This is a genomic window from Dokdonia sp. LLG6352-1 (assembly GCF_045055815.1).
GTDB lineage: Bacteria > Bacteroidota > Bacteroidia > Flavobacteriales > Flavobacteriaceae > Dokdonia > Dokdonia donghaensis.
In genome coordinates this window covers 1675001-1732671 of sequence record NZ_CP159329.1, presented here as the reverse complement: position 1 = coordinate 1732671, position 57671 = coordinate 1675001, and the positions used below count along the sequence as shown (strand labels likewise).

Here is a 57671-nt window from a genome sequence, read left to right as displayed (position 1 = left end):
GAATATATTAATGAAGATGGCTCGCTCTCACAAGATGCACCTGCTCTTACACTTAACGAAGTAGAGACGGGAGTAGACTATGTACTTATCATAAGTACTGTCTCTGGTGCGTGGAGATATCTCATAGGCGACACCATAGCATTTACAGATGTGGAGAGAGCCGAAATTAAAATCACCGGACGAACGAAATTCTTTCTTAACGTTGTAGGCTCACAACTTTCTGTAAATAAAATGGAAGATGCTCTAAGAGATTTAGAAGAAAAGTTTGACATTAAAATACCGGAGTTTACACTGAGTGCAAAAAAAATAGATGGTGAGTTTTACCACTGCTGGTATTTAGGAACAACAGCCACCACTAGCGAGACAGATCTTGCTCAGGCTCTTGATGAATCTCTTAAAAATGCCAATAAAAACTATGGTGTAGCCAGAGGCAAATCCCTAAAAGGTGTAAAGGTGACTACTATAGACCCAAATGTCTTTCACGAGTGGAGTGGCGCAAATAAGAAAAAAGGTGGCCAGGTAAAGATGGAGAAAGTAATGGGAGAAGAAAAGTTTGCCCAGTTTGAAGCTTTTATAAATGAGCAATAAATCCCAATTATAACTTAATTGTTTTCAAGCAGGTGCATCACCTCCTCTGGCGACATATATAAACTACGCAAACGTTGCTTATACTTCTCAGAGATATGAGCGTGATCTAGTATAAAATTCTTTGTTTTTAAAATATATGACCCCATACCGTGGGTAATTGCATACACATCTGCGGTGCGCTCTACTTCTTTTATATGTGCACCAGAGTATAAATATTTAGCACCAAAAACCAGCATCCCAAAGGCAGAGCGCTCCCTATAATCCATCACGTGACCCAGCTCGTGACCTAGCCACCCTATTACGACATCGCTGGGCACTTCAGAAAAGTTAAGCTCTTCTTGATCTATTTGTATCTTTCTTGAGATTAAAATAATGTAAGATCTATTTTTTCTAGATTTAAAAAAGCTTGCCCACCTAGGCTGTGCCTGCATAGTAGACTTTCTTATATTGTTCTTAAATTGAAAAGTAATATCTGCATCCCACAATTCTGGATAGTGCTCTAAGGCAATAATTGCCTCATCATAAATTTCTTTTGGGATCTGCTTGTTTTCTAGATTGAGCATTCCATCTTCTAGCGCTACTTCTACTTTTTCTTCCATATATTTAAGATACAATTTATCACTTTGTACTGCTGTTAAGACCATACTAAAGTTAGTTATGGTTATCAAAAAGCAATGTGTATCTTCATAGCTCAATCTTTCACAATGAAAAACTATACGCTTATTGCTATTTTATTTTGTTGCGCTTTCGCGAAAGCGTACTCACAACAATTATCTGGACCAGAGCTCGTGGCAAAATCTATAGCCTACCACGACCCAAATAGCAACTGGGCGACCTTTTCTGGAGAGTTTACACTCGTACTTGATATGCCAGATAAACCAGATCGCAAAAGTGTAATTACACTAGATTTACCCAGAGAGTACTTTAATGTAACTACAACACAAGATGGCAAAACAAGTTTTAGAGAACTTCTAGGCACTGCTTGCAAATACACAAACGAAGCTGGAGAGGTCATAACAAGTACCACTGCAGATGAGGATTGTGAACGCACAGTAATGTTCAGAAATTATTACTCATACCTCTACGGTTTACCTATGAAGCTCACAGATAAGGGAACTATTATCGAGAAGGATGTTAAAAAGCACACCTTCAAAGGAAAAGAATATCTAGTAGCACGTGTGCGCTATGACAAAAATGTAGGCACAGATGTGTGGCAGTTTTATTTTGACCCAGAGACGTATGCAATGGAGGTATATCAATTTTTTAAAGGTGATGATGAGACTACTGGTGAGTACATACTCCTTACTGGTCTTGCCACTATAGGATGCATAAAAATGCCTAAAGACCGAGCTTGGTATTACAATAAAAATGATGGCTATCTAGGTACAGATAAAATCAAGGTAAACTAAGCTAGTTATGCTCCACTGTAAATGTAGCTTGCTTATAGTTACTCATACTATAGTACTCTTTATGTAGAGAAGCTGCAAATTGTTTTATGTCCTTATAATTTTTATAATCTGGATGCAAGGCGTCGTTAAAATCTTCATCTGTTATAAGTAATGCGATATACCAGGTATCACCATAATCCCTAAAAGGATCATCATTAAAGACGGGCGGTGCACCATTTTCTTCAAGCAACTTATTTGCTAGTGGTCTCAATAAATTGACCGTTTGCGTTTTCTTTCCCACTTCATAAAATGAGACATAGTAGGCTTTGTTACTTATAAGTACGCGCACATTATCTTCTACATAGTTATGATTGAGATCATATTTAGTATTTACATATGCATAAAACTCATTTACATCCTTAGGGTCTGTAAATAGATATGAATATCTATTGGGTAGTTTTCTATTAAACTTTTTTGCTTTTTTAACCTTACCCTCACTCAGGTTAGGCGCCACTGCTACAGGAAAGCAAGATTGCAATAAAAAGGCACAACAAAACGCTAGTAATATTCTCATAAGGAGTGTTTTGTGTCTTGCATCAAACAACATACCAAACACTTAAAAATAAATCAAGTATGTATAACCACAAAAACCCTTACCGCATTGCGGTAAGGGTTTTATATAATGAAATAGCAATTATCTTAGTTGCTTATGCCTCAAAAGGCACTACAGAAACGTAAGATTTATTGTCTCTTTTCTTTTGGAATTTTACAACACCATCCACTTTTGCGTGAAGTGTGTGATCTTTTCCTCCGTACACGTTTTCACCTGGGTGATGCGTGTTACCTCTTTGACGTACGATGATGTTCCCTGCGATTGCAGCCTGTCCTCCAAAAATCTTAACACCTAAGCGTTTCGATTCTGATTCACGACCGTTTTTAGAACTACCAACTCCTTTTTTGTGAGCCATCTTGTTTCGGTTTTATAAGTTATACTTGATGGTATTGCAATTATGCTTTACCACCGTCTAATTCGTCTTGCCATTTTTTAAGCTCATCCCACTTACCATCTGCAGCCATTTGTGCTTGTGCTGGCCAAGTGTCTGTTACGTGGTTTCCACGTACACCTGCGATGATTTCAGAAATCTTAGCAGCGTCAGTTTTTGCAAGTTTTGCAAATGTATCAATACCAGCTTCAACAAGAGTTGATGCGATTTTTGGTCCGATACCTTCCACTTTTTTAAGATCGTCAGCTTTGGCAGCTTTTTTAGGAGCAGCCTTTTTTGCTTCTGCCTTTGGTGCAGCTTCCATTGCAGGAGCAGCAGCTTTAGGTTCACCTTTTGCTTCTTTTTTTGGAGCAGCTTTCTTAGCTCCAGAAGTAGCGATACTTTCAATTACGATTTCAGTAAGTGACTGGCGGTGTCCGTTCTTAACACGGTATCCTTTACGTCTCTTCTTTTTGAAAACGATTACTTTGTCACCTTTAAGGTGTCTTAAGACTTTAGCTCCTACTAGAGCTCCGTCTATAGCTGGGGCGCCTAAAGTGATGTTAGATCCGTCTCCTACTAAAAGTACTTTGTCGAAATCGACTTTTTTTCCTTCTTCAGTAGATAGGCGGTTAACAAAGACTTTTTGGTCTTTTGCAACTTTAAATTGCTGCCCTGCTATCTCTACAATTGCGTACATAGCGATTAATTAAATATTGTTATTACACTAATAAAAGCCTAAACCTCTCAGTTTAAGCGGGTGCAAATATACTATTTATCTTGTGATTTACAATCGCTAATTGTGTTTTTTTTGCCTTTAATTAAAACTAAGAAAACCGCCAGATGGCGGTTTTCTTAGTTTCCTTTTTCTAAATGAAGACTATCTAATAACCGGTCCTCTCTCTCGTAATACCTTCTTTGTTCCCTCCGTATTCCAGCTAGGTTTAAAAAGCTGCATAAAACAAAGTGATAAACATATAGCGGTAGAAAACCCTCCTATTGCAACTGTAAATATTACAGAGCCTATACTTGTATTATACGTCTTCTCCCAAGGTCCTATAAGACCGTCTAGAAAATCTGGGTTTATATTACCTGCATATAGTGCAAAGAATGCCGTAAATAATATTGTAGCAATAAATCCAGATACCACTCCATTAGTAAGTCCGTCTGTGTAGCTAAAAGCAGATCCGTTTTTAATCTTTGTGTACTTAATCACCTCATAAATTCCAAAACCTACAATCACGCCATTAAAGAGCGAGAACATAACGTTAGTATGAAGGTCAAATAATGCGAGTACTAAAAAATATGCGATGAGCCCGCCTGCCATTGCGATGGCAAAACGTATGGGCATTGTGAATTTTGACATAATGTTTATCTTTTTTCTTTTAAAGATAAACAAAATATTGAGTAAAAATCATAAGTGACTGTTAAATAACGTTTTAACAACCCATTAAGAAACTCTTAACTTACTGAAGATGTCCCATATAACCACTCCCGCACTTACAGAAATATTAAGAGAATGCTTAGTACCCACCTGAGGAATCTCAAGTACCGTATCACTTAAAGATACAATCTCTTGCTGTACCCCTTTTACTTCATTACCAAAAACAACAGCATACTTCTCGCCTTTTACAGGAGTAAACTTATCTAGCATTACTGCATCTTCTGCTTGCTCTATAGCACAAAGCTTCACACCTTGTTCTTTTAATTTTTGAGAAAGCGCGATTGAGTCTTCTACATACTCCCAGGCTACAGCATCTGTTGCTCCAAGCGCTGTTTTTTGAATATCACGATGCGGCGGTGTAGCAGTGATACCACACAGATACACTTTTTCAACCAGGAAAGCATCTGCCGTACGAAAAACCGAGCCTACATTATTAAGACTACGTATGTTATCTAGCACGATAATAAGTGGCGTTTTTTCTGCCTCCTTAAAATCTGCAACCGTTTTTCTGTTGAGTTCGCTATTCTTAAGCTTTCTATTATTCACGATGATAAAATATCTAGTATGAAGATTGTGTAAAAGATGGTGATTTACGCTTTCGCGAAAGCGTACTTATATTACTTCTGGTTATACCCAAAACGCTTGAGCTGGCGCTCGCTGCTTCTCCAGTTCTTATTTACTTTTACATAAAGCTCAAGGTGCACCTGCTTACCAAAGAATTTTTCTAAATCCTTACGAGCCTCTACTCCCACTCGCTTAAGTGCAGTTCCTTTATGACCTATAATGATACCCTTCTGGCTATCACGCTCTACCATAATCACAGAGCGCATACGTATGATCTCATCTTCTTCAAAAAAGTCTTCTGTATCTATCTCTACAGCATAAGGAATTTCTTTCTTGTAGTGCATCAAGATTTTCTCACGTATGATCTCATTCACAAAAAAGCGCTCTGGCTTATCTGTAAGTTGGTCCTTTGGGTAAAATGCTGGAGACTCTGGTAGTAGCTCTATAATTCTATTAAACACTTGTGGCACACCAAAGTTTTCAAGTGCAGAGATGGCAAAGACCTCAGCATTTGGCACTTTTTCTGACCACAGTTTTAACGCCTCGCCTAGGACCTCTTCATTACCCTTGTCTATTTTATTAATGAGTAATAAAACGGGAATTTTTGCACCACGTATTTTATTAAAAAACGCTTCGTCTTTGAGCTCCTTTTCTCCTAGCTCAACTATGTAAAGTAGCACATCTGCATCTTCAAAGGCGCTTTTTACAAAGTCCATCATAGAGGCCTGTAGCTCGTATGCCGGCTTTATAATGCCTGGCGTGTCGCTCAAAATCATCTGGAAGTCTTCTCCGTTTACAATACCTAGTATACGGTGACGTGTAGTTTGTGCTTTTGAGGTAATAATACTTAGGCGCTCACCCACAAAGGCATTCATAAGCGTACTTTTACCCACATTTGGGTTTCCTATAATATTTACAAATCCGGCTTTGTGCGACATAGTGTTTATTTTAGGCAAAGATACTTTAAATAGTACGTTTGCCTTTATGGATATAAAGAGTTATTAATTGAGTAAATGATATGTGGTTATGGGAGGAATTACGCTTTCGCGAAAGCGTACTAATTATGACCTAGGTTTTGCCAGCGCCCTGTCATATAACACGATGCTCCCAGCCACAGCGACGTTAAGGCTTAGGGTGGAAGAGAATTTTACAAGAAAGTGAGATCTATCTATCGCCTCACGTGTAAGGCCGTGATCTTCTGCACCTAGTAAATAAACGCAGCGTCTGGGATGCTCAAAAGTCTCTAGCGGTTGTGCACGCTCATCTAGCTCTACACCTACAATGCGAGCTCCTTTAGGTAAGTGGTTAAAAAAGTCATCAAAATTATCATAGTGATAATAAGGCATCGCACTTACAGCATTATGTGTATCACTAGCCTGCTTTGCATATCTATTACCTATAGTAAAAATGAAACTAGCACCTAGGTTTTGAGCAGATCGCCACAAGACACCAAGATTTTCTGGTGTTTTACCATTCTGGATACCTATCCCAAAAAACTCATTTGTAAAATTATCTGGCTGCATATATATGACTATGATATAAATAAAAAAGAGACCATCATAGCTGAGGCCTCTTTTATTTTACATACTATCTGGTCTACCCTTCAAGCGTTTTTCGATCTTCTTTTTCTTTTCTGTGAGACGCTTCATTGCATCCATTATTTCAGAGTCCTTAGTCTCTTTAAAAATCTCATTCAGTGCAAGAATGAGGCGTTTTGCTTCTCTTGAAGCTGCAACGCGATCACTGGTGGACATATTGCTCATTGAAGCATTCTCAAAAGCCACCGCTTCTTCCATTAATTTCATACAGTATTTCAAATTTTGGCGAATGTAATGTAACTCACCATATTATACAAGATTTACCTATAAATACTTACACTATCCGTATTTAAATAATTGATAATGAAGCACAAAAGGCACGAAAAGTCCTACTTTCGCGGTTAATTAATAGGCTTTTTTATAAAAAGATAGTACCCATTTATTAGCAATATCGCAACATTAGTTACGATTACCGGTATACTTAACAACAATACTCCATACACCACAAAAAATGCACAACCCACTGAGTTTACAATACGTAGTGTACGTATATCTTTAAACAAAAATGACAACAGCACAAATAAACTGGCTAGATAACCGATAATTTCGGTAGGATTAATTTCCATAATACTTTTTATTTTATTGACATTCTTTGAGCTCTCATAATTTATTACATATCACAAATTATCTAGCGCCTTAAGAACAACAATGTTATTGCATAAAAAAAGTCTCAACTTGTGATTGAGACTTTTTACTTAGTAGCGGGAACTGGACTCGAACCAGTGACCTTCGGGTTATGAGCCCGACGAGCTGCCTACTGCTCTATCCCGCGATATATGTTCCAGTAACACGTTTCTTGATTAGGCCATCAGTACTGCGTTAATTGGAGTGCAAATATACAACCGTTTTTGTCATATATAAAAGGAAAATGTAGGATATTTTTTTAATTATTTGCAACCATCACATAGACAGGCATATCTGCAAGAATATATTTAATTGAGAGTAGGTAATACTGTATTAAAACCTCAAATACTACCTCAAGATGTTCAAAATAGAGGCTAGAAACGACTTATTGTTCAATATCACGAGCCTCAAAACCTACAAGTTCTTGCTCTTCAAAAGTAGTGCGCACCTCTATAGGATTACAACACACTTCACAATCTTCTACATAAGTAGTACTTACAGATGGATCTAATAACATAGACACCTCTTCCCAGCAATACGGACATTGAAAAAAATGCTCATACATAATGTAATCTTTTGTTCCGCTTTCGCGAAAGCGTAATTAACCTAGAACTTCACATTAAGCAGTTGCCCCGTGAGCTGCAGCAGTGTTATCTCTGCCAGCTTTGCGGTGTACTTTGCGGCGTTCTTAGTGGTTTGTGCGTTGAGCAAGTTAAGTTGAGCTTGTCTAAACTCTACACTACTCACCTGCCCAAGTTTAAATCGCTCTTGCGATCTATCAAAGTTAGCCTGACTTGTAATTACATTTTGCTCTTGTAGTTCATAAATTTTAAGAGCATTAAGATAATCACCTTTTGCATTTGCTATATCTCTTAGTACTTGCTGCTGCAGCTGTTCTTGAGTATATTTTTGATTTTCTAAAAATATCTTTGCATTTTTTACTCCTATAATAGAGCGGCCTCCGTCAAAGAGATTCCACTGTAGGGTTGCGCCGGTTTGAAAACCTGTAGAGGTACTTGAGGCAAGAAAATTTGTAGCAGGAAAGTTACCCTCTGTCCAGCCGTAACTGCCTGTAAGACCTATGGTAGGTAAAAGCAAAGATTTAGCTTGTTTAATTTGATAATCACTTATCGTAATATTTTGCTCTGCCTGCAATATAGACACGTTATTTCTTATACCTTCACTTATATAACCTTCCACCTCAAGTGGGTTTACAAAGGTAACTGTAGTATCTGCACTCTTTAAATCTTCTAGCTCTCTCGCGAGCACTACATTAAGATCTCGCTGAGCGTTGCGTAACTGTTGTCTTGTATTAAGAATATTTGTACTATCTGTTACAATATCTACCTGCGCATTGAGCACTTCTAATTTGTTTACTTGGCCATAATCAAATTGATATTGCGCACGCACCTCCCTAGCTTTTGAAATATCTAAAGCGGTTTCTAAAACAGCTAAATTTTCTTCAATACGAGCCACTTCATAATACACAGAGAATAATTGAAGCATTACATTCTCTATAGTCTCCCTTGCCTGTAGCTTTGAGAGGCCATATTGCTCTTTTAATGTTTTATAATTATAATATCTACCTAGACCATCAAAAAGCGTATAATTAAGATTTATAGATGCGTTATAACGTGTGGTCTCTGCTCCATCTACAGTGCTTACATTACCATCTTGAAAGGTAGCCTCTTGATCATCTATACTATAATTTACACCTGCATTACCTGTGAGGGATGGCAAGTAGCCACTATTTAATATACTTTTATTGTTTTCGGCTATGGTAACTTGATTATTTGCGAGTAGTATCCCAAAGTTATTCTCAAGCATTATCTGCACGGCTTCTTCTTTTGTGAGCAATTGTGCTGGAAGGTCTTGTGCATACGCTTTCGCGAAAGCGAAAAACAACACCATAGCAACTATACTTTTTATAAAAGATTGTATCATCTGTTTGCAGTCATTTTAAGTAGTAATGTCTCTAATGTACGTCTCTGCACTAGGTTGTCTTGATTTGCCTTAATAAGTTCAATATCACCTAAGCTAAAGATGAGTTCTTCCTCATCTTCTTCAATACCTAACTGATGAATGTCATAACTATGCGTCTCTGGAAGACCGCCCATATTAATAACCACCTGGTTACCTGAGCGCTTAAGTACAAAACCTTTAAAGTCTAAAAAGCGATGTACGCCTGAAAGCATTTTAAAACCTACAAGCCCCACAGTGATGACTAAGACGTATATGAACAATTTATCAAGTCCAAACTCATTATCACCCGTAAATATGGCAACAAGTAACCAAAAAGCGATAAGCCCCATAAGTAAAAGCGAGACACCTAGCACTATGGAAATAATATCCATAATTTTTGCCTTTGCCGTACGTGTAAGTGTTATCTCTCCCGTTGCTTGATTTTCTTCATAATGAAAGCCTAGTTCTTCTAGGTTTTCAAGATTTGCGATGGCCGCTTCTTTATGGGCAATTTGCTCTTCTAGCTTTTCTGTAGAAACATCAATAGATTGCTTTCTAATAGTATCTAGCAAGTTGAGCTTTGCCTCGTAAGTAAGTTTATCGCTATGCTCTAGCACGGCAACAATTTCTCGCGGTGTATGATTTTTATACAAATTCATTTTACGCTACATCTGTTTTAGGCTTAAAGGCAACTTGAAGCTTTTGGTTATCATTCTCGTGCTCTTCTTCCATTTCCTTGACAGCTCTCTCTTGATTTTCTCTAGCTGTCTTTCTTCCCTTCTGTAACATATCTGTAGTGGTCTTTACCCAGTTGCTGAATGATAAAAAGATAGGAAGCATTACAAGCGTAAGTACCGTTGCAAAACCTATCCCGTATGCAATAGATATTGCCATTGGGATTAAGAACTGTGCTTGTCTACTCTCTTCAAAAATAAGTGGTGCAAGACCTGCTATAGTCGTAATTGAGGTAAGAAAGATAGCTCTAAATCTAGAACGACCAGCGTCAAAAATAGCATCCTCAAAGGTCATACCTTCTCTTAGGTTAGTATTAAACTTACCTATAAGCACCAGGCCATCATTTACCATAATCCCTATCAAGGCTATAATACCAAGCATAGACAGTATGTTAAGCGGGAAATCGTGTATCCAGTGCCCCCAGGCTACGGATGGTAAGCTCAATGGTATAAGAAGCAATAACATCAACGGCTGACTATAACTTCTAAAGGTAAATGCAATCACTATATAAATAAGTAATAGCACTGTAAGGCCTACAGGTATAAGTGAGTCTGTAAGTTTACCTGCCTCTCTATTTTGACCTTCATATGAAGGTGTTACCGTAGGATATTTAGATAATATGTCTGGCATCACGTTAGCACGTAAATCTGTCATTACATCTGTTGCACTTGTCTCTTTAGGGTTTTTGAGATCTGCAAGTATTTGTATCTCTCTTCTACCCTCGAGGTGGTTTACTGCCACATCACCACGCTCAATAGTGTAAGATGCTATCTCATTGAGAGGCACCTTTGCTCCAGATGGCGTAGTGATACGCATATCGTCTAGATTAGATATAGATGATCTATTATCCCGATCATAACGAACCCACACCCTTATCTCATCTTGACCTCTCTGAAAGCGCTGTGCTTGTGCCCCAAAGAATCCTGCTCGTACCTGTGCCATTACAGTTTGTAAATTAAGCCCTAGTGAGTATGCAGACTCGTTGAGCTCTAATCTAATTTCTTTGATACCCGCAGGGTCGTTATCTGTTATATCTTTCAAAACCGGGTTTGTCTCTAGTGACTTCTTCAGTTCTTCCTTTGCTGCTTTGAGCTCTGCAATATTATTACCTAATAAAGAAACAGCAACTGGGCTTCCTCCAAAGTTACCTCCGCCTCCATACACAAGGCTTTCTTTACCTATAACAGGTCCCACCTTTTCTTGTATCATATTACCTACAACATTTGAGGTCACTTCATTAGGTCGCTCTTCTCCTGGCAATAAATTTATACTTAAAGAGGCTGTAGAGGTACCTGGGCCGATGTTTTTGATAATATTCTCAAACATTGGGCCGTCTATTTCTTCTTTATACTTTTCAGTTAGCTCTTTGTTAGTCTCTATAACCTTTTCTTCTATCATAGAGATAATACTATCTGTAATAGCCGCATTTGTACCATTAGGCATCTCAAGACTTATCCTCACATTATCACTTGCAACACGCGGGAAAAACGCTCCACGTATAATACCCGCCTCAAAACTCCCAGAAGTGAGTAAAATAAATGCAATAAAAAACGAAAACATCAAGAACTTATAATCAAGTGCAAACCTTAAAACTGGGCTATACACGCGATCACGTAACCAGACCATAATACGGTCTCCAAACTCATTAATATAACGCAGTTTTGAGAATAGCTTTGCCATTCCCTTTTTAGGCTTATTGCTTTGTGCTCGCAATGCCTTAGAATGTGCAAGGTGAGCTGGTAGTATAATAAGGGCTTCTACAAGAGAAACAAGCAGCGTGAGCATTACTATAACCGAAACCTCTCCGAAAAATTCACCTATTCTTCCATCTAAAAATAAGAAAATACCAAAAGCCAGAATCGTGGTGGTTATTGCCGAAAGAATAGGAGGCAACACTTCCATTGTACCGTCTACGGCAGCTTGTATAGGGGTTTTACCACGTTCATAATGTTGATAGATATTCTCTGCTATGACAATACCGTCATCTACCAGAATACCTATCACGATAATCATCCCAAATAATGATAATACATTAATTGTCACATTAAAATAACCTGCAAGCATAAACATCCCTAAGAATGCCACAGGAAGTCCAAAAGCTACCCAGAATGCTAGTCGTGTATTTAAAAACACTGATAGAAACAATAGCACCAAGAGCATCCCTACAACGGCATTTTCTGTAAGGAGTGCAGTACGCTGTACAAGCGTTATAGATAAGTCACTTACAACAGCTAGCTGTACATTGTTATACTTTGCATTAAAGTCTTCTATATATTCTTTTGCCTTTTCTGCGGCGCCTATAAGGTCTTCTGTATTTGTAGATGTTATGGTCACATTTACAGCAAGATTTCCATTAAAGTAATTTGCATTAGGTGTTTCAGAAAAACGGTCTCTTACCTCTGCCACGTCTTTAAGGCGTATCGTTTGTCCGCTTGCGTCTGATCGTACTATTACATTAGACAACTCATCCCCGTAGTAAGCTCTATTATTTGCACGTATAAGATACTCTTCGGCTTCTGTTTTTATAGACCCGCCTGTAGTGAGAATATTAGATGTGCTTACCGCCTGAGATACATCTGCAAAAGATAAATCGTAAGCAAGTAAACTGTTTTCATTTACAGCTATCTCAATCTCTTCTTCAGGATATCCAGATACTGCTATTTGAGAAATACCATCTATACCCCTCAGGTCATTTTCTACCTGTCGCCCTATTTGTTTTAAAGTCTCAAGCGATACGTTTTCTCCGCTTATAGAAAAAGATATAGTTTGCCTTATAGCCTCAACTTTTGCTACCACTAGAGGCTCCATACCAGAAGGAAATGATGGTACGCGATCTACAGCGTTCTTTACTTCAAGAAGCATAAAATCAATATCCTTCCCTTTTTCTATCTCTACATTTATAGTTCCGCTATTTTCTCGTGAAGTAGATGTCACACGCTCAACACCATCTAATCCTTTAAGATTATCTTCTATTTTAAGTACAATACCTTCTTCTACCTCTTGTGGAGATGCACCTGGGTAAGCAACACTTATATTAATATTTTTTGAATCTACTAGTGGAAAGAATGAAGAGTTAAGTGACAAGGCACCATAAATACCAAACACCACAAACATTAACACGATAACGTTTACAGCTACGTGATACTTAATAAAATATTCAATGACTTTACGCATCTTACTCTGCTTCTTCTTGTGATGATTCCTTTTCTGAATAGATCTTTACAAGCATACCTGCATATGCCCCAGGTACTGGCTTGCTTACTATCTTTGTACCTTCAGGTATACCCTTTACAACTACTTCCTTATCAGAAAAATAAACTGGATTTACCTCTATCACATCTAGAATAGAATCACGCACCATAAAAAGTTCATTATTTGGCTGTAATAATCCTCTTGGTAGGGATATTGCATCCTGCTCTTCTTTTGCTTGTAGCAATGCCTCTAAGTAAACACCTTCTCTAAGACCTTCCCCTTTTACCTCTATGTAGGCATTTATAGTTTGTGAGGCTTGATTTATATTACCATTAACTCGAGTTACCTTACCAGTATACGTTTGCTTACCGTCTATAGTAGATAGTGTTACCTCATTATTTACTTGTAATAAATCTGCATAGTTTTTACTTATAGCAACTTCTAGTTCATATAAGCTTGTATCTATAAACTCGCCTAGCTTTTGTCCTGATCGTACCAGCGTTCCTTCTGTAACTAGTGCTTCTGTAAGAACTCCTGTAAATGGAGCGGTTATTCTGTATTTACCTAGACGTTGCTCTAAATTTTTTACATTATAATAAGCCGTTTGTATATTTCTTCCCGAAATGAAATAGCCTTCTTTTTCTGATGTTATTTCTGGTAAAGGTGGAGTTGCCTTGCTTACGTCAAAGTTATTGAGATAAGCCTGCCATTTTGGGTAGGCTTCTGGATAGTCAAGACGTAAATCTGGCATTATAGAAGTAATCTGGTCATACAGTGCACTTTTTTGTGACTGTACACTTGCGTAATACTCAGAGCTATTAAGACTAAGTAATGTTTGTCCTTTTCTATACTCTTGCCCTGGCTTAAAGAGTTTAGTTCCTTTTTGAAGTACGCCTTGTACTTCAGAAAATATTTCTAACCTTCTTTGAGCAACGAGATTACCGTTTGCCGAAATCTCAATAGGTACGACCCCATTTACAGCATCTTCTACAAAAACGGTTTTAATTACTTTTTTAGGCTTAGGCCTTGTACGTTGATTACTTGCTACAATTGCTTTTGAAGCAAAAAAAGCTCCAATTATGAGCAGGACTCCTAACAGAGAGAGGATGATTTTACGCATCTGGTTTATTTTGGTTGTTTTGGTGGCTTGAGTACCAGCAGTGCAAATCTAACCACAGAGCCCGACCACCGCTGTTAAGGATGTCTTAAATTAAAAGTCTGAACGTCCGGTATTACCTACAAAACGACACATTGTTTGTGTTAAAAAGAAAAAACCAACTTGTACAGTTGGTTTCTTAATTATTGTTGAGTGGTATTACGCTTTCGCGAAAGCGTAAAAATACTAGTTTAACGCATCGAGTTCTTCTGTAATTTTCTCCCAGTCTTCCATAAAGCCGTCTAGCTTCTTTTTCTTGCCATTGTAGTTATCAAAAAACGCTGGATCTGCAACCGTCTCATCATAATTAGTCGCAAGAGCAACGTCTAGCTCTTTGATCTCGCGTTCTATTTTATTAATATTAGACTCTACTTTACTAAGTCTATTATTGAGAGATTTGAGCTTTTTTTGATCTTCGTAAGATTTTTTTGTGCTCTTTACAGGCGCTTCTTTTTTTACAACATCACGCTTTTCTACCTCTCTCAAGTTTGCCACTTCTCGCTGCTCTAGGTAATAATCTATGTCCCCCAGATACTCTCTTATGCGATGATCCTTAAACTCATAAACTCTATCTGTAAGACCCTGTAAAAAATCACGGTCGTGAGATACGACTATAAGAGTCCCTTCAAACTGCTTGAGACTATCTTTAAGTACATTTTTTGACTTAATGTCTAAGTGGTTTGTAGGCTCATCCATCACAAGCACGTTAAAGGGTTGCAGCATAAGCTTAGCAAGTGCTAGCCTGTTGCGCTCACCTCCAGAGAGTACTCGCACATACTTATCTACCTCCTCTCCCCTAAAGAGAAAAGATCCTAATATATCTCGCACTCGTGGTCTTGTTTTCTCATCTGCAGCATCTATCATCGTGTCTTCTACAGTTTTTGATCCGTCAAGATATTCGGCTTGATTTTGAGCAAAGTACCCTATCTGTACATTATGACCTAGCTTAACCTTCCCTTGGTGCTCGAGCTCACCCACTATAATTTTTGCCAGCGTAGATTTACCTTGGCCATTTTGCCCTACAAAGGCAGTCTTAGTATCACGCTCTACCAGCAAGTCTATACCTTGTAAAACGTTTTTATCTCCATAGCTTTTTGCAACCTCCTCTGCCTCTACCACAACCTTACCAGGCGTTACAGATACAGGAAATTTAAGCGTCATCACACTATTATCATCTTCATCTACCTCAATGCGATCTATCTTATCTAACTTTTTTATGAGCGACTGCGCCATTGTGGCCTTTGAGGCTTTTGCTCTAAACTTCTCAATAAGCTTTTCTGTCTGCTCAATTTGCTTCTGCTGGTTTTTTTGTGAAGCCAGTTGCTGCTCTCTTATTTCCGAACGAAGCACAAGGTACTGTGTATAAGGCTTTGGGTAATCATAAATACGCCCTAGCGAAATCTCTATAGTACGGTTAGTCACGTTATCTAAAAACATCTTATCGTGAGATACAATCACTACAGCCCCAGTATACCCTCGCAAGAAACTCTCAAGCCATATAATAGACTCTATATCTAAGTGATTTGTAGGCTCATCCAGCAGTAATATATCGTGATTTTGCAGTAAAAGTTTAGCTAGCTCAATACGCATACGCCACCCTCCAGAAAAGGTGTCTGTAAGCTTATCAAAATCCTCGCGCCTAAAACCTAGACCCTGCAATATACGCTCTGTCTCACCTTTATAGCTATAACCACCGTGTACCTCATACTGGTGTTGCACGTCGTTTATATCTATCATAAGCTGGTTATAGCTCTCACTCTCGTAGTCTGTGCGTGTCGCTAGTTGCTCATTGATATGAGCCAGTTGACTCTCAAGTTTTTTAATTTCCTTAAAAGCCTCATAAGACTCCTCAAGCACCGTGCGACCTTCTACAAAATCTATATCTTGCTTTAAGAAACCTATACTTATCTCCTTCTCAATAGCTATAGATCCCGTGTCATATTGCTGCTCGCCAGAAATGATACGTAGCATTGTAGACTTACCAGCACCGTTTTTACCCACAAGCCCTACTCGATCACCATTATTAAGTCTAAAGGTGATTTCTTCAAACAAATATTCGCCTTGAAAAGAGACAGAAAGGTTGTGAATATTAAGCATACGATATTAAGTAAAAGTTATAATTTGAAATCGGTGTGGTGGTGCAAAGATGCTTAAATTTGTACTTATAAACTAAGGAGATTATGGGAATTCTAAAAGGCACAAAACTCAACAGCATTCTTACTGGTAAATGCCCCGTTTGCCAGAACGAATCTATGTACAAAAACTCAAATCCTTATATTTTATCTGAGACGCTCAAAATGCACGAGCGTTGCTCTCACTGCGGTACAAAATATAAGATAGAACCTTCTTTCTTTTATGGTGCTATGTATGTGAGTTATCCCGTAGGCATAGCATTTGCCACAGCGGCTTTTGTAATCACCTATTTCTTTTTTGAAGCTACGCTAGTAAATACATTTATCGCCATAGTAGGTACAATGGTCGTTTTTATGCCGGTTATTATGCGACTAGCGCGCAACATATGGATTAACTTTTTTATGAAATATGACCCGAGTAAAGATCAACTGGTGAGTAAGTAAGATTACGCTTTCGCGAAAGCGTACTAAACCACATTCCTTGCTACTTAAATCTCCAGCTTTTTTGGAAATCTCATTATATCGACCTCCTCTGGAAGTGGAATATTTTTTTCTATAAACTCAAATAGATGTTGTGCCAGCAGAGGGCCCGCCATTATCCCGCGCGTACCTAAGCCATTGAGCACAGCGAGCTGTTTATATGCTGGATGCACTCCTAAAAGTGGCCTTCTATCTCCCGTAGTAGGGCGTATACCTGCCTCTTGATCTATCACCTCATAAGGCGTATTTACTAAAGCAGCAAACTTAGACTCTAACTCCTCGCAGGCTATCTGTGTGCTCTCCCAGTCCTTATCTGTCCAGTTATAAGTTGCTCCTACCTTGTACAAATCCTCACCAAGGGGAACAATAAAAAAAGAGGTTTTGATGGCGGCAGTAAGCTTTAATTTTTGCGCTTTTATAATGATGTATTCTCCCTTGTTACCCACAAGTGGTAATCTGTTAAAATAAGGATTTTGCTTGATGCCATATCCTTCGGCAAAGACTATGTGAGTCGCTTCATAACCTTGATACTGTACTCCGGGATTTGTAAGTGTGAGCTGTGTGTAGTTGAATTCCGCTTTCGCGAAAGCGGACATCCCCTCAAGATAATTTTCATAAGCGCGCTGTAAAGTCTTTATGTCTACCCGACCTGTCTCTAGTACTTCGCCATAATCATAAGGTGCTTGTATATCCTTATTTTCGTTTTTTACGAGTGGTGTTTTTACAAAACGCTCGAGCCCCTGCTTATCACTAGCAGCAAACCAATTATTTTGATCTTCTACAGAGTGAAACACCTTCCTCACAGGCATAGAGTACATAAACTGAGTATCTAGCTTTTCCTCAAGTTTTTTAAAATACGGAATCGCTAGATCAAACTGCAATACAGCTTTCCAAGGGAGGGAGTATCGTTTTAAAATTACAGGATTATAAAGACCGGCAGCTACCCTACTGGCACCTTCTACGCCCTTATCAAACACCATAAAAGTCTTGCCTGCGGCTAGACATTGCTCACAAAAAGCAATACCAGCAAGACCTAGACCTACTATTATATAATCTACTTTACTCACAAAACAAAAATAAGGCAATAGCCGGTTTAAATAGTGATGTTATCTTCATTACATAAAAAAAGCCATCAAAACATTGTTCTGATGGCTTTATATATTCTAATAGAACTCCCTTAATAATTCCAAAGGTCTTGCTCTATGTTGCGTATATTTTCTTTTATACGATTAGACTCAAGTAACTGCATCATAGCATTGTCACTTATGTACTCCTTAACCTTGCGGTCTCCTTGCACATTATCTTCTTGATAAATTGTGGCGTTAAAGCGCCTACTGTTAAGAAGATGATCAAATGAAATAGGTAAAGATGTGTTTTTACGGTTAAAAGCTTTTGCATTATGAAGCACTTCTCTCGCACCTGGGAACCATACCCAGAAAAGCTCGATATCTGCCGCACTTGCATCATCTAAAAAGTTTACATCACCAGACACTGGAGCAATACCTAACAGACGGTACTTTAACTCACCTTGACGCTTATCTATATACCAGTACCCTCGTACGTGATATGCGTTAATGTCATAAGATGTAATCTCTGTACGCTCAATGTTATAATCTGAAATAGGCTCTCCTGCGTTAAACTGATCGTACCCCTCATCTGAAGTATCGATCTTTACCATTGCAGCAGAAAGGTCTTCTAACTGTATCTTTTCTGTAAAATATGAATCTCTATAGATAGCGTCTATCTTACCATTTTTAATATTCTTTACTAGAACATCAAAAAGTGAACGACGATCTGACCCCATATTTACCGTATCAATAGGGTAATATAGAGGAAAGTTAACGCGCTCATCAAGATCAATAACTTCCCACGTATTTTTTGCCCATAGTACATCACGTTTTTCAACGTAACCGTATGGTAATGGTTTGTCATTATCTTTTGCTTTTTGCTCTTCGGTTACTTCAAACATCTCGTCTGGCGTTTTTGCATTAAGGATGTTACCTTGTGCAAACGCTGGTACAGTCATTAAAAGACCTAGTGCAACAAAAATTAAACGTTTAAGACTCATAATTTACTTTATTTTAGTTTGATAGCTCAATAATGATAGGAGACACTGTCTTCAATCTTATAGAGTTACCTGGTATACTTGCTTTAATATCAAATATCTGTACTGACGAACCTCTTTTTGCTCTTTTAAGTGCAGACTTTGCCGCAGCATTAAGTCTATTACCTTGTACAGCTACCGTTGCCTGATCACCTGCTCTAAACTTAAAGCTATTTACTTTAAGATTTAGGTCAAAATCAAAGTCTGGTAAAACAGCATTAATAGGAGCTGCAGATACTGTGTTACGAGGTTTCTTAAGGTTACCACCGTCATCTCCTCCTAAAGCTCCTACTGGACGTGGGATATCTTTAATACGGAAAACAGCTTTGTCAGAAACTGTACCACCGCCGTCTGGCAGCTTTGCAGTCACATTAATTGTCACCTCTCTACCTTGAGAAGGTTTCATATTGTACTTGCTTCCTGATCTTTTAGAAAGACCTGCTCCAGATGCTGTAACAGCATTATCTGCCACACCAGCAAATGATATCGTCATAGGGTTATCTACACCACGGTATACAACATTCATCTTATCTGCAGCGATAGTTGCAGAGTTAGGTTTGTTTATTGTTGTGAATTTTTTATCTACTGGAACGCGAATTTCCTCTCCATTTTGCAAATAAACAAGATCTCCAGTGATACTGTGATCTCCAACACCACCAGTATTTACTCCCAAGACAATCTTACCACCATCCATAGATATTTTATCAGAAGGGATAGCTCTACCGTCCAACTTTAACTCCATTTTTTCAGGGGCTGTTGAACCATCGATTCGACCTAAAGACAAAACACCATCAAATGTTGATCCCGTGTAATAAGCACCTTTTGAGGTAGTCATAACAGTCTCATAGTTGTTAATCTTAGTTAACTCTTCAAGATTACCAGAAAGTAATTTTGAAAGTAACTCATTCTCAACAACCTTAATATCATTTTGTAATTGCGACATCTTAGTTAATGAAGATACTGAAGGGAAGCCTACAAAATTATATGATATATAATCTTTCTTTACTCCTTCTCCATCTACAATATCACTCGTACTAAAATCTTCATTGATTTGAGCAACTAGCGCTTTATTGTCACCTGCAAGCTTTACCATACCGTCACGGTACTTTGCCATCTCATCAAGAAAAGTTTGCCCTTCTGGTGTGATTTTTCCTCCTTTATAAAAGCGTTCATCTAGAAAGTTAGACTTATCCATCGCTTCATAATCTGTCTTATCTTCTACTTCTGCAAGTAGCGCATCTTTCTCTGAAGCTAGATAAGCAAAGTATGCATCTCCCAATTGTTTTGCAGATTTAGCTGTCACAGCTGCCTCTTTAAACTTGTCGTTATCATTTGCCTTATTAGTAAGACTGGCTAATGCCTCATTATTCTTAGCAATAAAAGTTGCGTTAGAACGATCAAACTTTTCATTTATCGACCCAAAAGCCGATAGTACCTCCTTAGACATATTAAGTGCTAGCATTGCTATAAACACTAGATACATCAGGTTAATCATCTTCTGCCTTGGGCTTTGTTTTCCTCCTGCCATTGTTTTTAATTTTAGCTGTTAGTTAGTTAATTGTAAAAACAACTAGAATTAGTTTTTATTCATAGCAGAAAGCATTCCTCCATAAACACCATTCAGTGAAGAAAGGTTTGTTGCAAGACTTTCCATTTGCTCTTTAAGTTTCCCTGCATTTGCAGTTACTTGCTCATTGATTTCTGCCTGACGGCTAGAAGACTCAACCTGCACCTTATAAAGGCTATTTAAAGATTCCATTTGAGCAGCAGCTAGTGCCATCTCTTCAGAGTATTTTTTTGTAGAGGCCATTGCATCTGTTGTAGGAGCAATTCCTTTTGCTGCACCTTCAAAATTACGAATGCTATTTCCTAAGCTGCTCATCAACTCACCGTCAATTTTTGCCTCTTTAAGCATATCGTCTAGTTTTTTTGATAATTGTGCTTCTGCATCTACAGGAGCTGCAGCTTTTTTCTTAGATCCACTTGCTCCGCCTGCTAGTTCTGGATATACTAGCGCCCAATCAAGTTCGTTATCTACTGGCTCAAATGCAGAAATTGCGAATACTATCGCCTCTGTAACAAGACCTACAATAAGCATCTCGTTTCCAAAAGGCCAGTGCATAATTTTGAATAAAGCACCAATAATTACAACTGCTGCTCCTAGTCCGTAGACCATATTCATTAATTTCTTTCCAGTTTTAGATTTTGCCATGACTAATAAAATTTTTTAGTTTAGTTAAGTTAATTTAGTTAAGTAATTGAATAATATAATTTGGGTAAATAATATTAGTTATTTCTTCGGTTTTCTAAGGTTGATTTTCTCATCAATTCCCATAAAATCCTGTACGGTTCTAAAACCGATATAACTACGTGCAGAGTCTTGATACTCATAATCACGTGAGCTCACCTGTAGGAAGTAAGCAACGTCTTTCCAAGAACCACCACGTATAACTTTACGACGGTTATCCTTATCGTTTACGTTAGGGTTAATAGTAGACATATATTCATAAGAAGCTGGATCATAAGAAGAAGCTACCCACTCAGACACGTTACCTGCCATATTGTACAGGTTATAGTCGTTAGGTTCGTAAGCATCTGCTTCTACAGTATATAGTGCTTGGTCTGCACCATAATCTCCTCTTAAAGGTTTAAAGTTTGCTAAGAAGCATCCTCTATCGTTTTTTGCATATGGTCCACCCCAAGGGTAATCACCACTTTCCAGTCCGCCACGAGCAGCATATTCCCACTCTGCTTCACCAGGAAGTCTAAAACGATTTACAAATTGTCTCTTTTTTGATTTTTGATAAGAGTTCTTATACATAGTTCTCCACTCACAGAATGCTTTTGCTTGCATCCAAGTAACACCTACAACAGGGTACTCTCCATAAGCATCGTGCCAGAAGTAATCATTATGCATAGGCTCGTTATAAGAGTATGCAAAATCCTTAATCCATACAGTCGTATCAGGGTAAATCGGAACCACCTCTGTCTTAATATGATCTTTACGACGACCACCGTTCTTCTTTGCAGCAGCTTGTATGTCTAAGTATGTGTAACGAAAGTTAAGTTTATCTACGTCTATCGTGCGCTGTCCATTGTAAGCCTCTTCTAGTGGGATATACATTGTATCCATCACCTCAGCGTAGTACTCATCTGGATACTGGTCTGTATCCCAGATTAGTTCAATATCTTTATTGAGTTTACGGCCTTCAAAGCCAGTCTCGCCTAACCCATAATAGTTATCGTACATATATTGCTCGTATGGAGTCATATTTGCAGGATCTGCATCATTAAATGCAAAGTCACCTATACCACCACTTCCTGGAGTTTCCCCAAGCTCATCTGCCAGTATAGCGAGTTTGGTACGTACAGTAGAATCTTTAACCCACTCTACAAACTGCCTATATTCGGCGTTTGTGATTTCTGTTTCATCCATATAAAAAGAACGAACAGTAACAGTTTTAGTAGGAGCATCATTTACCGCAGCAAAGTCATCATCACTTTTACCCATTATATATGCCCCTCCAGAAACGAGAGTCATACCAAATGGTTTTTCGGGATTCCATCGCTTGCCTTTGGCACCAACGAGCTCTCCACGATCGCCTTTGCCACAACTAGACAGCAAAGCTACTATCGCAATAAATGCAATATACTTTTTCATAGGATATTAGGTTAAGTATTCTAAGTTAAGGGCGTAAACCTATTTATTTTATTTGAAATAAACAATTTATTCGCCAAAAATAATCTTTTCATCGTTGAAACACACAATCAAACCTCGTTTTTCTTTCTTGCCTTAAACCATCTTTCGGGGATATTTTGGTTACAAGCGTCTAGATAATCTTGGTACGTGCAAGGTAATAACGTGTGCCTTTTTAATTTATTATTCAAGCCCATAATAAATGGAATTTCAATCCACCAGCGAGCTGTTTTTTCACTTTTATAAAATGTAAGCACCTCATCTTCAATAGGTACTTGATAGGTGAGGAAATTACCTTTTTCTATATCCATATTTTCGCTTGCGCGAAAATTTACTCCCTCTATAAAGTACCACATCATCTGTGCAACAAGCATTGCCGCTTTTTCTTCTTGAGCATCATTTTGATATTCAAAAATCCCAAAAGAACTTACACGGTCACTAATCCCTGCATATCTTGCAATGGTACATATCTCCTTTCCATCAAAACCATTAGGCATTTTATTATGCCTAGTACTCAACTCACTACTGCGTATAGCATTAAGATCTATAGCAACAAGATCTGCATCACGCATAACAGGCTCAGTAATATTTATAGCTGCCGAAACATTGCCCAGCCTATAGGAGTCAAAATACAACTTATCCATCAAATCTATTTCCTCTTGAGGATTAAAATAGGTCTGATACCCAATATTTGAGTAATTAAATAAATTATAAGGCTCTGTGACTATGATTTTACCTACGTAAGACTTGTTGCTTATAGGCTGACTAGCGTCTCCTAGGTCAAAACGACTATCTACATTAACGATATTAACCATTTGATCTAGCTTATCGTAAGAACGATAAATAGGATACACAAGATCTTGGCTTCCTCCTATATAAATAGGTATGATTCCTTTTTTGAATAAAGACTCGTTGAGTGTACGTATTGCAAAGTATGTATCATCTACAGACGCACCTGGATTTATATCTCCCAGATCTGCAATAGTAGTGTGCCAGTTTCCAGGAAACAGTTCATAAAATGTTCGGCGCACTTCGGTGAAAGAGAGCCCGTCTGAAAGATTATTGGGATCTCTTCTTTTTTCGCGTAAGCAAACTATAGCTATGCGTACCCCTTCTAATTCTGGCAGTCCTTCTTGCTCGTTGTGCAGCCTTATGTTATTACCTAGTGACTGGTGATGCTGCAGCTGTATATGTGCAAGCGCAAGATCTGGAATAGGGAGGAGCACCTCAAATGCCATATGTTATTTCTTTTTTGCTGTGGTTTTTTTCTTAGCCGGAGCTTTCTTTTTTGCTGGCGCCTTCTTTTTGGCAGCCTTCTTTTTTGGAGCTTTCTTCTCGATGTAGTCTTTTATCTCATCAAGACTTAAAGCAGCAGCATCTATATCTTTACTAAGCTCTATTTTGAGCTTACCTTTTATAATATTAGAGCGTCCCCAGCGTGCTTTTTCTACACGTATTCCTTCTTCTGGAAAATCCTGAAGTACTTTATCTATTTCCTTTTGCTTTTTAACTTCTATAAGCTCTACAATATCCTCATCAGAGAGGTTATCAAAATCGTACTTCTTGTTTACGTTTATAAACATTCCGTTCCATTTTATATACGGGCCAAAACGACCTGTACCTTTTTGAACCGGAAGATCCTCATACATATATATAGGAGCGTCTGCCTTTTGTTTTTCTTTGATGTACACTATAGCTTCATCTAGATCTACATCCATTGGGTCACGTCCTTTAGGCAGTGATACAAATGTTTTTCCAAACTTAACATACGGTCCAAAACGACCATTATTTACAGACACCTCTTCTTCTTCAAAAGTTCCTAAATCTTTAGGTAGTTTAAAGAGGTCCATTGCCTGCTCATACGTAAGGTTACTAAGCGTTTGATCTGGGCCTAGACTTGCAAATCGAGGCTTCTCATCATCCTCTACAGAACCTATTTGAACCATAGGACCAAATTTACCTAGACGCACACTCACAGGTTTACCTGTTTCTGGATCTTTACCTAGTATGCGCTCTCCTACTTCACGCTCTGCATTTTTTTCTACATCTTTTACGTGAGGATGGAAGTCTTTATAGAAATCCTTCATCATTTTAGTCCACTCCTGCTTTCCTTCTGCTATGTCGTCAAAATCTGCTTCAACCTTTGCAGTAAAGTTATAATCAAGAATGTTTTCAAAATGCTGTACCAAGAAGTCGTTTACGACCATCCCTACATCTGTAGGAACAAGCTTTCCTTTATCTGACCCTACAGTTTCTGTAAGAGTCCTATCTTTTATCTCGTTGTTTTCAAGACTAAGCACATCATAAGATCGCTCCTTCCCTTCTACAGTACCTTTTTCTACATACTTACGATTTTGGATAGTCGTAATAGTAGGTGCATATGTAGATGGACGTCCTATACCCAGCTCTTCAAGCTTCTTTACTAGAGAAGCTTCTGTATAACGGTATGGTGGTCTTGTAAAACGCTCTGTGGCGGTAATGTATTTATTAAGTAGCGCCTCTCCTGTTTTAAGATCAGGAAGTAAACCTGTTTCTTCTACATCTTCATCATCACTACCTTCTAGGTATACTTTTAAGAAACCTTCAAACTTTAAGATCTCCCCATTTGCTGTAAAATTATCTGTACCCGCACTAGAAGCTATTTGCACATTTGTGCGCTCTAGTTGTGCCTCGCTCATTTGTGAGGCAATCGCACGTTTCCATATAAGTTCATATAGACGTATCTGGTCGCGGTCCATATTTACAGAATGCTTTGAGAAATCTGTAGGACGTATCGCTTCGTGAGCTTCTTGTGCTCCCTTAGACTTGCCTTTATAATTACGTTCTTTATGAAACTCCTTACCATAAGCAGCTACAATCTCTGCCTCTGCTCCAGCCTTTGCATCTTTAGATAGATTTACACTATCTGTTCTCATATATGTAATATGCCCAGCTTCATAGAGTCGCTGTGCCATCGTCATCGTTTTACTTACAGAGAAGTACAGTTTTCTACTTGCTTCCTGTTGTAAGGTAGAGGTAGTAAATGGTGGTGCTGGTGATTTTTTTGCTGGCTTTTTAGTAAGTGCATCTACTTTAAAAGTAGCACTCAGATTTTTCTCAAGAAAAGCCTGCGCCTCTTTTTTGGTAGTTATATTTTTAGGAAGTTTTGCTTTAAAAGACTTTCCATCTTGCGTAGTAAACTCTGCATCTACTCTATATGATGCTTTAGGCTTAAAACCTAAAACCTCACGCTCACGCTCTACAATAAGTCTTACAGAAACAGATTGCACACGTCCCGCCGAAAGACCTCCTTTTACCTTTCTCCACAATACTGGAGAGAGCTCATACCCCACTAATCTATCAAGCACTCTACGCGCTTGTTGTGCATTTACAAGATCATAATCAATCTTACGAGGGTTCTCAATAGCCCTTAGTATAGCCGTCTTTGTAATCTCGTGAAAAACAATACGCTTTGTACGGTCTGGTGTTAACCCAAGCTCTTGTTCTAAGTGCCAGGCTATAGCCTCTCCCTCGCGATCCTCATCACTAGCGAGCCACACCATCTCTGCCTTACTTGCAAGAGACTTAAGGTTTCTCACCACCTTTTTCTTATCGTCTGAGACTTTATATTTTGGAGTAAAATCTCCATCTACATCAACACCTAACTCCTTAGAGGGAAGGTCTGCAATGTGTCCAAAACTACTCTCAACTTTATAGTCTGAGCCTAGAAATTTTTCTATCGTTTTAGCCTTTGCAGGTGACTCCACAATGACGAGATTCTTTGCCATACATTTTATTTTTTCAGATTACAAAAGTAGATGTTTTATTTATATCGCAATCCGCAAGGCCGTTATTTCTGTAATAAATGCATTTTTAAAGCCTTGTAAATTGTGGTTTAATGGGGCTTATTACGCTTTCGCGAAAGCGCACTCACACTACACACCTATCTGAGCAATGAGGTCTTCATCTTCGGTAAAGCCTACCACTTCTTTATAGACCAGATAAGCCGGTAAATACACAATTGAAACAGTTGCATACACCCCTACAAAACAAGCCATCACCCCTACCACAAGCGCAAGAAAACCTATAATAATACAAGCCCCAAAGGTGATTCCCCACTTTTTTGTCCCAATAGCAAAAGCAGCTTTTAAAATATCGTTAACAGAGAGTTCTGGGTTAAAGGCAAATATGATAACGGCAAATTGCAACGGCACAAGCACAAAAAACAAGGGGAGAATAAAAAATAACATCGCTACCACGGCAATGCCTATTTGAGCCATAGACAAGATGAGTACCTTTTTTATATGCTGTTTTTTTATAAACATCCCAAAACCTACACCCAGCTCGCTGCGCTTGTTTCTATCTTTCATACGTACAATTCTATAAAACGCGGCTTGCAATGCAAAGTTTACCACCGCCATTACAACGGTAATTATTAGGTATAAAAAAAACATTGTGATAATTGCCACGATGCCTACTTCCTCATCACTATAACTATTGATATCATTATAATCTATAAATGCGCCACCTAGACTAAAAGGCAACATAACAAGCATAGATATCCCGTAAGAAATGGCTACGGTTAGTATCTGCAAGAGTAACCCTTGTAAGAACACTTTTTGGAAAAGGTTGATAGATTCTCCAAAGAGATTACCAAAATCTACGTGTGGTGCATTTTTTATTTTGGTGAGTAAGTCTGTGTGGGTCATAAATAATACTGGTTTATACTTATAAAGATAAGCGCTCTAAAATAAGGGAATTTAAAATCGTCTGGCAAACTCAAAGGTTACGTACTGACTTCTTCCCTCTCTTTTGGTTTCTTTGGTTCTAAATTTATAGATCATACGGTAGGTGTTGCGATGCGCTCGATAGACACCTCCTGCCTTAAAAGAAAAAACTACTGGCACTGCAGGTAAGGTAAAAGGAGAACTATCACCTAGGGGATTACCTTCTATAAGCGCGTTAAGCACTACATACTCAACTCCTAAACCGCCTACACCATAAAACTCTGTCGTGTTTCCTACTCGGCCATATGCAGAAGAAGTACTCACTTGCGCCCTATCACCTATGTATAAAAGTGCTTCTTGACGTGCATACATTCTTCTTGTACCTATAGCCACAGAAGATTGTAGCGCAGCGTTTTTAAACAGATTAGAATTAGGCAGCACATAGTCCTTTACATAACTTCCATAAAGATTAATATGTGTACTATTTGCAATCTGGCCAGACCATACGGGCATAAATGCACCTATAAGGTTATGATAATTGAGCTGCAAGGTACGTGCTCCAGATTGCTCGCCGGCGAGTCCTATCTCAAGACCCACAGCATACAAGCTATTTTCCTGAGCTTTTGTAAGATTAAACCTTGCAAATAAATAGCCAGCATAAGGTCGCTCTAAGCTGTCAAAGTTTTCTACAAATAGCTCACGTGGTGTATAAGTCTCTTGACCTATTATGATATCATACTGTAACGGCGCCTCTAGCGTATTCTTAAAAATAAAATCCTCTTTTAACTTTCTACTATATCTCAAAAAGCTTCCCGCGGTATAATAACGGTCTATTGCAAAAAGAAAGTCATTATCGTGTTGTATAGAAAACTCTTGTGTATACAGTTGCTTAGAAGCAGGCTCGACACCTTGAGACCAAGCCTGATGCGTGAGTATACAAACTAAAATAGGGAGTAGCTTGAGTTGCAATTTTTTAATTTTTGCTACAAATTACGAGAATTTATGTCAATTCTAAGCGCCTGCCACTTTGTCACAATTCTTTATTAACTGTATCTTTGCATAATCCTTGACAACGTATTCAGGACGATTAAGCAGATGGAAAAAATAATAGACGAGCATAAACAAGGGGAAGCGCTTACACTAGAGCGAAAACTCGAGAACAGTAAAAAACTTTTTATTGAAAGTTACGGTTGCCAGATGAACTTTGCAGATAGTGAAGTCGTGGCTTCTATACTTGCAAATGAAGGATATAACACCACTCAAAATCTTGAAGAAGCAGACCTCGTGCTTGTAAACACGTGTTCTATACGTGAGAAGGCAGAGGTTACTGTAAGAAAGCGACTCGAAAAATACCAAGCCGTAAAGCGCAAACAAAACCCTACAATGAAGGTAGGCGTGCTAGGCTGTATGGCAGAGCGTCTTAAAAGCAAATTTCTTGAAGAAGAAAAAATTGTAGATCTCGTTGTAGGTCCAGATGCATATAAAGACATTCCTAATCTACTAAGTGAGGTAGAAGAAGGACGTGATGCTGTAAACGTTATCCTTTCTAAAGAAGAGACGTATGGTGATATCTCACCAATGCGATTACAAACTAACGGAGTTACCGCTTTTGTATCTATCACACGTGGTTGTGATAATATGTGCACATTTTGCGTGGTACCATTTACAAGAGGACGTGAGCGTAGCCGTGACCCACAATCTATACTAGAAGAAGTACAAGATCTTGCAAATAGAGGATTTAAAGAAATTACCCTACTGGGTCAAAACGTAGATTCTTACCTATGGTATGGCGGTGGCCTCAAAAAAGATTTTGACAAAGCCAGTGAGATGGCAAAGGCTACAGCGGTAAACTTTGCACAGCTTATGGATATGGTGGCTAGAGCACAGCCTAAAATGAGAATACGCTTCTCTACCTCAAACCCTCAAGATATGACGCTAGACGTTATAGAAGTGATGGCGAGCCATAAAAACATCTGTAACTACATACACCTACCTGTTCAATCTGGAAGTGACAGAATACTCAAGCTTATGAACCGCCAGCATACGGTAGCAGAGTATAAAACGCTTATAGACAACATTAAAAACCTTATCCCAGACATTGGAATAAGTCAAGATATGATAACAGGTTTCCCCACAGAGACCGAAGAAGATCATCAAGGCACACTAGATCTAATAGACTACGTAAAGTATGACTACGGTTTTATGTTTTACTATTCTGAACGCCCTGGAACCCTTGCGGAACGTAAAATGGAAGATGACATTCCGCTAGAAATTAAGAAAAGAAGATTGCAAGACGTCATAGACTTACAGCGTGAGATCTCAAGAAAAAATCTATTAAGATATCAAGATCAAACCATAGAGGTATTAATAGAAAAAGAGTCTAAAAAGAATAAAGACGAGTGGAGCGGTCGCAATGACCAAAACGTAGTTGCCGTTTTCCCTAAAGGTGATTATAAAGTAGGTGATTTTGTAAACGTAAAAGTAAATGAGTGCACTACTGGAACGCTAATAGGAGAGGCTGTTGGGTATGCAGATTACTGGCAGAACTAATGTAAACACAGTAGAGTAAATTAATGTCATAAGGAAATACCGATAATGATTTACGCTTACAAAAAGTAGTAACCATTTTAAAATTAAGATTGAAGGTTTAACTTTAATATTTCACTTAAACCAATTATTATGGAAAATTTTACTTTTAGGTTATTTTTTATTGTTATTCTCATTTTTTCTTGTTCTCAAAATGACGAAATCCCGACTCCTGATGTTGCAGAAGAGGAATCTGAAATGGAATTTGTAGAAATTCCTGAACTGATTTTGAAAACCGTGAGTAGAAATGTTGTAACAACTGACAACCCTCCCAGGGTTGCTAGTTTTGATATAGAAGGCCGTATTGTGACATTAGAAAATTATGGAGATGTATCTGAATTTTTTCGTGATGAAAATGGAAATGTTCTATATTATAATACTCCAAATCCTCAATATGTGTATGAAAATAATATTTGGACAAAAACTATGAGCTCTACAGACACTGGAGCTACCGAAACACTAGTAACATACGATAACAACAATATCACCTTACAAGGTCGAGATTTATTTGATGATGAAGATTTCTACTTTAGAAACGTTTATACATTTGAAGATGACAGCTATTCTAAGATAATTTCGACAGAAACTATTGATAATTCTAGTGGTCAGATTTTATCTAGAACTACATATGAGTATGCTGGAAATAATACGACAAGAGTTTTTACAGAAAGAATTGACCAAAGTACAGGTGAACTTACTCCTAGGAAAGATCAAATTTTTTATTATGATCAAAAAATCAATCCCTACAAAAAAGGATTACCTCAAAATATAGGTTTGCATTTAAACCTGCAGTTTTTAGAGTTAGGAGATTTTAGACAGATTACATATCTATCTCAAAATAACGTAACACAAGTGGATGTTACTGACTTTTTCAACGAATCACAAGGTAGTATTTTTTATGAATATGAATATAATGATTTAGATTACCCTACTACGAGAATGCAGATCAATGGTGAAACACTCAGGGCAGAATCAACATTTGAGTATCATTAATTGAATTAAAAAACTGTTTCTTAAAGGCGTTATAAGAGATAGAAATAAGCTTTAAAATTAAGGAGTAGACTAATACATTTTAAAGGGCTTAATTACGCTTTCGCGAAAGCGTAAAAACAACCATCACAAGCGAGCGCTGTGACACGACAAACGAGTTAAGTAATTATGGAAGGAATACAAACCACAAAACAAAGATTTGGTATTATAGGAGATAATCCTGGGCTTAATCGTGCAATCGAAAAAGCAATACAAGTGGCGCCTACTGATATATCTGTACTTGTTACAGGAGAGTCTGGGGTAGGTAAAGAAAGTATCCCACGCATTATACACTCGCTTTCACACAGAAAACACAATAAGTACATCGCCGTAAACTGTGGAGCAATTCCAGAAGGAACGATAGATAGTGAACTTTTTGGCCACGAGAAGGGAGCTTTTACCGGAGCTACCTCCACTAGAAGTGGCTATTTTGAAGAAGCAGATGGTGGGACTATATTTCTAGATGAAGTAGGAGAATTACCGCTGCCTACACAAGTGCGTCTTTTAAGAGTTTTAGAAAATGGGGAGTTCTTAAAAGTAGGATCTTCAAAAACACAAAAAACAGACGTACGTATTGTTGCTGCAACAAACGTAGCGATGTTTGATGCCATTGAAGAAGGAAAATTTCGTGAGGATTTATATTACAGGTTAAGCACTGTAGATATTGCTTTGCCACCATTAAGAGAGCGCAAAGGCGATATACACTTATTGTTTAGAAAGTTTGCTTCAGACTTTGCGATGAAGTATAAGATGCCCACCATACGCCTAAGTGATGAGGCTATACAACTACTCGTGCAATATAGATGGAGTGGTAACATAAGACAACTACGCAACGTAGCTGAACAGATATCTGTACTTGAGACTAATCGCGAGGTAGACGCTACGACTATAAGAAACTATCTGCCAGATACAGGATCTAGACTTCCTGCGGTTATAAAATCACAAGAAAAGTCAGACTTTTCTAACGAGCGAGAGATTCTTTACAAAGTGCTTTTTGATATGAAAGCCGACTTAAATGATCTTAAAAAGCTCACGCTCGAGCTTATGAAAAATGGCAACACGCAAGATGTACGTCAGGAGAATGAAAGTCTTATAAACAAGATTTATAATGATGACCAAGACGACTCTTACGAGACGGTAGAAGAAGTGATGGATGTATTACAGATACCTCAAAAATCACAACAAGCTCCTACCCCACCTCCTACAGAGTCAGTAATAGATCCATATCACTTTGCAGAGGAGATAGAAGAGGAAGAAACTTTATCGCTACACGACAAGGAGCTGGAACTTATAAAGAAATCACTAGAACGCCACAAAGGAAAACGTAAGGCTGCCGCACAAGAGCTAGGTATAAGCGAGCGCACACTTTATAGAAAGATTAAACAGTTTGATCTATAATCTTAGGCTTGTACATTCAATTTTTAAACCGCATCTTCGTTATCTACATATGAATTCTACAAAAAGCACCTTACTTATTATCTTATTTGCACTTGGCTTCCAGAGTTGTGGTGTGTACTCTCTAAGTGGAGTTTCCATTGTAAATGAAGAAACTTTTGAAGTTCGCTTTTTTCAAAATGAAGCGGCCATTGTAGAACCCGGTATAGACCGCGAGTTTACAGAGCAACTTAGAGATATCATACAGAACCAGTCTCCCCTAGTATTAACAAATACTAATGCAGACGTTATTTATGAAGGTGAGATTGTAGAGTACTACATTGCACCACAAGCCTCAACCTCAGAAAATACAGCTGCTCAAAACAGATTAACCATTACTATAAACGTGCGTTTTTACAACAACACACAAACAGACGGTGAATATGACTTTGAGCGTAGGTTTTCTTTCTTTTCTGACTTTACCGGCACGGCACAACCCGTGGGTAGTGTACTAGACTCTGCTATAGACGAGATTTATGAACGTATAACTCAAGATGTTTTTAACGCATCACTTGCACGCTGGTAATGAATACAGAGCAATACACATACCTGCTTGAACATCCAGATAAGATTACAGCCGAAGAGACGGCAAGTCTTAGAGATATTATTGATGCCTTCCCTTTCTTTCAAAGCGCCCAGGCTTTATATCTCAAAGGACTAAAAAATCAAGAAAGCTTTGCTTACAATAAAGCCCTTAAGAAAACAGCTAGTCATACATCAGACAGAGCTGTGCTTTTTGACTACATTACCTCAGAGCGTTTTTTACAAAATGACGTAAGCGCGCAAATCAAAGAGCAAGAGACTGTCCTGCGCAATCTTATCATCACAGATATAGAAGACGTATCTACCATACTTGATGAAGAAGAACAAGCTAAAGCTTCTAAAATACTAGACCCAGATCTCTTTGTAGAAAAAATAGACTCAGAGATGACAAGGGCGAGAGCCGAAGAGACGCTCCAAGTAGGAAAACCATTACCGTTTACTAAGTCTGAGGCACACTCTTTTAGTGAGTGGTTACAGCTTTCAACCTTTACACCCATAGACCGCTCTCAAGATGAAACAACTCAACTAGAAGCTGTAAAAACTAAAGAAGTTATTACAACACTTAAAAGTGAGGAAAACGAGGAGATTCAACCTGCTATAAAAGAAGAAGATAGTAGAGAAAGAAAGCGCAAAATTATAGATTCTTTTATAGAAACAAACCCAAAAATAAGTGCTATAAAACCTGCACAGTCAGAAAAAAAGAAAATAATTAAAGAACTTCCATATTCTTCTGAGTCGTTGATGACAGAGACTTTAGCGCGTGTCTATGTAGAGCAAAAAAACTTTAAAAAAGCAAAACAAGCTTACCGCATTTTAAGTTTGAAATATCCAGAAAAAAGTGGTTTCTTTGCAGACCAAATTCGAGCAGTAGAACAACTCGAGCAACAAAAAGATTAAAATATTATGAGTACTACGTTTTATATATTTTTAGCACTAATCGTTATTGTAGCATTTTTACTAGTAGTGGTTATTATGGTACAGAATCCTAAGGGTGGCGGACTTTCTTCTTCTTTTGGAGGTGGCGGTACACAGCAAATGGGTGGTGTGCAAAAAACTACAGACTTTCTAGACAAAGCAACGTGGGCTCTTGCAACCATATTACTTATCCTTATACTTGCTAGTAATCTAGCTATTTTTGATGGTTCTGTAACAGCAGAGTCACAGGTATTTGATGCAGATGCTGTAGAACAATCTACTCCTGCACCAGCACCGGTAAGTTTACCAGATACAGACGGGGGAGACCAATAAGTCTCTTATTAAAATATTATAAAAAGCCAGCTTTACAGCTGGCTTTTTTGTTTTATGCAATTTTGTCAGTGCATAATCACTGGCATAATTTCTGCCACTTACGCTAGCGTAACTTACAGAGGTTACAACTAGAATCAAACTTTATAACTTAAATTAAATACCAATGGCAATTAAAATTCAACCATTAGCAGACCGCGTTGTAATAGAGCCTGTAGCAGCAGAAACTCAAACAGCATCTGGTTTATATATTCCAGATAGTGCACAAGAAAAGCAACAAAGAGGTAAAGTAGTTGCTGTAGGATCTGGAACAAAAGATCATACGATGACGGTTAAAGTAGGTGACACTGTGATATACGGAAAGTATGCAGGTAGTGAACTAAAATTTGACGGAGCAGATTATATGATTATGAAAGAGGATGATATCCTTGCGATTGTATAAATAGGTATTCGCTTTCGCGAAAGCGTATTAAGAAAATTAAAATATTTTAAACATAGCGCTTAGAGCATACAGCTTAAAGCCTTTGAAAAAGTAAAAAGAAAATGGCAAAAGACATTCAATTTAATATAGAAGCACGCGACGGATTAAAGCGTGGTGTAGATAAACTTGCAAACGCAGTAAAAGTTACTTTAGGACCTAAAGGTCGTAACGTGATTATTTCAAAATCTTTTGGAGCGCCACACGTAACAAAGGATGGTGTTACTGTAGCAAAAGAAATAGAACTAGAAGATGCTCTTGAAAATATGGGAGCACAAATGGTAAAAGAAGTTGCTTCAAAAACTAATGACCTTGCTGGTGACGGTACAACTACAGCAACAGTACTTGCACAAGCTATCGTAACAGAAGGACTTAAAAACGTAGCTGCTGGTGCAAACCCAATGGATCTTAAAAGAGGTATTGATAAGGCAGTAGAAGCTATTGTTGCAGATTTAGAAAAACAAACTGCAAAAGTGGGCAACTCTTCAGACAAGATAAAGCAAGTAGCATCTATCTCTGCAAACAATGATGAAGTGATAGGAGAACTTATCGCAGAAGCTTTTGGAAAAGTAGGTAAAGAAGGTGTTATCACTGTAGAAGAAGCAAAAGGAACAGAAACGTATGTAGATGTTGTAGAGGGTATGCAGTTTGATCGCGGTTTCCTTTCTCCATATTTTGTGACAAACAGTGAGAAAATGAGTGCAGAGCTAGATAGCCCGTACATCTTACTATTTGACAAGAAAATTTCAAATATGAAAGATTTACTTCCTGTGCTTGAGCCTGTGGCACAAACAGGAAAGCCACTTCTTATCATTGCAGAAGATGTAGATGGAGAAGCACTTGCTACTCTTGTGGTAAATAAACTACGTGGCGCTCTTAAAATTGCTGCTGTAAAAGCACCAGGTTTTGGAGATCGTCGTAAAGCTATGCTAGAAGATATTGCTATCCTTACTGGAGGTACTGTAATCTCAGAAGAAAGAGGCTTTACACTAGAAAACACAACGCTAGATATGCTAGGTACTGCAGAGACAGTAACTATAGATAAAGACAACACAACTGTTGTAAACGGATCTGGAGACTCAGATATGATTAAAGCTCGAGTAGGGCAAATCAAATCTCAAATAGAGACTACCACATCAGACTATGACAAAGAAAAACTACAAGAGCGCCTTGCAAAACTTGCAGGTGGAGTTGCTGTACTTTATGTAGGTGCTGCCTCTGAGGTTGAGATGAAAGAGAAAAAAGACCGTGTAGATGACGCTTTACACGCAACTCGTGCCGCTGTAGAAGAAGGTATCGTTGCCGGTGGAGGTGTTGCTCTTGTGCGTGCAAAGAAATCTCTTGACAAAATCAAAACAGAAAATGCAGACCAAGAGACTGGTGTGCAGATTGTAAACCGTGCTATTGAGTCTCCACTTAGAACGATTGTTTCTAACGCTGGTGGTGAAGGAGCTGTGGTGATTTCTAAAGTACTAGAAGGAAAGAAAGACTTTGGTTTTAACGCAAAAAATGGTGAGTACACAGATATGCTTAAAGCAGGAATTATCGACCCTAAGAAAGTAACACGTGTAGCACTAGAAAATGCTGCTTCTGTTTCTGGAATGATTCTTACTACAGAATGTGCACTTACAGACATTAAAGAAGATGCTCCAGCAGCAATGCCACCTATGGGAGGTGGCGGAATGCCGGGAATGATGTAATGGCGAATCGCCATAGATATTTATGAGCTACTCTCGGAGTGGTTCTAAAAATCAAAAACCTCTGCTTTTCGGCAGAGGTTTTTTTATGGTTCTTGTTACGCTTTCGCGAAAGCGTAATTACTTCTTTACAAATTGCCAGATAGAAATACTCACCAAAACAAGCAATAAAGGAACAAGCAGCAGAAGGTCTAGACGTGTCTCAAAAGAATTAGACAATCCGTTTACCGAAATAAATTGCTGCATATTATACTCCCAGACCAAGTAGAGCGTAAATACAATCAAAGTGCAAATTTGTACGGCTGTGAGTTTCTTTTTCATAAAAGGTTTGTAAGCATTATAATCGCCATTATAATCATAATAGCATTTTCAATAAATGTTGCTTCTGTCATAGGTAGTTTAAGTGCCGTGCCTAGACAAGCACATTGTATCTCTTTCTTACTCAACAAACTTCTAGTCACGCCTACCGTTGTAATACCTAGTATGACAATAGTAAGCACAAGCGCTATGGCTATTTGTAATCGCATTAAAAACATAAGTCCCAGTGCAAGCTCTATATATGGATATACATAACCATATCCAGGTACCGCCCCAGCTAGTGGATCATACATCGCAAAGCTTGTTTTAAATCCTTTAATGTCTAAAAATTTAAAAAAACTAAAAACAACATAAAACAACCCCATAAAATCCAGCATAGCTTCATCCCACAAACCATCTTTGAAATGAAGTAATACGGCTGCTCCAGTTATAAACAAAAAGATAAGAAAGAGCGGCTTGAGCTGTTGCAATTTTGACTCGCTTGCTTCTTGAGTAGCCGTCTCATTACTTGCAAAAACACCAGTGCTCTTCTCTTGCGTTTCACTCTCTGCTTTAGATTGTTCCTTTAATGATATACGATACTTTTCTGGCAATGCACTTTTCAAATGGTCAAGTGTTACCTCGTCGTCCATTGTAAGGGTAGCCTCTTCGTTTTCTAAGGAAACAATAGCCTGCGAGACGCCCGTAACTCCAGCAAGCTTCTGCTCTACTCCAGTACGACAACCATTACAGGTCATTCCCTTAATTGTATAATCTCTTGTTTTCATTAATCCTCGTGATCTTCGTGGTCGTGATGATCATTATGAGTATCATGACCTTCTTGACTACTTATTTCAACTTCTTGCTGGGTGTAGAGACTTAACGACTTGCCTTTATAATTTGTCACATACAACACCTCATCAATTATAATTAAATCTGTAGGTTTTGAAATATCTGTATCAAGTACTTGCTTGAGACTTCCTTCTAGATCAAAAACAAGTACTCTATCGTTTTCAAAATCTGTTGTATAAGCATTAGTATCTGATACAAAGATGCCCGTTGCTGCATTCATCTTTTGGTCTTCACCTATGGTTTTAAGATGATTACCCTTTTTATCAAACACCTGCAGCCTATTATTATAAGCATCTGCCACCCATATATTACTTTCTGTTAAGTGAACATCTGTGGGATAATAAAAATCTCCATCTGCTTTTCCTTCTTTTCCAATGGAAGACCAATTTTTACAATCTAACGTATAGAGTATGCGGTTGTTATAAAAATCTGCAATAGCCATCGTACTATCTTTTACTGCTATTCCTGCTGGAGCATCTAGCGAATCTTTGATAGCAATATTCATTCTAAGATTTTCAAGCACAGTAACTACACTATCATTTCCATATTGCGGTATGTAGAGGACACCCTTTTCGGTAGCGATGTGCATAGGCCTGTCTAGGGAGTCTATGGTTTTTAAAACTACGCCGCTTGTATCTATTAACACCAGCCTATTACGATCTCCATCACTGAGCCAGATTCCCTTTTCACCTTGAGCGATACCTATAGGATTTACATCTGCTAGAGCAATGGTTTTAATATGTACCCAGCGTGTTTCAGTTTGTTTCTTTTCTTGACAGCTGGCTATAAGCATCGCTGTCAATAGTATAATTATATACTGTTTCATACTATTGATCTAATCGTTCATATTTACAACATCCAGGTAGGTCTGCATAAGCCTCATCTGTAGCTTTATGAGCTTTTGTGTCGTGCCCTATTCTTGCAATTTCAGACTGTATACCATCTAGCGTGACCTGGCTCTTGTCGTAAGTCACCTTCATCATTTGTAACTCCTGTTTCCAAGTGGCATCTGTAACACCAGGTATGTTACCTGCTGCATTTACAATACGTGCCTCACACATACCGCATTTACCTGCGACAAGCACTTGCTGGGTCACTACCACACTCTCTGCAGAGAGCTCTGTTGTATTTGCTTCATTTGTTTCTACAGTACCATCTGCTCTTGTAATTTTTGAAGTGATAGGTGTATAACCCGCCTTTTCTACTTGCTTTACCACAGCCTGCATTGTAAGATTCTTTTCTGAAGGGTATTGAAAAGAGAAGTCTCCTGTCTCAATATCTATCGCTACTTTCTTTATCCCTTTAAATTCTTTGAACTTCTTTTCTAGTCCGTATGCACAAAATGGACAACCTAGACCGTCTACTTGTACTTCAAAGGTGTCCATTGTTTTTTGCGCTTTCGCGAAAGCGGAAACCATCACAACCGCTACGAGTACTATTATTGCTTTTATTTTCATCTGTATTTTCTTTTTAAAATGTATATCTAGTGCCTAAAAAGACACTGTAATTTAATGCTCTATTTTCTGGAATATCTTTTATAAGTGGCAACTGAACTGCTAGATCAAAAGTGACCGTTTTAAGCGCATACTGTATACCCTGAGCATACAGTAATTGATACCAATCTCGATCTGTGAGCCACGAGCTTGTGTACTCAAAATAAAGGTTGACTTGCTTGTTTGGGTATTGCGGTTTAAGCAATGGTAACCCTACGCCAAATTTTGCTCTAAACTCATCTTGATTACCATCTGGAGCCCAGTTATAGCCTATCTCTGTTGAGATTCCATATTTTAAAGTTTCTAATCCAGAAACTATGCCATAATAGCCTTGATACTCTCCAGTACTAAGTTCTAATAAGTCTAGCTCCTTACCAGTGGGTAAGGTTTGAATAGTTTTGGCAACCATACGCCAGGTTCTACCTGTACCATCTTTTCTAAAAAACTGGTATTTACCCTGTACTTTTATATCTGCCAGCGTGCTACCAGAGCCTGCTCCATCTAGATCGTAACTTAAATAGGGTATGTGCAAAGCCACTAAAGAGTTAGACGTAGGAAGATAATGCAACATTAAAGGTACATATACAGCGGTACCTCTATCATTATTTCTTATCTCAGTGAGTGTTTTTGTGGTAAAGCTGTTTCCGCCTAGCATTATGGGCTTATCTGCCGTTATAGGTGGGCCTTGAGCAAGAACTTTTACAAGCACTAGACTCAATAATGTAGTGAAAATTATTTTTTTCATTAGTATTTGATTTTCCTCTAAAAGACTGAGGTTAAATTAATTAAATAAACGCTTTATTTAATTTAAAACGCATTAAATAATTGCGTATCAAGATATTGACACGCAAAAGACCATCCGCCAGTGCGGAGACTTTTAATAAATCAAATTAGGTATTGCTCAAAGAGCTCTTGGTAGTCTTGCGTTATAAGTGGTGGCAAGTACCTGTCAGTTATTACTACTTTTTTTACAACTGTATCAAATAGTAAAAAGTAAGTGTGCGTGTAAGCCTCAATAAATTCAAGATTCTCTAGCGAGAAATCTTCAAAGTGATGTTTGAGCTCATCTTGTGCGTCAAGCACAGTTTCTTGATCTGAACAGCATTCCATTTTTTTAGAATGATCATCACCATATTTGTGAGTAAGTGCTTCTTGCATCTCACAAGCTTGTGCCTCTCCAAAAATGCTTACATCTACAAGATGCTCACCACAATAATGCTTTGATATCGTAAACGACATCGTAGACCCTAGCACCAATACCGCTAGAAGGACAGACATTATATTTTGGAAAATTGCTTTCATATCTTATTACAAAGATACAAAAAAGCCCCTCGTGTATCACGAGGGGCTCTTAAATCTATATTAAATCTACTAGAAAGCATACTGGAAGCCGGCAGTAATTGTCTCCTTGCGCTTAAGCTGTACACCATTTACGTCTTGTAAAAGTGGAGTTGCAAACTCAAAACTGATACTTATGTCGTTAAGAGAGCTACAATAAATTTTAATAAAAAACTATTCTATCTCCTTATCTACTACACCGCACTTGAGCATTTTATCACCGTAGTATGGATTACGTATTTCTTTAGAATCAGATAACCAGTATGCACCTTTACCATCAAAAGCCATAGGGCAGTATTGCTTTACAAGAGATCCAGATGCCAGCTCACCAGAAAGGTACACCTCAACGCTTTTTGACACATCCTCAAAAACTTCACGTTGCTTATCTACATTAGTAGATCTAGCGATTTGATCTAGATCAGATTTTAAAGCAGAAAAAGTATCTGCACTAGGTACTACAGTAAGCATCTGGCTAAAATCCTTTGCGACAGATGCTGCATCTTCTGCATCTGTATTTACAAAAGCCCCTTTAAGATTTAAGTAAGCACGATGTACTTGTGTAGCCTCTTCTGTTTTAAAAGTCACCTCAACAAACTCTTCTGTCACATTAAGATCTCCAGTAGAGGTTATTATTGCCGTATCACTATGTTGCGACGGTGCTGTTTTTACTTCTACCTCTTGACTTTGCTTACAAGAGAATAACGCCAGTGCGATGGCTACAAAAAATACATTTTTCATTTGCTAGGGTTTTAATCCTGTAAAAATACAACGTACTCACTTATTTACCTTGCGGTAATAAAAAAATGCCGGCAATAATAAGAAAACAAGTAATGGCTGGATTAAAAAACGGCGCACATAAAAAAGCCCCATATACTCAGAGGGTGTATGATGATGTAATAATATATAATAGATGATACTAAGTACAATAAAAACAACTGCATAAAAAACAATCGTAAACTTAATAATACCCTTATCTCTAAAGACAGCCCATAGCAAGCCCAGCGACAACAGCATATTTAACAAGTATCTAAATAATATATGCGCCATTAACTTCCCTTTTGCAAAAGTAGGCAGTGGTGTATTTTGATAATCTCCGTGAAAATAATCTATGAGAGGATCGTAGAAGAGTACGCTTTCGCGAAAGCGTATAAAAAGTAACCCAAATAGGCATAGCACAGCTAGCAACATATAGAATACCTTATGCATCTTTTACAGGTTTTTTATAAGAGTTTATCCAGCCTAGCCACAGCAAGAATACGGTACCATAAATAACCGCCGGAAAGATAGTGCCGTGTAGTACATCTGCATATGCTGGATATTCATAAATACCTATTGTAAGTAAGGCGATGCGCAAGACATTCATACCATAGAGAAGTACGACTCCTCCAAAAATAAAAAGTAATGTTCTTTTTACATCTCCAAAAAATGCAAGCATAAACGACACAAAAAGTAGCATCACACTTACGGCATTACAACCTTCTACTACGCGAGCGAGGGTTTTACCGTCCATAGTAAGATTCATAGCGGGCTCCCAGGTACTAGGTTCTACCTTCATATCATACCCAAAAGCAGTAATTAATGCCTGACTTTGTTTTGCAACGTTATGTGTAATATAATCGGGAAAATAGCGACTACTAGCTCCATAGGTTAAAAATAGTTGGTAAAGTGACACGAAAACCAAATAACTTCCTATAAATATGGCTAAAAATCGGAGGACGGGCTTATATTTGCGGATTAATTTGAGCAAGGGATGTTTTTAACGTCTAAAATACAAGAAAAATGGCTTTTGAAGATTTAAAAATACAAGTAAGCAGCATTGCCTCAAATAATGAAGGCAGTGCAAAGGATAAAATGACAGCAATTTGTGAGCTGTTACAAGAACATATAGACTACTATGACTGGGTAGGTTTTTATATGGCAAATCACGAGGCACGCACCTTGCACCTTAAAGCTTTTGCTGGAGAGCCTACAGACCATACAGTTATCCCTTTCGGGAAAGGAATTTGCGGTCAAGTAGCAGAGTCTAATCAAAACTTTGTAGTACCAGATGTTAAGGCGCAAGATAATTATATAGCCTGCTCCATTACTGTTAAGAGTGAGATAGTAATCCCACTTTTTAAAGATGGAAAAAATATAGGGCAGATAGATATAGATTCACATAAAATAGACCCGTTTACTAAGGAAGATGAAGATTTTCTAGAGTTTGTAAACGGGAAAGTTGCTGCTCTTCTATAAGACCGCTATAACTTTAAAACAACAAACCCCTTACTAATGAAAATAGTAAGGGGTTTATTATTTTACATACATTGTACTACATCCCTGTTCTGATAGCCTCTACAGGGTCTAATTTTGAAGCTCCTATAGCGGGTACAATACCGGCTATAATCCCAATAACAAAAGTCGTAAACAAACCTAAGAAGATATTATCAAAAGAAAGTACAAACTCAAAATCACCAGCTATTTTTGAAACATCTAGTAACCAGACGACTACTTGCACCATTATTAAACCTATTAGCCCTCCAAAAATAGAAAGTAAGATAGACTCAAAAAGGAATTGAAATAATATAAATCTACGCTTTGCTCCTAGTGCTTTTTGTATACCTATAAGGTTGGTACGTTCTTTCACACTCACAAACATAATATTTGCGATACCAAAACCTCCTACGAGTAATGCAAAGCCTCCTATACCCCAACCTACGCCGGTAAGAAAGCCTATAATATTATCTATAAAAGCGGTAAACCCTTTGAGCTGGTTAATAAAGAAATTACTCACCTCATCGGTTTTAAGCCCTCTTTTATTTCTAAGTTTCTGTTCGATTTGAGCTACATAAGCCTCGTCATCTACATCTTCTTTTGGTAATAATACAATTTGCGGAAATGTTGACCTGTTATTATCTCCATAGATTCTTCGAGCAAGATTTACGGGCACAACTACGATCTCATCTTTTGAGTCACCACCAAAACCGGCTCCTTCCTTTTCTAATACCCCTATAACAGTAAGCTTGCGACTATACATTCTTATTTTCTTACCTCTAGGGTCTACTCCTTCTCCAAAAAGTTTGTTACGTATCTCATTACCTAGTACTACAACACTCGCACCACTGTTAGACTCAGAAGCATTAAAGAACCTCCCTAACTCAAATTGTAAAGATTCTATTTCAAACCATCCTTCTGTAGTAGCTCCTACACCTATATTTTCTAACGTTACATCATCATATTTTATAGTTTGTGGAGGCACACTAAGTACATATGTACTTGCTTTAGTATCTGGTACCGCACGCTCTAAATATTGAAAATCTTCATACTCCACAAGCGGGAATTGTTCTCGCTTCCATCTAGGCACTTCTGTAGGTCCAAAGGAAACGTGGCATAAAATAATAGTACTTTGGTCTAATGCAGATAGGCTGCCTTTTATCTCTCTTTCTAGAGAATCTACAGCGGCTAGCACCCCTATAATAGAAAAGATTCCTACCGTTACACCCATTAATGAAAGAAAGGTACGGGTCTTATTATTGCGCAAGGCATTAACAGCAAATCTAAAACTCTCCCCTAAGGCTCGAAAATATATAAGCATTGATTGATTTTATCTAAAGATACGAGTAAGACGTCACTCGAGATAAATTGTTACAAAGTAGTTCCATTTTGTTAATAGAAAGCGTTAACAAAAAGTGTTGAAATTGCTATTTTTGACACTTCAAAATCCCATATGCGAGGGAGGACACAAAATCTATCAATAATCTCACAATGAGCACAACAAAAAAAATAGGCGCAGCCCTTATTTCAGTATTTCACAAAGACGGCCTTGCCCCTATCGTTCAGAAACTTCACGAGTACGGAGTAACCCTTTATTCTACAGGAGGGACTGAAAAATTTATTAAAGATTTAGGTATCCCTGTGGTACCGGTAGAAGATGTGACTTCTTACCCATCTATACTAGGTGGTCGTGTTAAAACATTACACCCTAAAGTTTTTGGAGGGATTCTTAACCGTCAAGATCACGATGGTGATGTAAAAGAAATGGCTGAGTATGAAATCCCACAACTTGACCTAGTTATTGTTGATTTATACCCTTTTGAAAAAACAGTTGCATCTGGAGCACCAGAGCAAGACATTATAGAAAAAATAGATATAGGTGGTATCTCACTTATACGGGCCGCTGCAAAAAACTTTAAAGACACACTTTGTGTATCTTCTATGGAAGACTATGCAGAGGTACTAGACATTATCACAAACGGTAATGGTAGCACTACAATGGCAGAGAGAAAACGCTTTGCTGCCAAAAGTTTTGCTGTATCATCTCACTATGACACTGCTATCTTTAATTACTTTAATGCAAATCACGAGATACCAGCACTTAAACTAAGTGCAAATAACGGTAAGACATTACGTTACGGAGAAAACCCACACCAAAAGGGATTCTTCTTTGGAGATTTTGACGAAGTTTTTGACAAGCTACACGGTAAAGAACTTTCATATAACAACCTTCTTGATGTAGATGCAGCCGTAAACCTTATTTCAGAATTTCAGGGAGAGGCACCTACCTTTGCCGTACTAAAACATAATAATGCTTGTGGCTTTGCACAACGTGATACAATGCACCAAGCTTATGTAGATGCACTTGCTGGTGACCCTACATCTGCTTTTGGAGGCGTACTTATTGCAAACGGTGAGATAGATGAGCCTACCGCTCAAGAGATTCACAAATTATTTTGTGAAGTAGTAATTGCTCCATCATTTACACCAGAAGCTTTAGAAATTCTTAAAGGAAAGAAAAACCGCATCCTTCTTACTTTAAAAAACATTGCACTACCAGAGATGACGGTACGTACTTGTCTTAACGGGACGCTTTTACAAGAACGTGATCATAAAACAGATACTGCTGCAGATCTTACTAATGCTACAAACACGCAGCCTACAGAAAAGGAACTAGAAGACTTACTGTTTGCATCAAAAATTTGTAAACACACGAAGTCTAACACTATCGTACTTGCAAAAAACAAACAACTTTGTGCAAGTGGTACTGGGCAAACATCACGTGTAGATGCATTGAGACAAGCTATTGAAAAAGCAACATCTTTTGGCTTTGACCTTCAGGGATCTGTGATGGCTAGTGATGCATTTTTCCCTTTTCCAGATTGTGTAGAAATTGCAGATAAAGCAGGCATTACTGCCGTGATACAACCAGGCGGATCAATAAAAGATCAACTTACCGTAGACTATTGTAACGAAAACAACGTATCTATGGTAATGACGGGAACACGTCACTTTAAACATTAATAACAAAGAGGGTTGGTATTACGCTTTCGCGAAAGCGTGATGTTAACCCTAATATTTGTACTTTTAAGCAGCACGCTTAAAAACTAACGCATAACGCTTTGATTACCCTATGGGATTTTTTGATTTTTTAACTGAGAATATTGCAATTGACCTTGGTACTGCCAACACGTTGATTATACACAATGATAAAGTAGTAGTAGATAGTCCATCTATAGTTGCTCGAGACCGCACGACAAAAAAGATAATTGCCGTAGGTAAAGAAGCTGCTCAAATGCAAGGTAAAACTCACGAAAATATCAAAACCATACGCCCTCTTAAGGATGGAGTAATTGCAGATTTTGATGCCAGTGAGCAGATGATTGCAATGTTTATCAAAGAAATACCAGCACTTAAAAAGAAATTATTTCCACCTGCATTGCGTATGGTAATCTGTATACCTTCTGGAATTACAGAGGTAGAGATGCGAGCAGTAAAGGAAAGTGCAGAGCGTGTAAACGGTAAGGAAGTATATCTTATACACGAGCCTATGGCAGCAGCTATTGGTATAGGTGTAGATATTATGCAACCTAAGGGTAATATGATTGTAGATATAGGTGGAGGTACGACAGAGATTGCCGTAATTGCACTAGGAGGTATTGTATGTGACAAGTCTGTAAAAATTGCAGGTGATGTATTTACAAACGATATTATCTACTATATGCGCACCCAGCACAACCTTTATGTAGGAGAGCGCAGTGCCGAAAAAATAAAAATACAAATAGGTGCCGCTACCGAAGATCTTGAAGTACCGCCAGAAGAGATGAGTGTACAGGGTCGTGACTTACTTACTGGTAAGCCTAAGCAGGTACAAATAAGCTTTAGAGAGATTGCAAAGGCATTAGATAAATCTATACTTCGTATAGAAGACGCTGTAATGGAAACATTATCACAAACACCTCCAGAACTCGCTGCAGATATTTATAATACTGGTATTTACCTAGCGGGTGGTGGATCTATGTTACGTGGTCTTGACAAGCGTCTTTCTCAAAAAACAGACCTTCCAGTTTATATTGCAGAAGATCCACTTAGAGCTGTGGTAAGAGGTACAGGTATATGCTTGAAAAATCTAGCTAAGTATAAGAGCGTTCTCATAAAATAGAAATCTCTTAAGATATGCAACAGATTATCAATTTTTTGATCAGGAATAAAAATTTCCTGCTGTTTGCTTTTTTACTAATGCTGTCTCTTGTATTTACCATACAGTCACACTCGTATCATCGTAGCAAGTTTGTAAACTCTGCAAACTGGTTTACGGGAGGAATATATGGCTCTGTAAGTAGTGTGCAAGATTATTTCAATCTCAAAACCTACAACCAGCAGTTATTAGAAGAAAATGCACGTTTAAGAACTATAGTGAGCGCCACAAAAACTGGCAATGAATCTATAGACCCCCTTATAGCAGCAAATTCTCCTATCCCAGCAGATAGCACAGTGCAATATGCTTACAACCCAGCTAAAGTTATAAATAACAACTACGCAAAGACTGACAACTTTATCACCTTAAAAGGAGGGGGTTCTAGTAATATCAAAAAAGACCAAGGTGTGATTACGAGCCAAGGTATTGTAGGTATAATAGATAATACATCATCAAGTTATAGTACAGTGCTGTCTATACTTAATTCCAACTTTACTACGCAAGTAAAATTAAAAGGCTCTGAACATTTTGGGACACTACAATGGGACGGTAAAAGCCCTAATGTCGTTCAAGTAATAGATATGCAACAGCAGGCACCTGTTACAAAAGGAGATACGATTGAGACGAGTGGGAAATCGGCTATTTTCCCGAAAGGGATACCTGTAGGTGTGGTGCAAGATTACACGCTAGATAGTAGTAAAAACTTTTACACCCTATCTGTAAAACTTATGAATGATATGACCAGCTTAGGTCACGTTTATGTTATAGAAAACAAGGCAAGAGTAGAGATTGAACAATTAGAAAACGAGAACTATGAAGAATAATGTTCTCAAGAATATCGTGCGCTTTATAGCGCTTATGTTTGTGCAAATCTACTTGTTTAATCACGTAAACTTTTTGGGTTACATTAATCCGTATCCATATGTGTTGTTCCTTTTAGTATTCCCGTTTACTGCAAATAGGTCTCTATACATATTTATAGCATTTTTAACGGGTCTCACTATGGATATGTTTGGCAATAGTGGTGGTATACACGCTGCGGCTTGTTTATTTCTTGCATATTTAAGACCTCTCACATTACGATTTGCTTTTGGGGTGAGTTATGAATATAATGCCATTAAGCTATCTAAGGTGAGTTTATACGGCCGTTTTGTTTATATATCCATATTAGTTTTGACGCATCATCTTGTTTTATTTTTACTTGAGGTTTTTAACATAAGTAACATACTCTATACCCTAAACAAAACGTTAGTCACTAGTATCTTTACAATCATACTTTGTATTGTATTTAATATCCTTTTCAGCCGACGTATTGAATGAGAAAAGCCTTATTACTTTTTATTGTATTAACGACTGGTATCCTATTTGTATCCAGACTCTTTTACCTGCAAGTTTATGATACTTCTGCAGCCGTATTGTCTGAGAATAATGCTATAAAGAAGCAGTACGAAATTCCACAACGAGGTCGTATTTATGATCGTAATGGTAAGTTATTGGTGTCTAACCAGCCATCTTACGACCTTATGGCGATACCGCGTGAGGTAAAACCTTTTGATACCTTACAGCTTTGTAAGCTACTTAATATCACAAAAGAAAAGCTTGTAAAGCAATTAGACAAAGCCCGTAAATATTCTCCTAGACATCCCTCTGTAATTGTACCTACAATGTCTCAAGGTGAATTTGCTTACTTAGGTGAGCAAATGCGTAAGTATGAAGGCTTCTTTATACAAAAAAGATCACTTAGAGATTATCAAGTAGATTTTGGAGCAAACTTTTTAGGTTATATACAAGAAGTTCATCAAGGCATTATAGATAAAAACCCCTACTACAGCGGAGGTGACCTTATAGGTAGGCAGGGAGTTGAGCAGCAATATGAAGATATTTTACGAGGAGAGAAAGGTATTAAGTACCTACAGAAAGACCGTTTTAATCGAGTAATAGGTCCTTACAAAGAAGGTGCGCTTGACAAAGAGCCTGTAGAGGGGAAAAACATACACCTCACTATAGACGCAGAGCTACAAAAGTATGGTCAAGAACTTATGAAAGGTAAGCGAGGTGGGATAGTCGCTATTGAGCCTTCTACAGGGGAAATACTGGCACTTATCACTGCGCCAAATTATGACCCTGCTCTTATGGTGGGGCGTGAGCGTTCTAAAAATTATTCTCTTTTAAAAAGTGACTCTATTGCAAAACCACTTTATGATAGAGCTTTGCAAGGAGAATATGCACCAGGATCTCCTTTTAAAGCGCTCACTGGGCTTATAGCTCTTCAAGAAGACGCTATGGATATAGACGAAAAGGTATACTGCCACGGCGGTATGCGTTATGGCAGAAACAGAAACTTTGGATGCCACCATCACCGTAGCCCTGTGAGTATGATAGATGGTATTGCATACTCGTGCAATGCGTATTTTGGTACAGCATACCTTAACAGTATAAATAAATACGACACACCACAAGAAGGTATAACGGTCTGGGAAAACCACCTCAAAAGTTTTGGACTAGGGGATTTTATGGGTTATGATCTGCCTATAGGTAAACGTGGGCTCATACCTACTGCAAAAATGTATAATAGAACCTATAATTACCCTAAAAGAAGATGGGGTGCAGCTGCAACACTATCAAACTCTATAGGTCAAGGTGAGGTACTTATGACACCTGTGCAAATGGCTCACTTTACAGCTACTATAGCAAATAGAGGCTGGTATTACAAACCTCATATTCTCAAAAAAATAGAAGGCACAGACACTATCCCGCAAGACTTTGCTACAAAAAAATACACTACTATAGAGCCAGAACATTATGAGCCCATTATACAAGGCCTTAATGATGTTTATAATTACGGGACAGCAGCTAGTTTAAAAGTACCAGGAATAGAAATTTCTGGTAAAACAGGAACGGCAGAAAATTATACTCGTATAGATGGTAAACGAGTCCAACTTACAGACCACTCTACGTTTGTAGCATTTGCTCCTAGAGAAAACCCAAAAATAGCCATCGCCATTTTTGTAGAAAATGGATACTGGGGCTTTAGATACGGAGGGCGTATCGCATCACTAATGATTGAAAAATACATTAATAAAGAAGTGACTCGCAAAGACCTAGAAAACTGGATACTCACCCACTCTCTAGAAGAAGAATATGCAAAACCACTAAGTGGCGAACCGTTTAGAATTAATTATTAATGAGTAAATTTTCCCGTAACGTAGGCAGTTTTGACTGGGTGCTCATTGTGCTTTATCTTGCTCTAATCAGTATAGGCTGGGTAAACATCTACTCGGCGTCTTATGATCCTACGGTAGAAAGCTTTTTTAGTTTAGAAAATCTATACAGCAAGCAACTACTGTGGATTCTATTAGGATTCCTTATCATCTCATTTATACTCTTTTTAGAATCTAAATTTTTTGAACGATTCTCAAGTGTTATTTATATCGCCTCTCTGCTCTCGTTATTACTTCTATTTGTTTTTGGAAAAACTATTTCTGGAGCGACCAGTTGGTACAACCTTGGTTTTATGAGTTTACAACCCAGTGAGTTTGCAAAAGCCGCAACCGCACTTGCGCTTGCAAAATACCTAAGTGATATACAAACTAATATAAAAACCGTACGTGATCAAGTAAGAGCACTAGCAATTATAGCACTTCCTGCATTGATAATTATCCCGCAACCAGACCCTGGTAGTGCACTTGTATATGCGGCGTTTATATTCCCTTTATATAGAGAAGGACTTGCTGCCAGTTACCTCATTCTAGGAGCGTCATCTATCACCTTATTTGTCCTCACCTTATTAATTGGACCTTTATACGTAGCTCTTGCCGTATTACTTATTGCTGCTTTTCTATTTTATAAAAACAGAAAACGAAGGCCATCAAAACGGCTTTATCTAGGTATTACCTTTGTTGCTTGCCTCTTTGCCTTTTCTGTAAACTACATTTTTGAAAATATTTTTGAACAACGACATAGAGATCGTTTTAACATCGTACTGGGTAAAGAAGTAGATGCAAAAAGTATAGGGTATAACACACAACAAAGCGAGATTGCTATAGGAAACGGAGGCTGGTTTGGCCGTGGCTTTTTAGAAGGCACGCAGACTAAAGGAAAGTTTGTACCAGAGCAACACACAGACTATATATTTTCTACCGTAGGTGAAGAGTGGGGCTTCTTAGGAAGCACACTAGTTATCGGACTTTTTATCCTTCTCATCTTAAGGATAATTCAGCTTTCAGAAAAGCAAAAAAATGACTTCTCTCGTATTTATGGCTATAGTGTAGCCGGTATCTTGTTTATACACTTTGTTGTAAACATAGGTATGGTAGTAGGGCTGCTTCCTACTGTGGGTATACCGCTTCCCTTTTTTAGTTATGGAGGTTCTGGTCTTTGGGGCTTTACAGTACTGCTCTTTATCTTTGTAAAGCTAGATGGAAATCGAGTAAATGAGTGGTAGGTTATTCCGCTTTCGCGAAAGCGTAACTTTTATATATAAAAAAAGCGAGCATTACTGCTCGCTTTTTTTAGATGCTAGATGAGACTAGTTATTGTCATCATCTCCATTATAATCATCTGTTCCTTCTATCTCCTCTTCAATTTCTTGTCCTGCATTTTCGATAGCATCTTCCGTTTCTTCGGCTGCGTTTTCTATTGCGTCACCAGCTTCTTCAAGACCGTTTTCAATGTCTTCTCCGACTGCATCTGCAGAGTTTTCTACTTTATCTTGAGTTGTTTCTCTACAAGATATTGTTGAGAATGTAAAACCTATTAATGCTAGTACTATAACTACTTTTTTCATAATAATAATTGTTTATTGGTTAGAGTGTAAAATTACGAGTTAAGTATCTCGCGCTGTGTTAATGAGTAGTTACAATAAACTTATATAATTCACAATTTTAAACTTAATATCAGATACCTTTGCGCCAAAATTTAAGACTTGCTAAGAGGAGTAATTTATATGCTTATTGCCGCATTCGCTTTTTCGTGGATGAATTTATTGGCAAAATATCTTGAAGATTTTCATCCTTTGCAGGTTGTCTTTTTTAGATGTGTAGGGACATTTATTTTCATATTTCCATATATGATTATTAAGAAGGTACCTATACTGGGAAGTAATAAACTCTGGTTAAGTGCAAGAGGTTTTTTAAGCTTTGCTTCACTTGCTTTATACTTTGTGGTCATACAACGCATACCGCTAGGATCTGCCGTGGCACTGCGTTATACAGCACCTATTTTTAGCGCCATATTTGCATTACTATTTCTTAAAGAGAAAGTTAAAACCTGGCAATGGGCAGCGCTTACACTCTCTGTGGTAGGTGCATTTATCCTTAAAGGGGTTGACTTTAGAATAGATACACTAAGTTTTGTTCTTGTTATCATTTCTTCTATTCTAGTAGGTGGTGTGTTTACTATAGTGCGCTATCTAGGCTCGCGCGAGCACTACCTTACTATTATTAATTACTTTATGGTCTTTTCTATAGTAGGGAGTTTGTTTTTTATACAACACTGGCGTATGCCCGTGGGTGTAGAGTGGTGGTATGTGTGTGGCATAGGTGTTTTTGGACTCTTTGGACAAATCTTTCTCACTCGCTCGTTCCAACTGGCAGACACGGCAACGGTGGCTCCTATAAAATATATGGAGCTTGTATATGCTTTAATCTTTGGCTACTTCCTTTTTGGAGAGACGTATGCTGGTCTTCCGGTGCTTGGTATGACTTTACTTGTACTTGGAATGCTCTGGAATGTGTGGATAAAAAGAAAGGGGTAGTAGTACGCTTTCGCGAAAGCGTAAAAAAAGCGAACCCTAATTAAAGAATCCGCTTTTGTTTTTAAAATATATAGATTCTTAATCCTTTACCGTTTGTTTTTTCTCATTAAGCAATATAGGTGTGCCGTACCCTAGTTGCTCGAGTTTATCCATTTGTGTTTTCTTATCTCCTACTACGAGATAAATCATTTTATCTGGATTAAGGTACTGCGCAGATAGTTTTTTAATTTCGGCTACTGTCATATTTTCAACTATAGTCTGGCGCTCTTTTACATAATCTGGAGAGATGCCTAGGTTTGCTATATCATCTAGCATATTAAGTTTTGCTCCTATAGTTTCAAAAGCACGCGCCTGGCTTTTGAGCAAGAAACTCTTAGATACATCTAGATCATCTTCTGTAAAATTCTTTCCGTAGTTTTTTAAGATATCCTTTACAAGCGCTGTAGACTCATAGGTTACATTAGATCGTACACCACTTGAGATTGAGAAAGCACCTGGCAATGTAGAACCAGAAAAACGAGATCTAATACCATAAGTATAACCTTTCCCTTCTCTAAGCTCTTGAGTTAGCTGTGAGGCAAAGCCTCCACCACCTAGACGGTAGTTCATCATTTGAGCTGAATAAAAATTTGGGTCTGTCTCTGCCATTGCTGGATAACCAAATCTCAGTACAGATTGCTTTGCATCTGGCACATCATAAAAGTATACATTAGACTGCTCTGGAGCCTGAGGAACTACTGGTGTAGGTATCACCACTTCTTTAGACTTCCAGTTATCATTAAGTCCTGCTAGAGCACTTGTAGCAACACGCTCATCTATGGCTCCTACTACTTGTAGCTTTGCTACACTAGGAGAAAGATTATTAGTATAAAACGCTTTAAGGTCCTCTAGGGTTATAGACTTTACAGAGGCCGGAGTACCTAGCGTGTTTTGTGCAAGCAAGCTGTTTTCTCCATAGATTAACTTATCAAACTCAATAGCAGCGATACTATTTGGGTTTGCCTGTTGTTGCTCAAGACGGCTAAGCGTACTTTGCTTTAAAAGATCAAACTCTGTCTCATCCCACCTAGGCTCAAGTAAAATCTCTTGTACCAGCGCTATGGTTTTATCATAATTTTTGGCAAGCGTATTACCTCCTATATATACATTTTCTTTATCTGCATAGGTATAAATACTTGCGCCTAGACTTTCTATTTCATTTTCTAGCTGCGCAGTTGTTTTTGTCGCTGTACCTTTCATAAGTAAATCTGCCAGTAAGTTTGAAACTCCTACTTTTTTGATATCCTCAAGCAATAAACCACCGCGTATATTCATTTGAAATTGTACTAGCGGCACCTCGCTATTTTCTATACCATACACTTCAAGTCCAGAAGAGAGCGTTTCTTCCCACACAATAGGAGCATTTATTTGTGGCGTGTCACCATATGGTGGCTCCTTAGACCTATCAAAAGACGACGGTGTGCGCTCATACTCTGCTGCTATACTAGCGTCAAAAGACTCCTCTGCACCCTCTACTATTTTTTCTTCTACCACTTGTGCAAGTTGAGAGTCTTCTAGTATGAGGTCTGTTTGCCCCTTAGGAACAAAACTAGTAGCAATATAGTTTTTACCTTTTATGTAGGTATCATATACGCGTTGCACATCTTCTTTTGTTACTGCGAGTATACGCTTTACATCTTCTGAAATATAACCAGGGTCACCAGCAAAAATCTCATACTGCGCTAGCTGAAATCCTTTACCTAGCACACTAGAAAGACCATTATAAAACTGAGTTTCTTGACCAGCTTTAATACGATCAAGATCTTTTTGTGAGATTCCCTCTAGTTCAAATTTTGTAAAAGCTTCATTAACTCCCACAAGTACATCATCTAGATCTTTACCTGGATATGCATTTACACTTAACGTAAACTCACCAGCAAGCTCAGACCCATAATTATACATTTGTACTCCAGCAGTAAGCTGCTTGTTATCTATAAGAATTTTATTAAAAGGAGCATTTTTACCATCTGCCAGATATGCAGATAGTACGTCTAGTGCATAAGAGTCTTTATCATAGTTAGGCACCGTAGGCCAGGTCATTGTAAGCTGTGGGAGACGAGCAAAATTATCTTCATAATATAATCGCTTTGTGGTCTCTACTTGTACGGGCTGCTTCTCCATAGCAGGTATTTCTTCACCTCTAGGGATTTCTCCAAAATACTTTTCTACCCACTCCTTAGTCTGAGCGATATCAAAATCTCCCGCTATAGTAAGTGTCGTATTATTAGGAGTATACCAGCGGTTATAAAAATCTTTTACATCTTGTAAGGTAGCATTCTGCAAGTCTTCTAGTGAGCCTATTACTTGCCAGTTATACGGGTGACCCTCTGGGTATAAATTTTTACCTATCACATAGCGAGCGTGACCATAAGGCCTGTTATCTACAGACTGTCTTTTTTCATTTTTTACTACTTGTTTTTCTTTTGCTAGCACTGGATCTGTAACGGTATTGATAAAAAAACCAAGCTTATCTGCCTCTGCCCAGATCATTTTTTCTAGTGCATCTTTTGGCACTGTTTGAAAATAGTTTGTACGATCACGACTTGTAGACCCATTTGCACCAGAACCACCTATGCGAGCACTCATAGCATCTAGCCCACCTTTTCCTAAATTTTCAGATTCTAAAAACAACAAGTGTTCAAATAAATGAGCAAATCCCGTGCGCCCTTCTATCTCTCTGGCAGAACCTACGTGTGCCGTAAGTGCGACTGCCACAACCGGGTCTGATGTGTCTTGGTGAAGTATTACAGTAAGGCCATTATCTAATGTAAATTTTTCAAAAGGAACTTCAAATTGTGAGTTTTCCGCTTTCGCGAAAGCGGAATCACCTCCACCCTCTTCCTTACAAGAAAGGGCACTTATTACTAAAAAGCTTAGAGCTAAAAGACGCGTGATTTTCATCAAAAAATAGATTAAAATTTAAGTATTCAAGATAGCTAAAAATTAAAGACAAGTGTAAACAGATAGTGTTAAGAGAAAAGTCAAAAATCTAAAGACTGTTGATAACTTAAAAATTGCTCTCAATACTAAAATTAGGAATATTTCCATAATTTTGGATAAATTCTAAATTATGCAACGCACAATAATACATTTTGACCTAGACACTTTTTTTGTGTCTTGTGAGCGCAGGCTGGATAGTAGACTTATGGGTAAGCCTGTAATAGTAGGCGGTACAGGTGATCGTGGTGTGGTAAGTGCTGCAAGCTATGAGGCTCGCTCTTATGGTGTGCATAGCGCGATGCCTATAAAAGCTGCAAAGCAGTTGTGCCCTAACGGTATTTATATAAGAGGCAATGGTGGCACGTACTCAAAGATGTCTAAGGAGGTGACAGAGATTTTACAAGAAGAGCTCCCCGTGTTAGAAAAAGCAAGTGTAGATGAGTTTTATGGGGATCTCACGGGTATGGATAGATTTCATAACGCTTATAAATACTCAAAAGAGTTGAGACAGCGTGTGATGAGAGAAACAGGCTTGCCCATATCTTTTGGAATGTCTCCTAATAAAACGGTCTCAAAAGTAGCTACTGGTGAGGCAAAACCTAATAATGAGATTAAGGTAGACCCCGGTTATGAAAAAACATTTCTCGCTCCTTTATCTATAAAAAAGATTCCCTCTGTAGGTCAAAAAACCTTTATTCAGTTTTGTAATCTAGGAGTACGCACGGTAGATCTTGTGCAGCAAATGCCTGTAGAAATGATGACTGCCGTTTTTGGTAAAAATGGACGCATTATATGGGAGCGATGTAACGGTATAGATAACAGTCCTATAATAGCATATCACGAGCGTAAATCTATATCTAGTGAGCGCACCTATGGGCAAGACACTACAGATGTAACAAAGCTACATACCACCATAAGTGCAATGGCAGAGAATCTTGCTTTCCAGCTTAGACGTGGTAATAAATTAACCTCTGTGGTAACTGTAAAAGTGAGGTACTCAGATTTTCAAACCTACTCAAAACAAATACGCATTCCCTACACCGCTGCAGATCATATTTTAATCCCAAAAGCTATGGAGCTTTTTAATAAACTCTATAACAGACGGATGCTCATACGTCTTGTAGGTGTACGATTTTCTGGACTTACAGAGGGTCATTATCAAATAGACCTTTTTGAAAACACAAACAAGACGGTAAATCTTTACAAAGCTATGGATGCCCTGAGAGATAAATATGGAGACCACACTGTAAGACGTGCAAATACTATAGGAGATGGCTCCAGAACTATAGGTAATCAAGGCAACCCCTTTAATGGGCAACCACCTATTCTTCTCGCTCACAGACACCAGTAATTTTTAACCCCCATTTAAAATGTATCTTAATAATCACTCATTCTACAGCCTTCGTTATGGCACTATCTCAGAAGTAGAGCTTGTAGATCTTGCTGCAAAACAAGGTTTAACTTGCTTTGCCCTCACAGATATTAATAACACCTCTGGATGTCTAAGCTTTATAAAAAACGCACAAGAAAAAGGAATTAAACCTATAGTGGGAGTAGATTTTAGAAATGGTAACCACCAGTGTTATATCACCCTAGCAAAAAACAATAATGGCTTTTTAGAAATCAACAACTTTCTATCTCACCATCTTCATCACAAAACTAGCTTTCCAGACCATAGCCCCATTTTCAAAGACGTGATCACTATATATCCATTTGAAAACATTCTAGAACTAGAAAAAACAACTTTTGGTGATAATGAGTATATAGGTATTACCCACAAAAACCTTAATAAACTACGTTTCTCGCCACTTAGCAAGCTTACTCATAAACTTGTAATGTTGCATACGGTAAGCTTTCGCGATAAGCGAGATTTTAACACGCACAGATTACTACGTGCTATAGATAAGAATATGCTTTTGAGTATGCTGCCTAAAAAAGAGGAAGGGCATCCAGAACATACATTTATAGAAGCTAAGGATTTACGACTACAATTTTCTCAATACCCTCACCTACTATCTAATGCAGAGCAAATACTTAAAAGTTGCAGCATATATTTTAATTTTAAAAAAGGAAAACCCTCTCAAAATTTAACCACGCTTTTAGGTAGTGAAGAGACAGATTATAAAAAGCTCGTGGCGCTT

At 38.1% G+C, this 57671-nt stretch carries 57 protein-coding genes and 1 tRNA gene (2 of these 58 running past the window's edge); 20 read left to right on the top strand and 38 right to left on the bottom strand.

Annotation, left to right across the window (positions count from 1 at the left end):
* A protein-coding gene (locus tag ABVM49_RS07725) for a GH3 auxin-responsive promoter family protein (RefSeq protein WP_405201395.1) crosses the window boundary here: on the top strand, positions 1-588 show its final stretch. 933 nt of this gene lie to the left of the window's left edge; 588 of the gene's 1521 nt are visible here — the last part of the coding sequence; its start codon lies beyond the left edge, outside the window; it ends in the stop codon at positions 586-588.
* A gap of 14 nt (positions 589-602) precedes the next feature.
* On the opposite strand, the gene ABVM49_RS07720 is transcribed toward ABVM49_RS07725, so the two are convergent.
* Positions 603-1232: a hypothetical protein gene (locus ABVM49_RS07720; protein ID WP_405201394.1), complete on the bottom strand. Its 630-nt coding sequence runs from the start codon at positions 1230-1232 to the stop codon at positions 603-605.
* 60 nt (positions 1233-1292) lie between these two features.
* Between ABVM49_RS07720 and ABVM49_RS07715 the strand changes: the two genes are divergently transcribed.
* Complete coding sequence (locus ABVM49_RS07715) at positions 1293-1997, top strand: DUF6503 family protein (RefSeq protein WP_405201393.1); 705 nt, start codon at positions 1293-1295, stop codon at positions 1995-1997.
* Position 1998: 1 nt separating this feature from the next.
* Here the strand turns inward: ABVM49_RS07715 and ABVM49_RS07710 are convergent, their stop codons facing one another.
* The 16 genes from ABVM49_RS07710 to ABVM49_RS07635 form a co-directional block, all read right to left on the bottom strand.
* On the bottom strand, positions 1999-2550 hold the full coding sequence (locus ABVM49_RS07710; protein WP_405201392.1) for a hypothetical protein: 552 nt from the start codon (positions 2548-2550) through the stop codon (positions 1999-2001).
* Positions 2551-2683: 133 nt separating this feature from the next.
* Positions 2684-2944 (bottom strand): 50S ribosomal protein L27, encoded by a 261-nt coding sequence (gene rpmA, locus ABVM49_RS07705; RefSeq protein WP_021778263.1) that lies wholly within the window; start codon positions 2942-2944, stop codon positions 2684-2686.
* A 40-nt stretch (positions 2945-2984) separates the two neighbouring features.
* Positions 2985-3659 (bottom strand): 50S ribosomal protein L21, encoded by a 675-nt coding sequence (gene rplU / locus ABVM49_RS07700; protein WP_405201391.1) that lies wholly within the window; start codon positions 3657-3659, stop codon positions 2985-2987.
* Between the two features lie 180 nt (positions 3660-3839).
* Complete coding sequence (locus tag ABVM49_RS07695) at positions 3840-4325, bottom strand: DUF4199 domain-containing protein (RefSeq protein ID WP_405201390.1); 486 nt, start codon at positions 4323-4325, stop codon at positions 3840-3842.
* A gap of 84 nt (positions 4326-4409) precedes the next feature.
* Positions 4410-4949: an RNA methyltransferase gene (locus ABVM49_RS07690; protein WP_405201389.1), complete on the bottom strand. Its 540-nt coding sequence runs from the start codon at positions 4947-4949 to the stop codon at positions 4410-4412.
* Between the two features lie 71 nt (positions 4950-5020).
* Positions 5021-5905 carry a GTPase Era gene (gene era, locus ABVM49_RS07685; protein ID WP_035325386.1) on the bottom strand — a complete coding sequence of 295 codons (885 nt, stop codon included), beginning with the start codon at positions 5903-5905 and terminating at the stop codon, positions 5021-5023.
* Positions 5906-6028: 123 nt separating this feature from the next.
* Complete coding sequence (locus ABVM49_RS07680; protein WP_035325387.1) at positions 6029-6490, bottom strand: RNA methyltransferase; 462 nt, start codon at positions 6488-6490, stop codon at positions 6029-6031.
* A 57-nt stretch (positions 6491-6547) separates the two neighbouring features.
* Entirely contained in the window at positions 6548-6772 is a 225-nt protein-coding gene (locus tag ABVM49_RS07675) for a hypothetical protein (protein ID WP_013751231.1), read from the bottom strand.
* 134 nt (positions 6773-6906) lie between these two features.
* A complete protein-coding gene (locus ABVM49_RS07670) occupies positions 6907-7131 on the bottom strand; it encodes a uroporphyrinogen decarboxylase (RefSeq protein ID WP_405201388.1) in 225 nt (74 codons plus the stop codon).
* 133 nt (positions 7132-7264) lie between these two features.
* Positions 7265-7337, bottom strand: a tRNA-Met gene (locus ABVM49_RS07665).
* A gap of 237 nt (positions 7338-7574) precedes the next feature.
* Positions 7575-7754 carry a CPXCG motif-containing cysteine-rich protein gene (locus tag ABVM49_RS07660; protein ID WP_405201387.1) on the bottom strand — a complete coding sequence of 60 codons (180 nt, stop codon included), beginning with the start codon at positions 7752-7754 and terminating at the stop codon, positions 7575-7577.
* 41 nt (positions 7755-7795) lie between these two features.
* The gene (locus tag ABVM49_RS07655; protein ID WP_405201386.1) at positions 7796-9133 is read right to left on the bottom strand and encodes a TolC family protein; all 1338 of its coding nucleotides are present in this window, start codon (positions 9131-9133) and stop codon (positions 7796-7798) included.
* The gene (locus tag ABVM49_RS07650; protein WP_405201385.1) at positions 9130-9810 is read right to left on the bottom strand and encodes a hypothetical protein; all 681 of its coding nucleotides are present in this window, start codon (positions 9808-9810) and stop codon (positions 9130-9132) included. Before ABVM49_RS07650 ends, ABVM49_RS07655 begins: the two co-directional genes overlap by 4 nt.
* A 1-nt stretch (position 9811) precedes the next feature.
* Positions 9812-13060, bottom strand: coding sequence for an efflux RND transporter permease subunit (locus tag ABVM49_RS07645; RefSeq protein WP_405201384.1), 3249 nt, complete (start codon positions 13058-13060; stop codon positions 9812-9814).
* A 1-nt stretch (position 13061) separates the two neighbouring features.
* Positions 13062-14198 (bottom strand): efflux RND transporter periplasmic adaptor subunit, encoded by a 1137-nt coding sequence (locus tag ABVM49_RS07640; RefSeq protein WP_405201383.1) that lies wholly within the window; start codon positions 14196-14198, stop codon positions 13062-13064.
* A gap of 222 nt (positions 14199-14420) precedes the next feature.
* Positions 14421-16331 carry an ABC-F family ATP-binding cassette domain-containing protein gene (locus ABVM49_RS07635; protein ID WP_405201382.1) on the bottom strand — a complete coding sequence of 637 codons (1911 nt, stop codon included), beginning with the start codon at positions 16329-16331 and terminating at the stop codon, positions 14421-14423.
* Between the two features lie 83 nt (positions 16332-16414).
* Here ABVM49_RS07635 and ABVM49_RS07630 point away from each other — a divergent pair, with 83 nt between their 5' ends.
* Positions 16415-16810 carry a DUF983 domain-containing protein gene (locus ABVM49_RS07630; protein WP_035325395.1) on the top strand — a complete coding sequence of 132 codons (396 nt, stop codon included), beginning with the start codon at positions 16415-16417 and terminating at the stop codon, positions 16808-16810.
* A gap of 44 nt (positions 16811-16854) precedes the next feature.
* Here ABVM49_RS07630 and ABVM49_RS07625 read toward each other — a convergent pair whose 3' ends face one another.
* From ABVM49_RS07625 to ABVM49_RS07585, 9 genes are all read right to left on the bottom strand, one after another.
* Positions 16855-17913 carry an NAD(P)/FAD-dependent oxidoreductase gene (locus ABVM49_RS07625; RefSeq protein ID WP_405201381.1) on the bottom strand — a complete coding sequence of 353 codons (1059 nt, stop codon included), beginning with the start codon at positions 17911-17913 and terminating at the stop codon, positions 16855-16857.
* A gap of 110 nt (positions 17914-18023) precedes the next feature.
* Positions 18024-18914 carry a gliding motility protein GldN gene (gene gldN / locus ABVM49_RS07620; RefSeq protein WP_021778249.1) on the bottom strand — a complete coding sequence of 297 codons (891 nt, stop codon included), beginning with the start codon at positions 18912-18914 and terminating at the stop codon, positions 18024-18026.
* Positions 18915-18927: 13 nt separating this feature from the next.
* Positions 18928-20478 carry a gliding motility protein GldM gene (gene gldM / locus ABVM49_RS07615; RefSeq protein WP_380032273.1) on the bottom strand — a complete coding sequence of 517 codons (1551 nt, stop codon included), beginning with the start codon at positions 20476-20478 and terminating at the stop codon, positions 18928-18930.
* Positions 20479-20526: 48 nt separating this feature from the next.
* Positions 20527-21162: a gliding motility protein GldL gene (gene gldL, locus ABVM49_RS07610; protein WP_375252835.1), complete on the bottom strand. Its 636-nt coding sequence runs from the start codon at positions 21160-21162 to the stop codon at positions 20527-20529.
* Positions 21163-21240: 78 nt separating this feature from the next.
* Complete coding sequence (gldK, locus tag ABVM49_RS07605; protein WP_375252834.1) at positions 21241-22611, bottom strand: gliding motility lipoprotein GldK; 1371 nt, start codon at positions 22609-22611, stop codon at positions 21241-21243.
* A gap of 107 nt (positions 22612-22718) precedes the next feature.
* A complete protein-coding gene (locus ABVM49_RS07600; protein WP_405201380.1) occupies positions 22719-23885 on the bottom strand; it encodes a formimidoylglutamase in 1167 nt (388 codons plus the stop codon).
* A 3-nt stretch (positions 23886-23888) separates the two neighbouring features.
* On the bottom strand, positions 23889-26414 hold the full coding sequence (gene topA / locus ABVM49_RS07595) for a type I DNA topoisomerase (RefSeq protein ID WP_405201379.1): 2526 nt from the start codon (positions 26412-26414) through the stop codon (positions 23889-23891).
* A gap of 147 nt (positions 26415-26561) precedes the next feature.
* Positions 26562-27335 (bottom strand): hypothetical protein, encoded by a 774-nt coding sequence (locus ABVM49_RS07590; protein ID WP_405201378.1) that lies wholly within the window; start codon positions 27333-27335, stop codon positions 26562-26564.
* Positions 27336-27386: 51 nt separating this feature from the next.
* Positions 27387-28322 (bottom strand): lipid A-modifier LpxR family protein, encoded by a 936-nt coding sequence (locus ABVM49_RS07585; RefSeq protein WP_405201377.1) that lies wholly within the window; start codon positions 28320-28322, stop codon positions 27387-27389.
* Positions 28323-28448: 126 nt separating this feature from the next.
* Between ABVM49_RS07585 and miaB the strand changes: the two genes are divergently transcribed.
* The 8 genes from miaB to groL all read left to right on the top strand — a co-directional run bounded on the left by miaB (position 28449) and on the right by groL (position 36368).
* Positions 28449-29903, top strand: coding sequence for a tRNA (N6-isopentenyl adenosine(37)-C2)-methylthiotransferase MiaB (gene miaB / locus ABVM49_RS07580; RefSeq protein ID WP_405201376.1), 1455 nt, complete (start codon positions 28449-28451; stop codon positions 29901-29903).
* A 129-nt stretch (positions 29904-30032) separates the two neighbouring features.
* Positions 30033-30932: a hypothetical protein gene (locus ABVM49_RS07575; RefSeq protein ID WP_405201375.1), complete on the top strand. Its 900-nt coding sequence runs from the start codon at positions 30033-30035 to the stop codon at positions 30930-30932.
* 165 nt (positions 30933-31097) lie between these two features.
* Positions 31098-32366 carry a sigma-54 interaction domain-containing protein gene (locus ABVM49_RS07570; protein WP_405201374.1) on the top strand — a complete coding sequence of 423 codons (1269 nt, stop codon included), beginning with the start codon at positions 31098-31100 and terminating at the stop codon, positions 32364-32366.
* Positions 32367-32415: 49 nt separating this feature from the next.
* Positions 32416-32928, top strand: coding sequence for an LptE family protein (locus ABVM49_RS07565; protein WP_405201373.1), 513 nt, complete (start codon positions 32416-32418; stop codon positions 32926-32928).
* The gene (locus tag ABVM49_RS07560; RefSeq protein ID WP_405201372.1) at positions 32928-33842 is read left to right on the top strand and encodes a hypothetical protein; all 915 of its coding nucleotides are present in this window, start codon (positions 32928-32930) and stop codon (positions 33840-33842) included. The genes ABVM49_RS07565 and ABVM49_RS07560 overlap by 1 nt, the downstream gene beginning before the upstream one ends.
* A gap of 6 nt (positions 33843-33848) precedes the next feature.
* On the top strand, positions 33849-34193 hold the full coding sequence (gene secG / locus ABVM49_RS07555; RefSeq protein WP_380032255.1) for a preprotein translocase subunit SecG: 345 nt from the start codon (positions 33849-33851) through the stop codon (positions 34191-34193).
* 163 nt (positions 34194-34356) lie between these two features.
* Entirely contained in the window at positions 34357-34632 is a 276-nt protein-coding gene (groES, locus tag ABVM49_RS07550) for a co-chaperone GroES (RefSeq protein WP_021778236.1), read from the top strand.
* 101 nt (positions 34633-34733) lie between these two features.
* Entirely contained in the window at positions 34734-36368 is a 1635-nt protein-coding gene (gene groL, locus ABVM49_RS07545; protein ID WP_021778235.1) for a chaperonin GroEL, read from the top strand.
* 117 nt (positions 36369-36485) lie between these two features.
* On the opposite strand, the gene ABVM49_RS07540 is transcribed toward groL, so the two are convergent.
* The 9 genes from ABVM49_RS07540 to xrtF all read right to left on the bottom strand — a co-directional run bounded on the left by ABVM49_RS07540 (position 36486) and on the right by xrtF (position 42092).
* On the bottom strand, positions 36486-36686 hold the full coding sequence (locus ABVM49_RS07540) for a hypothetical protein (RefSeq protein WP_035325413.1): 201 nt from the start codon (positions 36684-36686) through the stop codon (positions 36486-36488).
* Complete coding sequence (locus tag ABVM49_RS07535) at positions 36683-37450, bottom strand: heavy-metal-associated domain-containing protein (RefSeq protein WP_405201371.1); 768 nt, start codon at positions 37448-37450, stop codon at positions 36683-36685. Before ABVM49_RS07535 ends, ABVM49_RS07540 begins: the two co-directional genes overlap by 4 nt.
* Positions 37450-38340, bottom strand: coding sequence for an NHL repeat-containing protein (locus tag ABVM49_RS07530; RefSeq protein WP_405201370.1), 891 nt, complete (start codon positions 38338-38340; stop codon positions 37450-37452). Before ABVM49_RS07530 ends, ABVM49_RS07535 begins: the two co-directional genes overlap by 1 nt.
* A 1-nt stretch (position 38341) precedes the next feature.
* Complete coding sequence (locus tag ABVM49_RS07525; RefSeq protein WP_021778231.1) at positions 38342-38971, bottom strand: heavy-metal-associated domain-containing protein; 630 nt, start codon at positions 38969-38971, stop codon at positions 38342-38344.
* A gap of 13 nt (positions 38972-38984) precedes the next feature.
* A complete protein-coding gene (locus ABVM49_RS07520; protein WP_405201369.1) occupies positions 38985-39752 on the bottom strand; it encodes a hypothetical protein in 768 nt (255 codons plus the stop codon).
* 140 nt (positions 39753-39892) lie between these two features.
* Positions 39893-40309, bottom strand: a complete 417-nt coding sequence (locus tag ABVM49_RS07515; RefSeq protein ID WP_405201368.1) for an HYC_CC_PP family protein — start codon at positions 40307-40309, stop codon at positions 39893-39895.
* Positions 40310-40519: 210 nt separating this feature from the next.
* The gene (locus tag ABVM49_RS07510) at positions 40520-41083 is read right to left on the bottom strand and encodes a DUF3347 domain-containing protein (protein ID WP_405201367.1); all 564 of its coding nucleotides are present in this window, start codon (positions 41081-41083) and stop codon (positions 40520-40522) included.
* A 36-nt stretch (positions 41084-41119) separates the two neighbouring features.
* Positions 41120-41551 carry an exosortase F system-associated membrane protein gene (locus ABVM49_RS07505; RefSeq protein ID WP_405201366.1) on the bottom strand — a complete coding sequence of 144 codons (432 nt, stop codon included), beginning with the start codon at positions 41549-41551 and terminating at the stop codon, positions 41120-41122.
* Positions 41544-42092 (bottom strand): exosortase family protein XrtF, encoded by a 549-nt coding sequence (xrtF, locus tag ABVM49_RS07500; protein ID WP_405201365.1) that lies wholly within the window; start codon positions 42090-42092, stop codon positions 41544-41546. Before xrtF ends, ABVM49_RS07505 begins: the two co-directional genes overlap by 8 nt.
* A 32-nt stretch (positions 42093-42124) precedes the next feature.
* On the opposite strand from xrtF, the gene ABVM49_RS07495 reads away from it, so the two are divergent.
* Positions 42125-42580 (top strand): GAF domain-containing protein, encoded by a 456-nt coding sequence (locus ABVM49_RS07495; RefSeq protein WP_405201364.1) that lies wholly within the window; start codon positions 42125-42127, stop codon positions 42578-42580.
* 76 nt (positions 42581-42656) lie between these two features.
* Here the strand turns inward: ABVM49_RS07495 and ABVM49_RS07490 are convergent, their stop codons facing one another.
* Positions 42657-43919, bottom strand: a complete 1263-nt coding sequence (locus ABVM49_RS07490; protein WP_021778222.1) for an ABC transporter permease — start codon at positions 43917-43919, stop codon at positions 42657-42659.
* A 170-nt stretch (positions 43920-44089) separates the two neighbouring features.
* Here ABVM49_RS07490 and purH point away from each other — a divergent pair, with 170 nt between their 5' ends.
* From purH to rodA, 5 genes are all read left to right on the top strand, one after another.
* On the top strand, positions 44090-45622 hold the full coding sequence (purH, locus tag ABVM49_RS07485; RefSeq protein WP_405201363.1) for a bifunctional phosphoribosylaminoimidazolecarboxamide formyltransferase/IMP cyclohydrolase: 1533 nt from the start codon (positions 44090-44092) through the stop codon (positions 45620-45622).
* 109 nt (positions 45623-45731) lie between these two features.
* Positions 45732-46760 carry a rod shape-determining protein gene (locus ABVM49_RS07480; RefSeq protein ID WP_021778220.1) on the top strand — a complete coding sequence of 343 codons (1029 nt, stop codon included), beginning with the start codon at positions 45732-45734 and terminating at the stop codon, positions 46758-46760.
* A 14-nt stretch (positions 46761-46774) separates the two neighbouring features.
* Positions 46775-47620 carry a rod shape-determining protein MreC gene (gene mreC, locus ABVM49_RS07475; RefSeq protein ID WP_405201362.1) on the top strand — a complete coding sequence of 282 codons (846 nt, stop codon included), beginning with the start codon at positions 46775-46777 and terminating at the stop codon, positions 47618-47620.
* Between the two features lie 492 nt (positions 47621-48112).
* The gene (gene mrdA / locus ABVM49_RS07470) at positions 48113-49981 is read left to right on the top strand and encodes a penicillin-binding protein 2 (RefSeq protein ID WP_405201361.1); all 1869 of its coding nucleotides are present in this window, start codon (positions 48113-48115) and stop codon (positions 49979-49981) included.
* Complete coding sequence (rodA, locus tag ABVM49_RS07465) at positions 49981-51240, top strand: rod shape-determining protein RodA (protein WP_375252466.1); 1260 nt, start codon at positions 49981-49983, stop codon at positions 51238-51240. Before mrdA ends, rodA begins: the two co-directional genes overlap by 1 nt.
* Before the next feature lie 84 nt (positions 51241-51324).
* Here the strand turns inward: rodA and ABVM49_RS07460 are convergent, their stop codons facing one another.
* Positions 51325-51582, bottom strand: coding sequence for a hypothetical protein (locus tag ABVM49_RS07460; RefSeq protein WP_035325436.1), 258 nt, complete (start codon positions 51580-51582; stop codon positions 51325-51327).
* 138 nt (positions 51583-51720) lie between these two features.
* Here ABVM49_RS07460 and ABVM49_RS07455 point away from each other — a divergent pair, with 138 nt between their 5' ends.
* On the top strand, positions 51721-52551 hold the full coding sequence (locus tag ABVM49_RS07455) for a DMT family transporter (protein WP_298347546.1): 831 nt from the start codon (positions 51721-51723) through the stop codon (positions 52549-52551).
* A 78-nt stretch (positions 52552-52629) separates the two neighbouring features.
* Here the strand turns inward: ABVM49_RS07455 and ABVM49_RS07450 are convergent, their stop codons facing one another.
* Positions 52630-55491 (bottom strand): M16 family metallopeptidase, encoded by a 2862-nt coding sequence (locus ABVM49_RS07450; RefSeq protein WP_405201360.1) that lies wholly within the window; start codon positions 55489-55491, stop codon positions 52630-52632.
* A 169-nt stretch (positions 55492-55660) separates the two neighbouring features.
* Here ABVM49_RS07450 and dinB point away from each other — a divergent pair, with 169 nt between their 5' ends.
* Both dinB and ABVM49_RS07440 read left to right on the top strand, forming a co-directional pair.
* Positions 55661-56881 (top strand): DNA polymerase IV, encoded by a 1221-nt coding sequence (gene dinB, locus ABVM49_RS07445; protein WP_299151523.1) that lies wholly within the window; start codon positions 55661-55663, stop codon positions 56879-56881.
* Between the two features lie 19 nt (positions 56882-56900).
* Positions 56901-57671, top strand: the beginning of a protein-coding gene (locus ABVM49_RS07440; RefSeq protein ID WP_405201359.1) for a DNA polymerase III subunit alpha. Its footprint extends 2256 nt past the window's final position; 771 of the gene's 3027 nt are visible here — the first part of the coding sequence; it begins with the start codon at positions 56901-56903; its stop codon lies off the right edge, out of view.

What these genes read in the sequence shown, in the direction of transcription:
- ABVM49_RS07720 (WP_405201394.1), bottom strand. Translation starts at nt 1,232, where the DNA reads ATGGTCTTAACAGCAGTACAAAGTGATAAATTGTATCTTAAATATATG.
- ABVM49_RS07715 (WP_405201393.1), top strand. Translation starts at nt 1,293, where the DNA reads ATGAAAAACTATACGCTTATTGCTATTTTATTTTGTTGCGCTTTCGCG.
- ABVM49_RS07710 (WP_405201392.1), bottom strand. Translation starts at nt 2,550, where the DNA reads ATGAGAATATTACTAGCGTTTTGTTGTGCCTTTTTATTGCAATCTTGC.
- rpmA (WP_021778263.1), bottom strand. Translation starts at nt 2,944, where the DNA reads ATGGCTCACAAAAAAGGAGTTGGTAGTTCTAAAAACGGTCGTGAATCA.
- rplU (WP_405201391.1), bottom strand. Translation starts at nt 3,659, where the DNA reads ATGTACGCAATTGTAGAGATAGCAGGGCAGCAATTTAAAGTTGCAAAA.
- ABVM49_RS07695 (WP_405201390.1), bottom strand. Translation starts at nt 4,325, where the DNA reads ATGTCAAAATTCACAATGCCCATACGTTTTGCCATCGCAATGGCAGGC.
- era (WP_035325386.1), bottom strand. Translation starts at nt 5,905, where the DNA reads ATGTCGCACAAAGCCGGATTTGTAAATATTATAGGAAACCCAAATGTG.
- ABVM49_RS07680 (WP_035325387.1), bottom strand. Translation starts at nt 6,490, where the DNA reads ATGCAGCCAGATAATTTTACAAATGAGTTTTTTGGGATAGGTATCCAG.
- ABVM49_RS07675 (WP_013751231.1), bottom strand. Translation starts at nt 6,772, where the DNA reads ATGAAATTAATGGAAGAAGCGGTGGCTTTTGAGAATGCTTCAATGAGC.
- ABVM49_RS07670 (WP_405201388.1), bottom strand. Translation starts at nt 7,131, where the DNA reads ATGGAAATTAATCCTACCGAAATTATCGGTTATCTAGCCAGTTTATTT.
- ABVM49_RS07660 (WP_405201387.1), bottom strand. Translation starts at nt 7,754, where the DNA reads ATGTATGAGCATTTTTTTCAATGTCCGTATTGCTGGGAAGAGGTGTCT.
- ABVM49_RS07655 (WP_405201386.1), bottom strand. Translation starts at nt 9,133, where the DNA reads ATGATACAATCTTTTATAAAAAGTATAGTTGCTATGGTGTTGTTTTTC.
- ABVM49_RS07650 (WP_405201385.1), bottom strand. Translation starts at nt 9,810, where the DNA reads ATGAATTTGTATAAAAATCATACACCGCGAGAAATTGTTGCCGTGCTA.
- ABVM49_RS07645 (WP_405201384.1), bottom strand. Translation starts at nt 13,060, where the DNA reads ATGCGTAAAGTCATTGAATATTTTATTAAGTATCACGTAGCTGTAAAC.
- ABVM49_RS07640 (WP_405201383.1), bottom strand. Translation starts at nt 14,198, where the DNA reads ATGCGTAAAATCATCCTCTCTCTGTTAGGAGTCCTGCTCATAATTGGA.
- ABVM49_RS07635 (WP_405201382.1), bottom strand. Translation starts at nt 16,331, where the DNA reads ATGCTTAATATTCACAACCTTTCTGTCTCTTTTCAAGGCGAATATTTG.
- ABVM49_RS07630 (WP_035325395.1), top strand. Translation starts at nt 16,415, where the DNA reads ATGGGAATTCTAAAAGGCACAAAACTCAACAGCATTCTTACTGGTAAA.
- gldN (WP_021778249.1), bottom strand. Translation starts at nt 18,914, where the DNA reads ATGAGTCTTAAACGTTTAATTTTTGTTGCACTAGGTCTTTTAATGACT.
- gldM (WP_380032273.1), bottom strand. Translation starts at nt 20,478, where the DNA reads ATGGCAGGAGGAAAACAAAGCCCAAGGCAGAAGATGATTAACCTGATG.
- gldL (WP_375252835.1), bottom strand. Translation starts at nt 21,162, where the DNA reads ATGGCAAAATCTAAAACTGGAAAGAAATTAATGAATATGGTCTACGGA.
- gldK (WP_375252834.1), bottom strand. Translation starts at nt 22,611, where the DNA reads ATGAAAAAGTATATTGCATTTATTGCGATAGTAGCTTTGCTGTCTAGT.
- ABVM49_RS07600 (WP_405201380.1), bottom strand. Translation starts at nt 23,885, where the DNA reads ATGGCATTTGAGGTGCTCCTCCCTATTCCAGATCTTGCGCTTGCACAT.
- topA (WP_405201379.1), bottom strand. Translation starts at nt 26,414, where the DNA reads ATGGCAAAGAATCTCGTCATTGTGGAGTCACCTGCAAAGGCTAAAACG.
- ABVM49_RS07590 (WP_405201378.1), bottom strand. Translation starts at nt 27,335, where the DNA reads ATGACCCACACAGACTTACTCACCAAAATAAAAAATGCACCACACGTA.
- miaB (WP_405201376.1), top strand. Translation starts at nt 28,449, where the DNA reads ATGGAAAAAATAATAGACGAGCATAAACAAGGGGAAGCGCTTACACTA.
- ABVM49_RS07575 (WP_405201375.1), top strand. Translation starts at nt 30,033, where the DNA reads ATGGAAAATTTTACTTTTAGGTTATTTTTTATTGTTATTCTCATTTTT.
- ABVM49_RS07570 (WP_405201374.1), top strand. Translation starts at nt 31,098, where the DNA reads ATGGAAGGAATACAAACCACAAAACAAAGATTTGGTATTATAGGAGAT.
- ABVM49_RS07565 (WP_405201373.1), top strand. Translation starts at nt 32,416, where the DNA reads ATGAATTCTACAAAAAGCACCTTACTTATTATCTTATTTGCACTTGGC.
- ABVM49_RS07560 (WP_405201372.1), top strand. Translation starts at nt 32,928, where the DNA reads ATGAATACAGAGCAATACACATACCTGCTTGAACATCCAGATAAGATT.
- secG (WP_380032255.1), top strand. Translation starts at nt 33,849, where the DNA reads ATGAGTACTACGTTTTATATATTTTTAGCACTAATCGTTATTGTAGCA.
- groES (WP_021778236.1), top strand. Translation starts at nt 34,357, where the DNA reads ATGGCAATTAAAATTCAACCATTAGCAGACCGCGTTGTAATAGAGCCT.
- groL (WP_021778235.1), top strand. Translation starts at nt 34,734, where the DNA reads ATGGCAAAAGACATTCAATTTAATATAGAAGCACGCGACGGATTAAAG.
- ABVM49_RS07540 (WP_035325413.1), bottom strand. Translation starts at nt 36,686, where the DNA reads ATGAAAAAGAAACTCACAGCCGTACAAATTTGCACTTTGATTGTATTT.
- ABVM49_RS07535 (WP_405201371.1), bottom strand. Translation starts at nt 37,450, where the DNA reads ATGAAAACAAGAGATTATACAATTAAGGGAATGACCTGTAATGGTTGT.
- ABVM49_RS07530 (WP_405201370.1), bottom strand. Translation starts at nt 38,340, where the DNA reads ATGAAACAGTATATAATTATACTATTGACAGCGATGCTTATAGCCAGC.
- ABVM49_RS07525 (WP_021778231.1), bottom strand. Translation starts at nt 38,971, where the DNA reads ATGAAAATAAAAGCAATAATAGTACTCGTAGCGGTTGTGATGGTTTCC.
- ABVM49_RS07520 (WP_405201369.1), bottom strand. Translation starts at nt 39,752, where the DNA reads ATGAAAAAAATAATTTTCACTACATTATTGAGTCTAGTGCTTGTAAAA.
- ABVM49_RS07515 (WP_405201368.1), bottom strand. Translation starts at nt 40,309, where the DNA reads ATGAAAGCAATTTTCCAAAATATAATGTCTGTCCTTCTAGCGGTATTG.
- ABVM49_RS07510 (WP_405201367.1), bottom strand. Translation starts at nt 41,083, where the DNA reads ATGAAAAATGTATTTTTTGTAGCCATCGCACTGGCGTTATTCTCTTGT.
- ABVM49_RS07505 (WP_405201366.1), bottom strand. Translation starts at nt 41,551, where the DNA reads ATGCATAAGGTATTCTATATGTTGCTAGCTGTGCTATGCCTATTTGGG.
- ABVM49_RS07495 (WP_405201364.1), top strand. Translation starts at nt 42,125, where the DNA reads ATGGCTTTTGAAGATTTAAAAATACAAGTAAGCAGCATTGCCTCAAAT.
- ABVM49_RS07490 (WP_021778222.1), bottom strand. Translation starts at nt 43,919, where the DNA reads ATGCTTATATATTTTCGAGCCTTAGGGGAGAGTTTTAGATTTGCTGTT.
- purH (WP_405201363.1), top strand. Translation starts at nt 44,090, where the DNA reads ATGAGCACAACAAAAAAAATAGGCGCAGCCCTTATTTCAGTATTTCAC.
- ABVM49_RS07480 (WP_021778220.1), top strand. Translation starts at nt 45,732, where the DNA reads ATGGGATTTTTTGATTTTTTAACTGAGAATATTGCAATTGACCTTGGT.
- mreC (WP_405201362.1), top strand. Translation starts at nt 46,775, where the DNA reads ATGCAACAGATTATCAATTTTTTGATCAGGAATAAAAATTTCCTGCTG.
- mrdA (WP_405201361.1), top strand. Translation starts at nt 48,113, where the DNA reads ATGAGAAAAGCCTTATTACTTTTTATTGTATTAACGACTGGTATCCTA.
- rodA (WP_375252466.1), top strand. Translation starts at nt 49,981, where the DNA reads ATGAGTAAATTTTCCCGTAACGTAGGCAGTTTTGACTGGGTGCTCATT.
- ABVM49_RS07460 (WP_035325436.1), bottom strand. Translation starts at nt 51,582, where the DNA reads ATGAAAAAAGTAGTTATAGTACTAGCATTAATAGGTTTTACATTCTCA.
- ABVM49_RS07450 (WP_405201360.1), bottom strand. Translation starts at nt 55,491, where the DNA reads ATGAAAATCACGCGTCTTTTAGCTCTAAGCTTTTTAGTAATAAGTGCC.
- dinB (WP_299151523.1), top strand. Translation starts at nt 55,661, where the DNA reads ATGCAACGCACAATAATACATTTTGACCTAGACACTTTTTTTGTGTCT.